This window comes from Streptomyces sp. URMC 123, from assembly GCF_051386515.1.
Lineage (GTDB): Bacteria > Actinomycetota > Actinomycetes > Streptomycetales > Streptomycetaceae > Streptomyces.
The window spans coordinates 1-50861 of the sequence record NZ_JBPQTV010000011.1; the positions used below are offsets into that span (position 1 = coordinate 1).

Consider the following 50861-nt stretch of genomic DNA (forward strand, 5'->3'; position numbering starts at 1 on the left):
CACGCAGCGCACCTCGCCGACGGCCACGCCCGCCTCCTCCGCGGCCTCGCGCCGCGCTGCGGCCTCCGCCGTCTCCCGCTGACCACCCGCCCGCCCCTGTGGAGCACCGCCCACTACCGTGACGGAAGCCATGCACGACACCCACGACCGTGACCACCGACAAGCCCACGCCTACGCCGGAAGGGCGTTCACCGACCGGCTGCCCGTGCACCCCACCATGCCGGAGCTGCTCGCCCACCGGGCCGAGCGCCACGGGTCGGCCCCCTACCTCACCTTCCACGACGCGGAGGGGACCGAGACCACCCTCACCTACGGCGACGCGCTCCGGCTCAGCCGCCGCCTGGCGGCGTGGGCCGGGCGCGAGCTCGACGCCCGCCCCGGGGACGTCTTCGCCCTCGCCCCGGTGAACGACCTGCCGTCGGTGACCGCCGTCTTCGCCCTGCTGCTCGCCGGCTGCTCCGTCCTGTCGCTGAACCCCGGCGATCCGGCCGAGCGCGTCATGCGGCAGGCGGACGCGTTGGGCGCCAAGGCACTGCTACGGGGCCCGGGCACCACCGCCGACACCGCGGTGTCCTGGACGGTCCTGCCCGACCCGTGGACGCTGCCCACCGACGACGACACCTGGGCCGGGCCCGCCCTCGACCCCGGGGCCGACGCCCTGTACTTCGGCACCTCCGGGTCGACCGCGGCTTCCAAACTGGTCGCGCAGTCGCACTACAACGGCGCCGTCAACGCCGCGGCGCTGCACCGGCACCATGGTCTCGGGCCAGGCGACCGGTTCCTGGGCTGCCTGCCCATTCACCACGTCAACGGGCTGCATTTCAGCATCTTCGGGGTGCTCGCCGCCGGAGCCCACGGCATCGTGCTCAGCGGGTTCGACCCCTTCCGGTACCCGGGCCTGCTGACGGCCCACCGGCCGCGGATCGCGAGCGTGGTCCCCAGCATCCTGGAGACGCTGCTGGAGACCTGGCGGGCCCCCGAGGTCCCACGGGAGTTCGACTACTTCGTGTCGGCCGCCGCGCCGCTGCCCCGATCCACGGCCCGGGCGGTGCACGACAAGTGGGGCGTGCGCGTCCTCCAGGGGTACGGGCTGACCGAGACGACCAACTTCTCCACCACCATGCCCCGCGGCCTGTCAGAAACCGCCTACCGCGCCCTGATGCTGGACTGCGACATCCCCTCGGTCGGCACCGCCCTGTACGGCAACGAGGTGGCCGTGCTCCGCGCCGACGGCCGGCGCGCCGAACCCGGCGAGCGCGGGGAGGTCTGCATGCGCGGGCACAACGTGATGTCGCGGTACCAGGGGAACGCGGAGGCGACCGCGGAGGCGTTCGCGGGCGGCTGGTTCCACTCCCAGGACCTGGGTCACGAGGTCGTCGACCCGGAGACGGGCCTGCGGTTCGTCGTCATCACCGGGCGCGCCAAGAACATCGCCAAGGTGCGCGGCGAGACGGTGTCACTGGAGGAGATGGAGCGCGCGCTCCGGTCCTTCCCGTCCGTGCGGGACGCCGCCTGCTCCACCGCGGCCGACCGCTTCCTGGGGGAGGTGGTGGTCGCGGCGGTGACCGCGCCGCGGGAGACGACCGACGCCATGCTGCTGGACCACCTCGGGCGGTTCTTCGACCCGGCGGTGCTCCCGGCCCGCTTCGTGCGGCTGCCCGCCGTCCCGAGGACCGCCACGGGCAAGGTCCTCCGGCCCAGGCTCAAGGAGCTCCTGCAATCGGCCGTCCAGGAGTCCGCGCCCGCCGTGGACCGGCGGTCGTGAGCGGGCAGCGGTCCTGGCGGCGGACGGCCGTGGTGACGGCCACCAAACGCGCTGTCCGCGGCACCTTCTCCGGGCTCCCGCCCGCGTTCTGGTGGCTGTGGGGAAGCACGCTGATCAACCGGCTCGGGGCGTTCGTCTCCACGTTCCTCGCGCTGTACCTCACCCTGCAGAAGGGGTACTCGGCGACCTACGCGGGCTTGGTGGTCGCGCTCTACGGGCTGGGGGGCGCCGCGGGGAACCTGGTGGCCGGAGTGCTCACGGACCGGCTGGGCCGCAGGCCCACCCTGCTGGTGTCCCAGACGGCCACCGCGGCCATGGTGGCGCTCCTCGGTTTCGCCTCCCACCCGGGCGTGATCGCGGTGCTCGCCGCGCTGGCCGGGATGGCGACCAGCGCCTCCCGCCCGGCGGTGCAGGCGATGATGACCGACATCGTGCCCGAGCGGCACCGGGTGCGCGCGTTCGCCCTCAACTACTGGGCGATCAATCTGGGCTTCGCCCTGTCGGCCTCCGTGGCGGGCCTCATCGCCCGCCACTCCTACCGGTGGCTGTTCCTGGGCGAGGCGCTGCTGACCCTGCTCTGCGCGGCCGTGGCCTACCTCCGGCTGCCGGAATCCCGGCCGGCACCGCGCAGCGCGCCGGAGGGGAGTGCGGAGGCGGGCCCGGAGGGTGCCACGTCGCTGTCGACCGTGCTGCGCGACGGCCGCTTCATGACGGTCGTGGGGCTGAACCTGCTGCTGGTGACGCTCTACCAGCAGGGACTGGTCGCCCTGCCGATGGCCATGGGAAAGGCCGGCTTCGACAGCGCCGACTTCGGCTTGGTGATCGCGGCGAACGGCATCCTCATCGTGGTGCTGCAGATGCCGGTGACGCGCCTGATCGAGCATCGCCCGCCCGGCCCGCTGCTGGTGGTGTCGGCCCTGCTGACGGGGGCGGGGTTCGGCCTCACGGCCCTCGCCGACTCCGTGCCCTTCTACGTGCTCACGGTCTGCGTCTGGACGCTCGGGGAAATCGTCAACTCCCCCACCCAGATGGCGCTGGTGGCGCGGCTCTCCCCCGCCGAGGGCCGGGGCCGCTACCAGGGCGTGTACACCCTCTCCTGGTCGGTCGCCGCGTTCGCCGCGCCGCTGCTGGGCGGGCTGGTCATCGACCGGCACGGGGCGGAGGTGCTGTGGCTGGGAAGCCTGGCGGTCGGCATCGTGGCCGCGGTCGGCTATGCCCGCGTGATGCGCGAGCAGCCGGAGGGCCGGGGCCAGGAGACCGCCGCCGCACCAGGGGCCGGTCGCTGAGTCGCAGGTGATGGCGGCACGACGGAGCTCCCCACCGCCAGGAGGCGGTGGGGAGCTCCAAGGGTTCGTGGGCCTGCGGCAGAGCGGGCTGCCGCGTCAGTCGATCTTCATGTAGAAGCGGTCGTTGGTCTCGGAAGGGCGGTCCAGGCCCTTGTCCCAGGCCAGCACCCGGTCATCGACGTAGTAATCGCGCAGCATCCCGCCCGCGACGCGGTTGTCCTTCGCCGGCACGGACTTCACCGAGAAGTCCCAGTCGGGGTTGCCGGCTCCTTCCAAGGTTGAGGCGAAGGGGTATTCGTCGCACTGTTCACCGGGGTTGGTTCCATTGGGCAGGCCGGTGTCCTGGTACAGGTCACGCTCCGGGCCGGTCTTGAAGCAGGCACCGTCCTTGTGATCCTTGTTGGCCTTGATCTCGTCCGGGTGCAGCTTCTTGGTGATGCGGTGCAGTCCTGGGGCGTCCGGGTTGTCCGGGTGGTACTTGCCGGGGATCTTCTTGTCCCTCGGCCACGGCTGCCCGGGAGGGGCCAGCAGCGGGTAGGTGGACCGCGGCTGGTTGAAGGCGATGTACAAGTGCTCGGCCACGGCGTGGTGGGTGGTACCGCGGGTATAGGTCAGGTGCGGGATGACCTCGCTGAAGATGCAGGCCTTTGGGTACTTGGCCTGGCCTTTGTTGAAGTAGGTCGCCGAGTCGCAGCGCACCAGTCGCGGCGGAGTTTCCGCCTTGTTCAGCGTGGTGTACTCCTCGTTGTCGGTGAACGCCTCGACGTACCACTGGTTGTAGGAGATCTTGTCGCGGCCTTCGCCGATCTGCTCCTGGTTGTAGATGTCCCAGTTCGCCCAGATCGGGTTGTTGTCCCACGTCGCCCAGGGCATCGTGTACGAACCGGGGCCGGCGCTGCAGACCTCCGAGCCCTGCGAGCACTGGCCCATCAGGCTCAGCGGCACGCCGGGGGCGACGAAGATGTTGTCGATCGGCCCCCAGTCGTAGTCCACCGAGTCCTCCTCGATCTGCGAGAAGATCCTCACCCGGCGGTCCTTGGCGTCGCCCTGTCCGAAGACCCTCCACACCGCGGAGGTGGTGCCTTCCTTCTCCACCGGGACGCCCTTGCTGTCGATCTCCCAGTACTCGACCTCCAGGTTCCACCGGGCGCAGTAGGTGAAGCGGTTGTGGATGTGGCCGATGCCCTTGCCGGCGGCGTCGCTGTCGAAGCACGCCTTCAGGCGCTCCTCGTGGGGCATCTCCCCGATCGGCACCCACCCTCGGTCGTGCTCGGGAGTCGGGATCGGGTCGGCAGCTGTCCGAGGTATCTGGGCCGTCCGCCGGGCGTTGTCGGCAGCCGCCCGCTTGGATGAGCGGTCCGCTTCCAGGACCGACAACGGCTTGGCCGCCTTCCCGGCCGGCCTGGCCGGTGCCGCGCTGTCGGGCTGCGCGGTGGGCGCGGGAACCGGCAGGCTCTTGTGTCCCTGTTCTCGGGCTTCGCGGCCCTTGGCGCGCAGGTCGGCCAGCTCCTGCTGGGAGATGCCGACCCTCATTCTGATCGTCCGGTCAGGTTCGGCGGCCGCGTCCTCAGCTCCGGCTGGAGCCGGCGCGGGGGCGGGCTGGGCGGTGGCCAACTGGGCCGGGAGCACGAACGCCCCCGCCGCCACAGTCGCGACCAGCGTTTTTATTCGCCACGTTCTGCTCAGTGACATGCGTTGGGAATCCCCCTTGATTCAGCCGGGCTCCGGCCGACAGCGGCCTCCGCCAGCTCAACACCCGGCGTGGGCAAACGCGTGCACCAGGTTTCAGGGGACTCTTCAGTGACACAAGGACGCTTCAAGCCGAACGGCACCAGCAGCAGCGGGTGAGGAGGCCTCTCGCAGCCGGCATCACTCGCCGGCTTTGCTCAGACCGCCGAGCCATGGACCGTCGAAGTCCTCTTCCTGCAGCTCCACGCCCGTCACCGCGCGCAACGCCAGCGCGACGCGGCCGGCGGCGTCCGCCGCGGCCACCTGGCCGGTCGGCTCGTCACCACGCGAGAAGCCCACGGACAGCAGGGCTTCGACCGTCTCCTCCGCGCCGGCCGCCTCGTAGGGCAGTCGCCCGCTGACGGCATCCAGCTCGCACACCACCTGCCCGTCGGCCGCCACGTGGACCATCAGCTGATTGGGGTCCTCGAACGCGGAAACAGCCATCTGCCCGCCCGCGGACAACGCCGCAAGCACCCCGCGATCCATCCCCACCCAGCCCAGGGTGCCCTCCAGCTCCACGACCAGCGACCAGCCACCCCGCAGCTCACGTCCCAGAAGGAGCACGTCCGGCTCCGTACGGTCCGCTTCCAGCCGCTCGGTCACCAGCTGCAGTCCGTCAGCGACCTCCGCCACTTCCCGTACGCCCATGCGCTCAAGAGCCTGCACTGGCGCACGGTGCGCAAGCGTCACGCACCAGCCCTCACCGAACAGTTCCAACAGATCCACCACCCGACATCTCCTTCCTCCGACCGAACGCGCCCCCACCCTCTCGGCCTCCGCCCACGCCGGCAAGCAAGCCCCACCCCGGCCGTCGTACTGGGGAGCAACACTCTGGCCGCCCGCGGCATTGACGGGGTGCGGCCGCAGCCTGCGCGGACCTGGTGGCCCACGTGCTCGACGCCCTGCGTGCCGGCTCAGGGGTTCTCCCCCGTCGGCGCTGCGCCTGTACGAGGACCTGGAGGACGGCGGTGCCGAACTGGCGGAGATCACAGGCGCGTTGGAGCGGAATGGCTTCACCATCGGCCGGCGACCGGCTGAGGACCACGACAACGTGGCGCTGCTCGCGGAGGGGCTGCATGGGGCTGGGTTCCGGGTACGGCCCCGGGAGACCAACATGGTCCCCGTGGACACGCCCGGCACCGAGGACGTCGTGGCGCGAGCGGCGCGGGGAGGAGTGCTGGTGACCGCGCCGGGCCCGGGCGTGGTCCGGCTGGTCACGCATCTGGATGTCGGACGACAGGCGTGCCTGCGCGCCGTGGAGGTCCTGACGGCCGTCATCGGTGGAGGCCGTCGCAGGGCGAGCGGGACCGCGGCCGGGGAGCACACTCAGAGCACTGGAAAGGGGGCGAAGTAGCGCTATGACTCTGGAAGTTCTGCCGGCGACTGCCGAGCGTTGGGACGACCTGCGGGCGGTTCTGCAGCCCAAGAAGAGCGCGCACACATGCTGGTGCATGGCCTGGCGGCTGTCCACCGGCGACTACGGGCGGATGACCGCCGACGAGCGGGGCGAGCACATGCGCTCCCTCGTCGAGGCGGCCGACCCCCCGCCGGGGGTGCTGGGCTACCTCGACGGCGAGGTGGCCGGCTGGTGCAACGTGGCGCCGCGCAAGCATCTGGACCGCCTCACGTCGTCGAAGACGATCACGCCGGTCGACGACGCGCCGGTGTGGTCGGTGACCTGCTTCGTCGTACGCAAGGACTTCCGCGGCAAGGGGGTGGCCTCGGGCCTCCTTGAGGGCGCGGTGGCCCATGCCAGGGCCCACGGCGCTCCGGCGGTGGGTGGAGGGTTATCCCGTGGACCCGGAGGGCGGAAAGGTGAACCCGACGCTGGCGTACGTGGGCACGATGGAGATGTTCGAACGGGCGGGCTTCCGCCGGGTGCGCAGGACGGAGGCGAAGAGCGACAAGCGCTATCGCTGGGTGATGCGACGCGACCTGGACTGACGGTTCGCGTCGGCGGACGCGCAGGCGGTGAGAGAGGCGCTCGGCCGGGGTTACCCAGCCGAGCCCCCTGCGCTGTCGACGCTGTGGTTGGCACGGCGACCGGGGCCGGCCGCCCCAGGAGCACCCGGCGCTGCGGAACCGGGCGGATGCGCCGAGGCCCCGGAGGGCGGGCTCGCGCGGACATACCGTCAGGGCATGCGGGACGCCGTGTCCCACAGGTGCGCGGGGCGGCCGCAGCGCAGGGCCTCCCAGGCGGCGCGGCGGTAGCAGCCGGCGACCAGGCCGTCCCGGACCAGTCCCGACGCGCCGTGCAGGTGGACCGCGTCGCGGGTCACGTCCAGGGCCGTCTCGGCCGTCAGGGCGATGAGACCCGCGGCCTCGCCGGGGGTGAGACGGTCCTCGTCGAGGTTCTTGGCCGCATCCCCCACCGCCCAGCGGACGGCGTCGAGACGAGCCAGCAGCCCGGCCGCCCGAAGGCGCGGCCCCTGGTGCTTGACCAGCGCCTGGCCGAACTGACGACGGCTCCTGATCCGGGCCACCACGGCGGTCAGCGCCACGGCGGTGATGCCGGCGAGCAGCGACGCCTGGTGCACGGCCGCCCGCAGCCCCACCCGGGCCAGTGCCTGTTCGGCGGCGAGCCCGCGCAGCAGCACGGCCTCGGCGGGAACGCGGGCCTCGTCGAAGACCGCACTGGAGACCGCTCCCCCGCCGTGGTCGCGCAGCGCCCGCACCTCGACGCCCCTGACGGGCAGTTTCACGAGGGCCACGCACGGCCCCCGGGTCCGTCGGGGAGGGCGAGCAAGGTATCGGTCAGCGGCAGCGTCGCGTTCCCCGCCTCCTCGCAGACCATGGCGATGACGGCCTGCCCGAGGTCCAGCCTGTCCCGGTCGATGGGCAGGGCGAACTCCCAGGCGCCGACCATGTGCCCTGTGTGCGGTGCCTCGGTTCACCGGCCGATCGACGCGCACGACCATGGAACTCGCCGCTCATCATGAGGGTCATGAGGATTCGCGACCTGTGCCTCGCCGCGCTGGCGATGACGTGGCGAGGCGATGGCCTTCACCGGTCGCGTCCGCGAAAACCTAGGCCACGGACGTGGCGCCGACAGAGCGCCCCCGACGCCCCTGCCGCCCTCGGACTCCCCCGTCCTGCCGGCCCGCTGCCGGTGGGACGGAACACTCTGCACCTGCGGGACGAGGCGCGAGCCGACCCGTGGGTTCCCAAGCGGCGGCGCGAGCTGATGGTGTCGCTGTGGTACCCCGCACAGCCGCGGGACACGGTGGGCGGCAAGCCCGCCCCATTTATGGCGGAGCAGGAGCCCGCGGCGCTGCTGGAGCTGCTGGAAGCGGACGACGTTCCACGGGACACGCTGGCGCAGGTCCGTACCCACTCCACGGCCGACGCTCGGCCGCTGAAGCGGCGATCGCCGCTGGTGGTGGTCTCACCCGGGTTCCAGGTGCCCCGCGCCACGCTGTCGTCGCTGGCGGAGGACCTGGCGAGCCACGGCTACGTGGTCGCGGGATTCGGCCACAACTACGAAGCCGTCTGCACCACGTTCCCCGACTGCCACACCACGCCGTGCGCCGCCTGCACGCCGCCCTACGACCAGGCCAACCTCGCCAGGATCGCCGAGGGTCGCGCCGCCGATGTGGAGTTCGTGCTCGACCAGCTGACCGGGCCGCACCCTGCCTGGGGCGGCGGCGAGCTGATCAACTCCGGCCGCATCGCGATGGTCGGCCATTCGGCCGGCGGATACAGCACGATTCCGGCTATGCGCGCCGGCCGCAGGATCGACGCGGGCCTGACCATGGACGGCTTGGCCGAGGTCTCCACCCCGGGAACGACTGGCTGTTCCTCATGCACTCCCGAACACCAGCCGAACGGCCAGGGCGAGGCGGCCCCGCAGTGGGACCGCACCTGGTCCGCGCTCTCCGGCTGAAAGCGCTGGTTCACCCTCGACGGCAGCTACTCATTCACCGACCTGCTGATGCTGATCGAACAGGCCGGGGCGGGAGCGAACACCAAGCTGTCAGGGGCTCGGGGCGTACAGATCACTCGCGCCTATGTGGGCGCGTCCGTGGACCGGCACCTGCGCGACCAACGGGAATCCCTGCTGAACGGCTCCTCGGCCCGCTATCCCGAGGTACGGCACTGGGCCACCCCCTGCTCACGGCGAAAGGACCTCGGCGATCACGATCTCGCCCGGCCCTGGGGCGCCGCAGGAGTACGGTCTGCCCTGTGCACGCGATCACCATCGTGGGGCACCGCATGTTTCGCGGGTACGTTCGGAGGCGGTCTCGGCGGCGTCGGTTAACGCGGTGGCCCGGTCGGCGAACTCGCCGCCCGCCACGTCCGCAACTACGTTCGACTCACTCCAGGTCGTGGAACGATTCGAGCCTCGACCCCTTCCGTGCGGAATACACACCGGCGGTTCGGCAAGCGCCTGTCACAGCGCGTGAAACCGAGTATTGGCGAGGCCCACGGCACGGCAAGTCCCAGCCAGATTGCTCTATGCATCATGTTCTAACAGATGAGTTGATCTTAGGTTCTGTATCCGTTCGTCACGTGACCTTCGGAATGACGGAGCAACTAGCGGGAGCACCCTGTTCGGCCGGGACCACCGCAGCGACCACTGCGATTTGACGCGCACTTTTTCCTGTCCAGTTGACCGTTACGTACGGTCGCTTCCTCCACGCTGTGTCATCCCTGTCGTCCGCGTATGGGTCTGCCGTGCACTTTCGTCCTGGAGGACTGCCATGGAAGGGCTGCTAGAGCGAGAAGAGGCGGCAATTCCGCTTTCGGCATTTGGGCTTCCTGAAGCCCACAGGCGGCCGTGGCGGTGGAGAAGGACTAGGCCGGCGGCGGGCGGATTCCGGGGCATCGGACGTGGCGATCTGGTCGCCGTGTCTTCGCGACGCTGCTGCGCCGCCCGCCCCGGCTGGAGCTCGCGGCGCTCCCGGCCGAACTGACCTGGATCGCGGACAGTTCCATAAGCCGGGGGCTGAAGCGACTGCCCGCCCGGATCACCAGGAAGCTGCCGCGCGCCGTCCCCCACTGCCTTCCGCACCAGACACGCTGACCGCGCCGCCCCGCCCCTCGCCCAAGGCGACTACGCAGAGCAGGAGCTACGACACCATGACCATCACCTCCCCCGTGACGCTGATAACCGGCGGTTCCAGCGGCATCGGCGCGGCTACCGCACGGCGGCTGCTGGCCGACGGTCACCGCGTCGCGGTCACCGGACGCGCCGCCGAGCGGCTGGAGAAGTTCGCCCAGGAGACCGGCGCCACGCCGGACACCCTTGTGACCCTCCCCGGCGACGCCGCCGACCACCAGGCGGTCGCCGCCGCCGTGAGCACCACCGTGGAGACCTTCGGCCGGCTGGACACCGTGGTCGCCAACGCCGGGTACGCCACCCATGACTCCCTCGCCGACGGCGACCCGGCCCAGTGGCGCGACATGGTCCTCACCAATGTGCTGGGCCCCGCGTTGCTGATCCACTACGCGCTGCCGGCGCTGAAGAAGTCACGCGGCCGCATCGTGCTGATCGGCAGCGTCGCCGGCGTCGTCTACACCCCAGGCAACATCTACGGCGCCACCAAGCGGGCGGTGACCGGTCTGGCCGAGAACACCCGGCGCATGGTCACCGGCGACGGTGTCGGCGTCACCCTGGTCGCCTCGGGCCGGGTCGAGACCGCCTTCTGGGACGCCGCCGGCGGCGCGCCCGAGGACCTCAACCTGACGGCCGACCAGATCGCCGACTCGGTGGTCTGGGCCATCCGCCAGCCGACCGAAGTGGACGTCAACACCGTCGTGATCCGACCCGTCGGCCAGACCGTCTGACCGGCCGCTCCCCGGGGCGGCCGGCCACAACCCCGCCGAAACCTCGCTTCGCAGACCCCAGGAGAAGGACGGGCCGCGCCGCGGGCCGAACTGGCCCAGTTGGGGGGCGAGGTGCTCTGCACCGGCCCGGTCGGCACCGACGCCGACTTCACCGAGCTGGGCGGCACCTCCCTGCAGGCGGCCCGCATCGTCCACCCGTGTCGGCATCGCCGCCCGTGTCCGCCGCCGCCTGGGCATCGCGCTGACCGCGGCCGAGCTGTTCGACTGCGGTACCCTCGCCGCCCTGGCCCGCCTGCTCGCCGACCGCCCGCTGGAGGCGGCCGCGGGCCTGCCCGGTGGAGTCCGCCCCGCCCGGCGAACCGCTCCTGGCCCCGGGCCAGCGCCGCCTGTGGCTCCTGGACCACCTCAGCCCGGCCGCCGGTACGGCGTACAACATGTCCGCCCTGACCCGCCTGCGCGGCCCCCTCGACCCGACAGCCCTCCAGGCCGCATGGGACGACGTGGCGGACCGGCACGAGCGGCTGCGCGCGCCACCTTCACCATTGAGGGCGGCGAGCCGCGCCCGGGTGACGACCACCCGGCCGGCCCTGGCCGTCACCGACCTGAGCGCCGCGCTGTCGCGCACAGATGTTCCTCAACAGCGACAATTCATGGCTCGGGTCCAAGCACGCGACAGGCTATGAGAAATAGATGACCTGGACGCTCTCCGCTGTGGGCGAGAAGCCCAATGCTTGATACAGCGAGTTGCTGGCGGGGTTAGCGGCATCGGTGAAGAGTACGACCGTGTCCACCCCCGCGCCCAGGGCATATTGCACCGCAGCCGTAACCGCCGCGCCGCCGAAGCCGTGCTTCCGGCTCTCTGGCGGAGTGTAGACCGGCGTAATACGGACGCATCCACCTGCTGGAACGGAAGCACCGGCCAACGAAACCGGCCGTCCGTCAACGTCCCACAGGAACAGGCCTCCGCGTGCGATCCGATCGCTGACTGTCGCGCCAATATTTCCTGATGCCGTACCGGTCTCCTCGGCGAAGCACCGGAACCAGTCGACCAGCAAGTCCCGGTCAGCGACGGTGGCAGAACGCCCGCTGCCAGCGGGCGGATGCTGAGGTCGGATGAGGCGGTCAAGCTGGTGCAGTTTCTGCTGCATCTCGCTGACCCTCGATGCGCCGGTCAGTTGTTCCCACGTGGATGTGAACTCCTCAACCGCGGGACGTGGGCCTTGGACTGAGGCAACTGAGTTCCCGGCTCCAGCAAGCAGAACAGCGAGCTGACGAGCAATACCCAACGGCATGGTTCCCAGGAGGAGTGAATCGCCTGAGGCATAGCAAAAGCTTCCCGCTACGGGCCCACCCTCGGTAGACCACCACCCAGCTGTCCGCGGCGGGCGGTTGGTCGGTGGCATGTTCATGAATCGTTCAACGACACTCAGCAGCATCGTATGTCCGCCTGGATCCGCCATCCACAACTTCCTGGCGCAACGGTCGACGTCTGCGGGGTTATCGGTGATGGTCCAGGGCAAAGGCGCTCCTCGAAGATTTCAGCCCAAGTGATCAGACAACGAATCGGCAGCCTGCTGGCTAGGGCCTGCCCGGCGGATCATGTGACTGTATGGCCCTGGGTCGTCGTTCTGCTCGTGGGGCGGGGCGATCTGACGAACGACGAGTGGGTTCCACTTCGTGCCGGGCTCATCAGCATGCCGCCGGGGCACCGCGCAGGGCGCTGCGGATCCCGAAGAAGCGGTTGCTTCCTCGTCAGCACCGGCCCGATGAGGGACTCTGCCGTTCCGCCGGGGGGGCCTCACCTGCAAGATCCACCTCGCCGGGGAGGGCGGCCGCCGGCCACTGGCCCTGCTGATCACTCCTGGTCAATGGGGCGACGGCCCCCAGCTCGTCCCGGTGCTGGAACGCATCCAGGTCAAGCGCCCTGGCAGCGGGCGTCCCCGGATGCGACCGGACCACCTCGGCGGTGACAAGGCATACAGTTCCCGCCGCAGTCGCCGCTATCTGCGCAGACGTCAGATCAAGCACACCATTCCCGGGCCGAAGAGCCAGCGAGCCAACCGGGAAGCCCGCAGCAGCAAGGGTGGCCGACCCACCGGCTTTGACATGCCGCTCCACAAGCGCAAGAACGAAGTGGAGCGGGCCATCAGTGCCCTGAAGAAATTCCGGGCTGTGGCCACGAGGTTCGATAAGCGCGCCTACATGTTCCACGGCACTGTCCTCGTCGCCTCGATCCGACTCTGGCTCCGCTCGTGATCCGCGAATGACTAGTCGTCCGAGCCGGTGGTCGAAGGCGGCACCTCGACAACGAAAAACAGGAAGCAGGGTTTGACCGAAAGGTCGTGGAAGCTATCGGGGAAGAGTTCACGGGCGGCCGGGTCGGGCTGCGGCTCGCTGATGTTGGAAAGGCGGAAGCCAGCGGTGGTGAAGGCATCGGTCATCGCGTGCAACGACTTGCGCCAGAACTTCATCGGGACGGTCTGCCCGCCGAACGTCCAGTCGAAGGTATAGCTGGTGGTCGCGAAGTAGTCGGGCCGAGGTTCCTGGATCGTGTAAGCCACAAGCGGGTGGTCCACCGACGCGATCAGCCGCCCGCCGGGCCTGAGCACACGCCGCGACTCCGCCAGTGTCGGCCGCCAGTCCTCCAGGTAGTGCAGGACCAGCGAAGAGACCACGACGTCGAACGTGCCATCGTCGAACGGCAGGTGGTCACGAAGATCGACCTGGTGCACGTCCGCGTCGTCGCCGAGCCGTCGCTTGGCCAGTGACAGCATCCTGGCGCTGGTGTCGATGCCGGTGACGACGGCGCCGCGGTCGCGCAGTGCTGCGGACAGGGGGCCGGAGCCGCAGCCGGCGTCAAGAATCCGGCGGCCGGCCACGTCTCCGGCGAGGTCCAGCATCGCGGGCCGCGCGTAGTACGCATTCACGAGGCTGCACTCAGTCTCCGCCGAGTACGCCTCAGCGAAACTGTCGTAGTCATTCACCTGGGCCAGATCCGCAGACCGGGTGAAACGCTCGGATACATCGGTTAAGCGATCCATCGTCGCAGCCTAGTAGTCACAAGATGCGCCGGACAGGCCCTAGCGATGCGATCAGTCTCGCGGAATCATCACTTGCGTGTAACCGCCGGCTCAAGTCGATCACGCAGCCGCGAACGGGCGTTGCGCGGAGCAGCACGGCATCCCCACCAAGTTGGGCATGCGCGGCGTGCAGCAACCGCATGACGTGTCGCGCGGGGCCGGCGCGGCCCATGAGGACCCTCCAGCCGCAGCCGGCGCGCTCCCACCCCGGCGAGTGAGGCGCCCCTGCCGCAGGTGCGGCCCGCTGGCTATCCGGCGGTGCCCGGTCGCCACAAGACGACCGGCTGACCGTCAACCGCGCTGCCGCGTTGCGCCTCCAGCGCGCTGATCGACTTCGGGGAGATCAGAGGCGAGTTCACGCCTGCGCTCGACGCAAAGACCAGCAGAACGGCTGCGGCCGCACCGGAGACCCCGCTGGCGACCAGCCCGGCCGCAAGGACTGAGCCGCAGAGCACCAGCAGCATCGACAATACCCATGCGCGCAGCATGGAGATCAAGGCTACCGCCGAGTCGAATCCGCCCGAGATGCAGCCGAGCGCAGGTCCTACCGGTGCCTTGCACTCGATACCACCGCCCGGCCCCGTGCCGCCCACCCGACCCCGCAAGGGGTATGACGACAAAACCGATTGCCGAGGCGCGGGGCAGCCCGCACAATCTCCGTCGTGATGCTCCCGTCGTGACCGCCATCGTCCGGACTTCGCCCCGCGTATCGGAGGTCACCGACTTGCATCACGTCATACGTGAATACCGCCCTGATGACGAGACTGCATGGCTGCGCTGCCGGGTGCTCGCCTTCTTGAACACCTCATACTTCGACGACGTCCTGACGGCCAAGCCTGAGGTGCTCGCCCCCGGCTTCGCACTTGTCGCCGTCGCCGAACAGGAAGCCATCGCAGGGATCATTGACGTCAGCGTTGACGAGAACTTGGCGACCGTCGACACCATCGGCGTCCACCCCGACCATCAGCACCAAGGCCTCGGTCGCGCCCTTCTCGCCGAGGCACGCGCCCGTGTCAGCGCGCTGGGTGTGCCTACGCTGGACGCCTGGACAAGGGACGATCCCGCGACGCTGCGCTGGTATCGGGCGATGGGCTTCACCGAAAGCCATCACTACCTACATGTCTACGCCAACTATTACGCCGACGTCGGCGAGCCAGGCCGGGCTGTCAGGGGGCGCCGAGCGGGACTGAGGCCGATGGCCGCCTTCCTCCACGCCAGTCTGGAAGACGAAGAGCTCATGCGTGAGCAGTTCTCCCGCGTGCACGTCTGCCGCCGCTTTTCAAGGAACGTCCGTTGAACACGAGCGTCATCATTGCTAATCAGTCGACGGCGAGACCTGACTCACAGTGCCCCTGGAGCCGATAATTCCGACAAGCTGGACGGCAAGGCGACTTTCGACGGGAGGCCCGTCTCCACAGCCGGCGAGACCATGACGAGTGTCTGGCCAAGGCGCGGAAACCTCGCGCGAAGCGGGCGCGCACGCACGGGCCCTCGCCTTCAGTCGGGGCGGCCGACCTCGACCTGGAGGACGAACTTGCCTTCCTGAGTCCGGGTTCGGACGTCGACCAGCGCGGGTTCGGCGTACCCGGCCACGACGGTGACGGGCCACTGGCAGCCGTTTGCCTCGGTCATGCACGTGGTGGCCACGGCAGGCATCCCGAATGATTCAACGCCTGGCCTCTCCGCGATCCACCTCCTCACCGCTTGCCTGTGGGCGTTGTCCTCGTCGGTGCTTCTGCCGTCGGAGGGTCCTCCCACGTAGGTCACTCGCGCCCGGTCGCCGTCGGTACGGGCCCGGGACTTCACGGTGAAGCCTCGCGGACTGCCCATGCCCTTGGCTGCCTGAAGATTGTCCTGGTAAGTGGCATTACCCCTGTCCCAGGCCCCCGTCGCGTACAGCCCGTACCCGGTCGACGACGCCACAAGGGCCAGCACTGCCGCGCTGATCAACGCGGCCCGACGAGATATCCGTCGGCGGGGCGCGGCAGGCGGCCCCGCAGGGCCCGCGGGCCAAGGCGCCGGCGCCGCGGCGGGCGCGGGCTGCGCGGGCTGCGCGGGCTGCGCGGGCTGCGCGCCGGCCAACCGGTCCAGCTGGGCCTGCAGTTGCGCCACCGTCCAGCGCGTGGCCGGCTCCTTGCTGAGCAGGTTCTCCAGCGTGGGGGTGAGAGGCCCAGCCCGCACGACAGGGGCCGGGTCCTCCGTCGCCACGGCGACCAGCACGGCACTGGGGGACGACCCCGTGAAGGGAGGGTGCCCCTCCACGGCGGTGTAGAGCGTGGCCCCCAGCGACCAGAGGTCGGACTCAGCAGTGGCCGGAAGCCCCCGTACCTGCTCCGGTGCCATGAACGCGGGCGTCCCCATGATCATGCCGGTGGCCGTGAGGGTGGCATCGCCCTCCAGGGCTGCGATCCCGAAGTCGGTCAGGATGGCCCGCCCGTCCTCAAGGAGGATGTTGGCGGGCTTGATGTCCCGATGGGTGATCCCCATCCGGTGCGCGGCGCTCAGCGCGGCGGCCACCTGTCGCCCGATGTCCGCGACGTGCTGCGGGGACAAGGAGCCCCGCTCCCGCAGCAGGTCGTCCAGGGACCCGCCGGTCACCAGCTCCATGACGATCCAGGGCCGTCCGTCCGCACCGGCGATGCGGTCGTGGACGGTCACGATCCCCGGGTGCTTGAGCCGCGCGGCGGCCCGCGCCTCCCGGTCCAGCCGAGCGATCCAGTTGGCGCGTTCCGCGGCGCTCAGATGCTCGGGGAGCCGCAGCTCTTTCACGGCCACGTCCCTGCCCAGCTGCTCGTCGTACGCACGCCATACCGCGCCCATGCCGCCTTGGCCGAGCAGATGGGTCAACCGGTATCTCTGCGCGAGGAGCTGCTCGGAATCGTCGTCCACGGACGGAATATAGCCCGGCCGGCCTTGCGGGGCAGGCTGCCGACCTCTACCGGGCCCGTGGGCCATCCGGCGGCAACACCCGGCCGCGAAGCGGACAGCAGCCGGTCCTCCAGGTGCTCGGGAAGGCCATGATGGAGGTGGCGTCCGCGGGGAGGGGGAACAGGCGTGGCGGAGCGGGGCGTGTCGCGGCGGGAGTTGATTCGGCGTCGGCGGCGTGAGGGGTTCGTGGGCCGGCGCAGCGAGTTGTCGGTCTTCCGGGAGCACATGGAGCGCTCACCGGAGGACGAGGCGGCGGACTTCTTCTTCCATGTGCGCGGGCCGGCGGGCGTGGGCAAGACTACGTTGGTACGGCGATGGGAGGCGATCGCCGGCGAGCACGGTGCGGCGACGGCGTACGTGGGGGATTCGGTGGCCGATGTCGTGGAGACGATGGAAGCCTTCAGCGGCCAGTTGGCGCGCCAGGGGCACGGCTTCAAGGAGTTCGACAAGGCGCTGGCCACCTACCGGCAGCGGCGCCACGAGGCCGAATCCGCGGCCCTCGCCCCGGCGGTCGACGGCGCGCCGGCGCCGGAAGCCGCTCGTGAGCGGCCGGGGCCCTCCCCCGGCAGCATGCTGGCCTCGCAGGTCGGGCTGGCGGGGCTGGGGCTGGTGCCGGGGGCCGGGCCGTTCGTCGGGGCAATGGACCCCACGCAGCTGGCACTCGGCACCGACCGCGTCCGGACCGCGCTCGCGGCCCGTTTCCGCAACCGCGACGACGCACAGCTGGTGGCCTCTCCGCTGGAGGTGCTGACGCCGCTGTTCGTCCGCGCCGTCGGCGAGGCGGCGCAGCGGGCGGGGCGGGTGGTGCTGTTCTTCGACACCTACGAGCGGACGGGCACGTTTCTGGACGTATGGCTGCGGGATGTGCTCATCGAGGGGCGGTACGGGGAGCTGCCCGCCGGTGTGATGGTGGTGACGGCCGGGCAAGGCCGCCTCTCCCCCGCCGTCTGGGCCGATCACCTGGACCTGGTGCACGAACTGGAGCTCCAGGTGTTCACCGAAGCCGAGGCACGGCAGTTGTTGGCCACCCGAAACATTCATGACGAGCAGGTCATCGATGTCATCCTGCACCTGTCCGGGCGGTTGCCGGTGCTCGTGCACCTGCTGGCCGAGTCCCGCCCCGCCGCGCCCGAGGACGTCGGCGATCCCAGCGGCACCGCCGTCGAACGGTTCCTGTGCTGGGAGAACGACCCGGCCCGGCGCGCCGCCGCGCTGGCGTGTGCGCTGCCGTTGGAGCTGGACGAGGACATCTGTCGGCGGTTGACCGGTGAGGAGGGCGGGGCGGAGGTGTTCGGCTGGCTGCGGACGCGGCCGTTCGTCACCGATCAGTCCGGTCGCTGCCGCTACCACGACGTCGTACGCGACGCCATGGTGCGCCTGCGACGCACCCAGTCACCCCAACAGTGGCAGCAGCAGCACACGCTCCTGGCCGACACCTATGCCCAGCGACGCCGGCACGAGGAACAGGGGGAAGAGCGTACGCCGCGGCCCCGGTGGCAGGAGCAGCGGTGGCGGGAGAACCGGCTGCGGGAGACGTACCACCGGTTGTGCGCACATCCGCAGCGCGCCCTGCCCGCCGCCCTCACCGAAACCCTCCACGCCTACGACCACAGCACCGCCGCCCTGCGGCGCTGGGCACAGATCCTGCACCGAGCCGGCCACGACACCGATGCCCCCGCTCCGGCTCGGTACGGGCAGGACTTCCTGGACGCTCTGGACAGCGGGCCCGACGGCCTCATCAGCATGGTCACTCGCTTGCTCGCCAGCGCCGGGCTCGACTCCGACAGCCGTGCTCTGGCCCACGCTCTGCGGGGCCGCGAGCACCGTCATCGCGCTGACTGGGAAGCGGCGCTGGCCGACTACACCACCGCACTGGGCCTCGCCCCGCATCTGGCCGGCGCGCACGTGGGCCGCGCTTGGATTCACACCTGCATGGGCCGCTACGAAGAGGCACTGGCCGGCTTCGCGCACGCCATCCAACTGGAACCCGCGAACGCCGATGCCTATCTGCGCCGCGGTACCACCTGCATATCGCTGCAACGCTATGACGACGCGGTCGCCGACTTCACTCGCGCGATCGAACTCGACCCCGAGCACGTCATCGCCCGTAACAATCGGGGCGGGCTGTATATGCGCATGGGGCGTTACGAGGAAGCCATCGTCGACTACGACCGCATCATCGCCCTCGCACCACGCGATTCCCTGGCGCGTTCTTCCCGCGGGCGAGTACATGCGAGGATGGGGCGCTTCGAAGAGGCTCTCGCGGATCACGCCCACGCCATCGAACTCGACCCGGATTCCTTCCTGGTTTACGTCAACCGTAGCGAGACGTACCGGTACATGGACCGTGGTGAGGAAGCTCTCGCCGATCTCGACCGCGTCATCGAGTTGAGACCGGATTACAACTGGGCGTACGTCAATCGCGGGGAGACTTACCGGCGCCTGGGCCGCTACGCAGAAGCGCTCGCCGATTTCGACCGCGCCATCGAGCGCACCTCCGATTCCTGGGCGAAGGTCCATCGCGGCAGGCTCTACCGCCTTCTCGGCCGGTATGAGGATGCCCTCGCTGATGTGACGCCCCCAACGGGCTGGGCACCGACTGATGCCTGGAGGTGTTACGAGCTCGCCATGGTGCTGCGTTTGCTACAGCGACCGGGGTGGGAAGAGGAACTGCTGCGCTCCGACGCGTTGCACCGCGGCGCCCCCCAGGGCAGTTTCCCCAGTCCCACGGACGCGTCAGCGGGCCTGTTCGTCGTCCAGTGCGCACGCCAGAACTGGGCGAATGCCGAGCAGACGCTGGAGGTCTTGCTCGACAGCGGCCCGGCCGAGGCTCATCTCCGGGAGGCGCTGGGCGATATGGACGAAGCCGTGACGGTCTTCGATCTGCCCGCGGACCCGGTGCGGGCCCTGCGGCGCAGGCTCCGCCAAGCCTTGCCCGCATGACCGCGCGCAGCCCGGGCGGGGTCCGGGCCGGCCGCCCGGCGTGACACGCCGCGCGGGGCTCCGCGCGGCCTCGGCGTCGACACGGCCGAGGCTCGCGTCAACGGATGTCGTGGTCGGGGTGGGCCCGGTCGTACGCGTGTCACGCCTCGGCGATGGCGGCGCGGTGGGCGAGGGACCAGTCGGCGAGGGCCTTGACGAGGTGGGTCAGGCCGGCCCCCGTCTCCGTCAGGCGGTAGTCGACCTGTGCCGGCACGGTCGGATAGACCGTTCGCAGCACGAGACCGTCGCGCTCCAGCCGGCGCATCGTGAGGGTGAGCATGCGCTGGGAGATGTTGTCGATGGCGCGCTGGAGTTCACGGAAGCGGCGCGGCCCGCCGGCCAGTTCGACGATCACGAGCACCGACCACTTGTCACCGATGCGGTCCAGGACGTCGCGGATGCCGCAGTCGGGGTGGTCCTCGCGCCCGCAGGGATCGAGGTCGGCGGGGGTGGTGGTTACCCCGGTGTGCGTGGGTGACATGAAACTGCCTTCTTGTGGCCGGTGGGCGAGTGATCGAGGATCAAGCGTAATTACTGATGCGTACCTCTACGGAAGACAGCGATCGATCATGATTTTGGTGACCGGAGTGAACGGAAACCTCGGCTCGGCCACGCTTGCGGCGCTGCGCGCCGGCGGCGCCGTCGCCATGGGCGGCAGCCGCAAGGCGGCCGAGGGCGTGCGGCGCCTCGACTTCGACGACCATGCGAGCCTCGACCTGGCCGGGGTGTCGACTCTGGTGCTGGTCTCCGCCGGGTACGCCGAGGACGACCAGGTCGTCGAGCGGCACACGGCAGTGCTGGACGCCGCTGTCCGCGATGGCGTCCGCCATGTCGTCTACACGAGCCTGACCACCGCCGGTGATCACCTCGGTTTCGCGCTGGCACACCGTGCGACCGAGCGCCTGGTGCGGGCGAGCGGGCTGCCCTGGACCATCCTGCGCAACGGCCTGTACGCCGAACTGTTCGGCGGCCTGCTGATCTGGACCGATCACGGGCTGGAGTCCCCGTTCGGGGACGGCGCCCTGGCCGCGGTCGCGCGCGAGGACCTGGCCGAGGCCGCGGCGGTGGTGGCGGCGAACCCGGCACGGCACAGCGGGCGTGTCTACGACCTCGTCGGCACACCGATCACGGCGAGGCAGGTGGCCGACGAGCTCGGCGTGGCGCATCGCGCCATCGGCCTGGGCGAGTACCGGCGCAGGCTCCTCGAGGAGACTCCGGGGCTTCTCCCGTTCCAGCCGCCGATGCTCGCCTCGATCGCCACGAGCATCCGACACGGCTTCCTGGACGGTACCGCGCCGGACCTCACCGACCTCCTCGGCCGCGCACCCCGCGATCCACTGGCCGCGGCCGTCGCGGCGGCGTCCGCCGCCCGGCCGGCGGTGAGCGTTTAGTGGAGCGGCGCCGCCGACGCCGACGACCGCGGTGGGGGCGGCGAGTTCTCGTCTCCGGGTGGCGGGTGGGCCGCAGGGGGTGGTGCAGCGTTCCTGTTCAGCCGGGCAGGGGCGTGGGCGGTGTGCGGCAGCGGGCGCGCAGCCGCCGCGTCACCCGGAGCATGAGCGCCGACGCCGCCAGGCAGTGGACGCCCATGGCGGCGATCTGCCCCGGGTAGCTGACGCCGCCGTCGATCAGCAGCCCGCTCAGGCCCGGGCCCACCGCCGCCGCGCAGACCACGACCGCCACGACGACCGCGCGGATGGCGCCGAGGTGCCCGGTGCCGTACACCTCCGGCCAGGTGGCCCCGAACAGGCTGAGCGACAGCCCGTTGGTGACGCCGTAGAGCGCCATGAAGGCGAAGACGCTCCACTGGCCCTCCGCCGTACTGAGCACGAGCAGTCCGCAGCCGAGCGGCAGCAGGAAGTACGGCAGCATGGCCAGCGCGGTGAGCCGGTCGAGGAGCTGGCCGCCGGACAGGTTGCACACCACGGTGGTCGCGGCGTACACGGCGAACGCCGACGCGCTCGTCCCCGGCGACCAGTGCCGCAGCTCCCCCAGGTACGCCTGGTGGAAGAAGACCGTGTTGCCGATCAGCGACGGCGCCGCGACGGCCGGCATCAGCAGATAGAAGTACGGGTCGCGCAGCGCTTCGGCGCGGGTCCAGCTGCGGGTGGTCGTAGCAGCCGCCCAGGCGCCTCCCGCGTCCTCCGCTTCCCCCACTCCCCCCGCGTCCGGCGCCTCGGCGCGCGGTCGACGCTCCCGCGCGAACAGCGCCGGGAAGAGGAAGCCGGCACCGATGAGCACCGCCGCGGCCCCCCACCACGCGGACCGCCAGCCGGCCGCGGCGGTCACCGCGACGGCCAGCACCGGAAGGAGCGCCTCACCCACGTTCAACCCGAGCGTCGCCACCGCCACGGCCCGACCCCGTTGCCGGGTGAACCAGCGCCCCATCAGGGTGAACGCGGTGTGCGTCATCATGCCCTGCCCGAAGAAGCGCAGCAGCACCAGAGCCGCGAGCAGCACCGCCACATGCGGGGACAGGGCCATGGCCGCCGCGCCCAGGGCGAGCAGGGGGACGATGACGCGGACCACCGCCCGCGCGGAGCGGCGGTCGACGACATGGCCCGCCAGAACCAGGGCGAGGGCGCCGGCCAGCGTGGCCACCATGTAGAGGCCGCCGAACGTGCCGTGCGAGAGCCCGTACTCCGTGCGGATGTCCTCGGAGAACAGGGAGACGAAGAAGGTCTGACCGAAGGAGGAGAGGAAGAAGAGCAGGAAGCCGCCGAGCAGCGGGCGTACGTCCTCTCGGGCGAAGCCGCCGCCCGGTGCCGGCGCCACGCGTTTCACGCGGCTGTCAGCGGCGTGCGCGTACGGGCGCCGGGGTGGGTCCGTGCTCCGGCGCGTCCTCGTCCGCGGTGTTCCTGGGGTCCGTGGCCGTGGGCTCCGTGGCCCGGGCCTCCGTGCTCCCGGGGTCCGTGGCCGTGGACTCCGTGGCCCGGGCCTCCGTCTCCCCGGCCTCCGCGGCGGCCGTGGGCTCCGTGTCCCCGGGCTCCGCGTCCCCTGCTGCCAGGGCCACGGCCACGTACGCGGGGAGGTTGAGCGCCCAGCTCACGTCCCGGTGTGCCGCCATCATCTGGAGGTCCCGCCAGTGGCGCGCGAGGGTGCTCTCGTCGTGGTGCGCGGCGGTTCCGGCCAGCTGGACCAGCCGGTGCACGGCGCGCACGCACAGCCGTGCCAGATACGCCCGGTCCCGGCCGATGACCGCGCTCTCCCTGGGGGTCAGGGCCCGCCGGCCGACGCCCGCCGCGTGCAGCGTGCCGCACACGGCGTCGTACAGATGTCGCGCGCAGGCCAGTTCCGCCGCGCTCTCCGCCAGCCCGTCCTGCACCAGCGGCTGGTCCAGTGCCCGCGGCCGGCCCCCGCCGCGCGGTCCGAGCGAGGCGGTGAAACGGTCGAACGCTCCTTCGGTACAGCCCAGCAGGGGCCCGATGACCGTGCTGTTCATGTACTGCAGATAGGGCACGCCGCTGAGATAGTCCGCGGGCCCGTGCCCGCTCGACCAGCGTTCGCCGAAGCACGCGTCGAAGGACGCGACCAGGTCCCGTGCCACAAAGACGCCGTCGACCCGGATGTCCTTGGAGCCGGTGGCGGACATGCCGGAGACGTGCCAGCCGTCCTCCACCCGCACCTGGTCGGCGCGGAGCGGGACGAGGACGCGTTCCGGCGCGCTCGCCGACTCGTACCAGCCGTTGAGAACGATCCAGTGCGCATGGTCGACGGCGGAGCAGAACCGCCACCGCCCCGTCACCTCGAAGCCGCCGGGGACGCGGGAGATCCGTCCGTCGACCGGGGCCGACGCCGTCGAGAAGACCTTCCGTGCCCCGCCGGCGAACAGCAGCTTCGAGACCTCCCGCGGCAGCCGGCCGGCCAGCGCGGCGTGCCCGCCGACGACCCCGATGGTCCATCCGGTGGAGGGGCACGCCCGGGCCGCCCGACGGGCCGCCTCGGCCAGGGTCGGCCAGTTGCTGCCCAGGCCCCCGTGGCAGGCGGGTGCGACCAGGCTCAGCAGCCCGTTGTCGAACAGCTCCTCGACGGTTTCGCGCGGCAGGGTGCGCTCGCGTTCCGCACGGGCGGCCCGCCCCCGCCAGGTGTCCGCCAGCGCCTCGACCCGGGCACAGACCTCGGGGTCCGCGGCGGCCGGCGGGGCGCCCTCGCCGCTCATGCGGTCCCCTCCGGCGCACGGCCGCCGACCCGGCGCGCGACCGGGTCGTCGAACACGAACTCCTCCGGGATGAACGGCGTGCCGGCCAGTTCCAGGAACTCCGCGAGCGATTCGGCGTCGTCCGAGGCCACGAACTCGTAGAAGTTGGTGGCGTGCCAGATCACATGGACGTGGTCGAACCGTTCGGCCAGCGCCGCCACCAGGTCGTCGAACTCGACCTGCCCGTCGGTCATGCGCAGCAGCATCTGCCGACGCTTGCGCTCGATCTCCTCCGGGGTGAAGTAGGCCGCCTTGTGCACCTCGTCCTTGGCCCGCTCCCGGCGCAGGTACTCCTGGGGGTCGGGGTGGTCGAGCTTCTCCAGGAAGAACGCGAGCCCGCCCGGTCGCAGTACGTCGGTGACGTGCGCGATCTGGGCGGCGCGCTCCTTGCCGTAGAACTGGAAGGCGGCCGTCTCGTAGAGGAAGTCGACGCCGTCCCGGAACGGCGCGTACTCGTCCCGCTCGCGCAGCGTGCGGCGCGTCAGGTGGAAGAGCGACTCGGGGAAGTAGCGCGACAGGTCCGGGTCGGCGTAGCGGTGGAACCACGGCTCGTTGGCCCTGTTCGGGGAGCTGGTCAGCGTCTTGATCCGGCCCTGGGAGAAGGCGGCCAGTGTCCGTCCGTTGGTGCCGTCGAACGCGTCGGCCTCGTAGAAGGTGAAGTCCCGCGGCTTTGCCGCCGCGTTCTTGCGCTCGACCAGCCGGGACAGCGCGACTCCCACGCGCGACATCTCCTCCAGGATTCCCGGCACGCTCGCCAGGAAGTGCAGGAAGAGGGGGCCCGAGCGCTCGACCATCGCGTCCTGGTAGTCGAGGAGCCGCCGGTCGTGGATCTGGGCCCGGATCGTGGAGCGGACCGGTGCCCGGGGCACCTGGTCGCGGCCCGTCGCGATGGCGTCGAACCGGTCCGCGAGCCCGATCATGGACGAGGCCGTCACGTACGCCGGTGTTCCGGCGGGTGGTGTGCGCTCCGGCGCGGGGGTGTTTTCCGGCTCCGTGGTGTGCCCGGGTTCCGTGGCGTCTTTCGGCCCCGTGGCGTCCTCGGGCTCCGTGGCGTCTTTCGGCTCCGTGGTGTCCCCGGGCTCCATGGCGTCTTTCGGCCCCGTGGCGTCCTCGGGTGTCATCGTCGCCCTCTCCCCTCCGTGCCGTCGGCCATGAGATGTGGGTCCCGTGCCAGCGCGTGGCGGAGCGCGAGCCGGTCGGTCTTGCCCGACGCGGTCCTCGGCAGCTCCGCGTAGAAGGCGACCGCGGCCGGCACCATGTGCCAGTCCAGCCGCTCGGCGCAGAAGTCACGCAGTTCCTCCGCCCTGGCCGCGGCCCCGGCGCGCAGGACGACGCAGGCGGCGGGTACGTTGCCCGCCCGCTCGTCCGGCACCGGCACCACGGCGGCGTCGGCCACGTCCGGATGTCCGCGCAGCAGTGCCTCGATCTCGTGCGGGTCCACCTGGAGCAGCGTCCGGCTGAAGGCGTCGTCCTTGCGGCCTCTCCAGTACAGGTGACCGTCCCGGTCGCGCGTGAAGAGGTCGCCGGTGAGAAACGTCCGGCCGCCGGAGGCGTCGGTGCGCAGGACCCGGGCGGTCAGCTCGGGCCGGCGCCAGTAGCCCTGCATGACCAGGTCGCCGGAGACCGCGAGTTCCCCGACAGTGTCCGGTTCCGTGACCGGGGCTCCCGTGTCGTCGACGAGCGTCACCCGCACGCCGGGGATGGGCCTGCCGACCGACCCGGGGCGCCGGTCGATCTCCTCCGGCGGCAGCCCGCAGACCCGCTTGCACTCGGTGAGGCCGTACATGGAGTGGATGCGCAGTGCCGGAAAGGCGCCGCGCAGCGCGGCGATGTGCCCGGGTGGGAGCCACTGCCCGGTGCTGCACAGGTACCGGACGGACGGCATCGCGTGCCGTCCGAGGTCCTCTGCCGCGCACAGCCGGGTCAGCAGCGAGGGGAAGGCGTGCACGGCGGTGACGCCGTCGCGGTTGATGGTCTCGATGATCTGCTCCGGGCGGTCCGGCAGGCGCCGGTGGAGCACTGCCCGGCCGCCGAAGGCCAGCGGCATCATGATGTTGTAGAAGCCGAAGTCCGCGCCGATCGGGGTGAAGCTCAGCACCGCGTCGTCGGGAGTGTTCTCGAAGTACCCCGTGACCGCGGTGAAGGCGGCGGACATGTTGGCGTGGCTGATCGCCACGCCCTTGGGGTCGGCGGTGGAGCCGGTGGTGTAGAACAGGGCGGCCAGCGGGCCTTCGAGGGGGATGTCCGGGCCCCTCCTGGGGCGCCTCAGCGGGCGCGGTCGGCGCTGCGGTGCACCGCCACCGCCGCTCCCACCGCCCAGTGGAATCACCGCCTCCAGGTCGGTGTCGCCGAAGAGGTCGCCCAGGTCCTCGGCCCGGTCGGTGACCAGGACGGCGGCGTCGGCGTCGTCGATCTGGTGCACGAGTTTGGCGCGGGCGAACGTCTGGTGCGTGGTGGTGACGCAGCACCCCGCCTTGAGGATGCCGAGGACCGCCGCCACCGCGTCCACCGAGATCTCGGCGTGCACCATCACGCGGTCGCCGGGCCGGGCGCCGAGGAGCGGCAGCGCCGCCGCGTAGTGGTCGGCCAGCGCGTTCAGCCTGCCGTACGAGGTGTCCACCCCGTCCAGCGTGAGCGCGGCCCGCCCGGGGCGCTCCGCGGCGTGCCGGGCGAACAGCACGTGCAGGGGGGTACGGGGGCTGGCGGCGGGTCCGCGTGACATCAGTAGGACGATGCTTCGACGAGGTCCAGGGTATGGCGTTCGGTGCCCTGCAGAGGGGGGTTGAAGACGCTGAGCAGCGTCAGGTCACTGCCCGGGTCGGCGCGCAGGCAGTGCCGGTCGTGCTTGTCGAGCGCGTACAGGGTGCCGGGGGTGATGCGGTGCACGGCCCCCGAGGGCTCCTCGATCTGCCCGGTGCCGGAGAGGCAGTAGCAGGCTTCGAGATGCGAGCGGTATTCGAGGTGGGAGAAGGTGCCGGCACGTACGACGGTGTGGCACACGGTGAATCCCATGTTGTCCGCGGCGGTGAGCAGCCGGAGGCTGATGCCGTTCCCCCACTCGACCTCGTACTTCGATCCGGCTAATTCCGCCAGAGATCGGATCAGCATCGGAGCACTCCAGGGTGGTGATCGCACGAACATGTGGGGCCGTGTGGGGAGTGGTGCCGAATTACGCGGCCGGACATCGCGAAGGCGAGGTGTCCGACGAAGAGGTTCACGTACGTGGCTGAAGCCGTTCGCGTCGGCGAGCGATCACGCCGAGGCGTCCAGTGAGTTGTCGGGACGCTACCCCATCGCGTGTTCGATCGGCAAGGCTCTCCGCGCCCGCTTCCCCCTTCCACAGGAGCGGATGGCCGCCGTCGATCGCTGGACACTGGGCGCACACCGGCGACCCCACGCGCCGGTCAGGAGCGGAAGTCGTCGGCGTGATCCCGTGCCCACTGCGCGAAGCTGCGGGCGGGCCGTCCGGTGACGGCCTCGGCCGTCGGCATGGGGCCGAGGGGCGAGGGATCGAACGCCTCGACCTCCGACGGGGCCGGCTCATTGCCACCGTAGTCCTCGAACCCGAGGAGGAAGTCGGCGTTCTCCGCCGCGAAGCCCCCCTGCGCGAGATAGATTTCGCGGGCCTCCTGCGCCGTCACCACCTCGAAGCGGATCTCCTCCCCCATCGCCTCGGCGATGAGCTCCACCTGGCGCCGACGTGTGAGGAGTTCGTGCCCGTCGAGGGTGTACGCCTGACCCGCGTGGCCCTTCTCGGTCAGGGCGAGGACGGCCACGTCGGCGATGTCCTGCTCATGCACCGGGAACCACGCGGCGTCCGGGGCCGGGTCGCGCACCACGCGCTCCGCGCGGATGGACGGCCCCCACAGGGCCAGCTTGTTCATGGCGAACTCGCCGGGGCGCACATGCGTCCACTGAAGCCCCGAAGCCTCGACCGCCCGCTCCACCGGCAGATGGAAGTCGGTGTCGAAGCCGGTGGTGACCGCGCCGGAGGAGAGCACCACGATGCGGTGCGCGCCCGCCGTCTTCGCCATACCGACCACCTCCTCGGCGGTCGACGCCACCGGGAAGAGGAAGAGCGCGTCGACGCCCTCCAGGGCGTCCTTCAGCGTCTCCGGGCGGGTGAGATCACCCTCGTGGACCCGGACCCCCGCGGGGAACGCCCCGGCCCGCGCCCTGCGGGGCAGGGCCCGCACGTCGTGTCCCAGCTCCACGAGTCGACGCACGACGTTCCGCCCGACATTGCCGGTCGCCCCCGTCACCAGAATGGTCATGAATCACCTTTCGTCTCGTCACGTCCGTCAGGGTGTCGTGCGGGACCCGATGCCGTTCTCCAGCGCACCACTGGCGGGGCGTCGCCGCTGGACGAGTTCGTCCCGAAAGGCGCGCGCAGGATGCTGGCCGCCGCGCTGGAGGCCGAGGTCAACTCGTACGTAACCTAGTTAGTCGACCAGCGGGACGAGAGCGGCCGGGCCGGTGCGGTAAACGCTGCTGTCGACTCTGTGCCACGTGCGGGAGACGGAGATCACCGACTCGCTGGTGGAGTTGTTCATCCAGCTCGTGCAGAAGATAGAAGATCCCGCTGGCCGGGGTGGTGCGCGAGGAGTGGCGCAAGGCGGTCGTGGACGAGCGTGCTCGTGGCGCTGTGGGACGCCCTGCGGCGCCGGTAGATCTGGGTGCCGGTGGCGGACCGATGGCGGAAGCCGGAGGACGATCTACCGCCGGACTTCGAGGACAACCGCGATGTGCACTACGACGCGATCCGCCAGCCGCAGGGCCCGGAGAAGTTCATCGAGACCCTCCAGAAGCGGCTGCGCGAGGCTCTGACCCGCTTCGACACGGCGCTGGCGCTGGGGGCCACGGGCGGGGTGGACATCGTCAAGCGGCACGGCGAGCTGTGGATCAAGGTTTCGCCGCTGGGCAAGCAGGAGGAGCCTTCGAGCCTGGTCGCGCTGAAGGCGGAGAGCGAGCGCCGCTGGGGCACCATCGACCTGATCGACATCCTCAAGGAGGCCGAGTTCGCCTCGGTCGCCACCAGGGAGGCGGTACCGAAAGCGGAGTTGCGGCGCCGGCTGCTGCTGGTGCTGTTCGTCCTGCTCGGCCCCCGAGGTCGCCGCGATGATCGAGGGCGTGCTGCGGCACTGCACGGACGTGGAGATCGACCAGCAGTACACCGACACGCACGGCGCCTCCATCGTCGGGTTCGCCTTCGCCCACATGCTCGGCTTCAACCTGCTGCCCCGGCTGAAGAACGTCGGCTCGGCACGCCTGTACCGGCCAGCAGCCGGGGAGGGCGAGACGTGGCCGGACCTGGCACCGGTGCTGTCGACCAAGACGATCGACTGGGACCTGATCCGTCAGCAGTACGACTTACGCAAGGACGGCGACCCGACCGGCTCCGACAAGGAGTCCCAGGAGGTCTCGATGCTCGCCCTGCACCTCCTCCAGTCCGCGCTGGTGCACGTCAACACCCTGCTCCCCCAGGACATCCTGAGCGAGGAGAAGTGGCAGAAGCGGCTTACCGACGCCGACCGGCAGGCCCTGTCCCCACTGTTCTGGACCCACGTGAACCCCTACGGCCGGTTCGAACTGGACATGCACAGGCACCTTGCCCTGAGCCTCGTGCCTGCGTCGGCCAGCGTGCCTGGCCCGCGCACTTCCCCGACGGCCGCTGCCGTTCCTCAGGGCTGAACAGGTACGCGTCACGGCCGAGCTTCCTGAGCACACGTCGGCATGGTTGGCTTCAGCGAAGATGACGGCAACAGAGGGGAAAGCCGTGTCCGACGAGGTGACGTGCTGGCTGGCTCAGACCGCTTTGCCGTTGAACTTCCTCACTGCGGGCGAGTCAACTGCTGATCTCCAACCACTGAAGAAAGTTCTCGACGGCGTGCGGATCGTGGGGCTGGGGGAGGCCACCCACGGGACGCGCGAGTTCTTCCAGCTCAAGCATCGCCTGCTGGAGTTCCTGGTGACAGAGCTGGGATTTTCGGCCCTGGCCATGGAGGCCAGTGCGTCGGCCGCCCCAGATGTCGACGCCTATGTCCGCCACGGCGTCGGTGATGCCGCGCAGGTGCTTGACGGGCTGGGGTTCTGGACATGGCGGACTCACGAGGTGCTCGCCATGATCGAGTGGATGCGCGACTACAACCGAGGGCGACAAGAGGACCGGAAGGTTCGTTTCATCGGCATCGACCCACAGCAGTGCAGCAGCTCTCTGGCCGTGATCGATTCCTTCCTCCACAGGACAGCACCCGACCGCGCAACCGGACTTCTCTCCCCGCTCCGCGTGCTCGCCACGGCCTACCCAGGATCGCGACCCGATCCTCAGCGGCGCCTGGTCCTCGATGCCGAGGAGGTGCTGGCGTACCTCCGTAAACTCGGCCCCGACGCAGCCGACGCGCTTCGGCATGCCCAGGTGCTGGTCCGGGCCGCCGACCTGGTGACGCGCGCCAGACACCATGCGGACCCGGAACAGACCGTCTTTGCCGCACGCGACCGCTACATGGCAGACGCTGTGGGGACAATCCTCGAAGATCCGTCTGCCAAGGTCGCCCTCTGGGCGCACAACGGGCACATCACCAAGAGCCGTCACGGTGGCGCGGTACCTGCGCTAGGACAACACCTTCACTCACGGTACGGCGACGCCTACTACGCACTCGGCCTGCTGTTCGGCAGCGGCGCTTTTCGCGCCCGGCGGATATGGCCCGGCCCATGGTCCCGTCCCCGATCAAGCGCTGCCGTCACCAACCGGATCGGCCCTGCCCGCCCCGGCACCATTGAGGCCCAGCTGGCTACCGCCAACCCCGGCAACCATCTCGTGGACCTGCGCAGCGCAGTCGACGCGCCGCGGGCCGTACAGGCGTGGCTCAACGGCCGGCACGGCACGCGGACCTTCGGCGCCATGGTGCCGCGCTGGACCTACCGCTTCAATCTGAGCCCTTCCTCCTTGGCGGAGGAGTACGACGGACTGGCCTACATCGCGGTCTCGTCCGGATCACGGCCTCTCCGAATTTCATAAACGGTCCTTTGCGCGAGCAAGACCAAGAACGAGCCGCCGGAGCCCCGCCGCACCCGGATTCACTCTCAGAAACCGTTCTCACTCAAAAGCGGGGCGGACCCCCTCTGAGACTTGCATTGCGCGAACATCCGGGCCCATGACGAGCCCTCAGCAGCCCTCCCCCACCGACTGGTCGGACGCCGACGATGTCGAGGCGCGCCCGTCCGAAGTGTGACGCTCAGCCCGGCTCGCCGTGCCGCTCGCTCCACACCGTGCTGCGGCGCCGCGCGGGCGGCGAGTCCGTCGAGCAGGTCCAGCGCGACCTGATCATCGCACCGGCAAGCGAAAGGGGCAGAGCCCCTCGGTGGCCAGCATCTACCGGACGCTCGCCGAGCACGCCAAGCGTGAGACGTACCCAGAAGCCGTCGAGCAGGCTCACGCCGACTTCGCTACCCTCGCCGGCCCCGAAGTTCCAGAACCCCGTACGGAAACCAAGGCCCCAACGACACCCTGAGTTACTTGTCACTTCGTGGCAGCTTCGGGAGAACAGGGCCGTGGAGGCCGTCAAGCTGTTCGCCAGGCGTACGGGGCGAAGTTCCCCAAGGCCGTCGCGAAGATCACCGACGATCAGGACGAGCTGCTGGCGTTCTACGACTTCCCGGCCGAGCAGTGGATGCACCCGCGGACCACCCAACCCCATCGAGTCGACCTTCGCCACTGTCCGTCTGCGGACCAGGGTCACCAAAGGGTGAAGGCACCCCACCTTGTCGCCCGTCCGGGCCGGTACCTGCTTCGAACGTGGCCGGCTCGTCGAACGCCCGGCAACCCTCGCAGCATGAACAACCTCGACTGATCGCCAGGGACTGTCCGACACTTGCTCCCTGCCGGCTTCCTCAACAGACAGGTGAGCAACCGTGGGCGTATCGCACCCGCTCCTGACGTTCTTCCTGACCGCCGCCGACGGTTGCTTCCCGCCGGTCGACGGCCGGGTGACGGTGCTGCCGCCCCTGCCTGGGGGACTCGAGTGCTCGGTCGCCTTCACCGGCCACGCCGTCGTCGCCACCGCCATGACCAGCCAGGCCGTACATACCCTGGGACCAGATGGCTTCGGTGCGTCGCTCTCCCCCGACTTCCTGCGTCACCTGGCCGGCCCGAAGGGCTGGATCGGCGTCACCGACGCGACACTCACGGCTCGCGGCACGGGCGGCCCGCCACACCTGGCAGAGCTGACCGATGCAGATGATCACTCACGCGTCCGCCATGCCCGGGAGCTGCGGACGAACGTCAAGGTCTACGGAGACGAACGCGGCCTCGTCACCCTGGCCGACGGCCTCGCCGGGCGGCGCGAGCTGAGCATCGAACTCCACAACATCCAGGACGGCAGCCAAGGACACGGGCGGTCGCTCCTCACCGACGCCCTTTCCCTGGTTCCGGAAGCCGACCCGGTCTTCGCCGCCGTTTCCCCCGGCAACGCCCGCTCCCTACGCGCCTTCCTCGCCTGCGGCTTCACACCCATAGGCAGCGAGGTCCTACTGCGTCCCGGACGGGGATAGCCAGGCGCGCTGCCACGAACAGAACCCAACCGCTCGCCTGAGCCAACAATCCACAAATACAGACAATTACTCGCAGGGTTCTTGCCGTGGGTAATGCTCCACAGGCGAGGTCGCACGACGGGCTGCCGCTGACCATCAGGCCAAACTGCGAATGACATGGCACGGCCGGGGCAGCGTGCGTTCACGCGCCCCGGCCGGCTCCGCCCGACTGCGATCAGCGCTGGCGCGCGACTCGTCCGGACACACCCACGGTCACGGCGCGGACGACGATCCCGGGAACCGTAGCGGCGGTCCATTCCGTGCCCATTTCCGGTGACCGATCGACGGGATCGGTGACCGGCAGCAGACCCGGGCTGACTTCGACCAGTAGGTCATTTGCGAACTCGGCAGCAAGGCTCACGTCATTTCTCCATTTCTCCTGTCGGGATACATGGCAGGTTCTCCCTGCGGGGCGAACGGACGACCGTTCGACTGAAAGCCACCTGCTCAAGCGATGAGAAGCGCGTTTGAGCAGGTGGTTCTCGATCGAGTCGACTCACCGCTTGCGGGCACGAACCGCCGTGGCGGGTAGCGCTCACGGCACTGCCCCCAGGGCACAGCGGCCGCTGCCCGATATCTGTGGACGCATCACGAGATCTTCCTTTTCCTGTTGGGGGACAGGTCAGGTGGTGTTCGTATGCCGTGGTGGCGGCGGAGCGCGGACAAAGCCGCGAGGTAACCGCACATCCCGTGGACGGACGGGCCTGGCGGGGTGGCCGCCGAGCACAGGTACACGCCGGGCAGCGGTGTGGCATACGGGTCCCAGCGTGCCGTTGGCCTGGCCAGTGACTGGCGCAGGGTCACAGCACCGGTCGAGATGTCCCCGCCGACGTAGTTGGGGTTGTACGCCTCGTATTCGGCCGCCGGCACGCCACGCGCCGCGATGACCGTGTCAGCGAAGCCAGGCGCGTACCGCTCGATGCGGCGGGTGATCAGCGGCACCGGATCGCGACCATCGCCGTTCGGTACGTGTGCGTAGGCCCATACCGGGCGGCGTCCGCCCACGGCGCGGCCGGGGTCGGTCACGGCGGGGTCGACCAGGAGAACAAACGGCTCCTCGGCGGCCTCGCCCCGGACGGCCGCGTTCTCCGTCGCGAACGTCGCGGCGCGTGTGCCTCCCAGGTGCACTGTCCCACCCCGCCCCACCTCCGGGTCGGCCCAGAGGATGGGCTCGCTGACCAGGAAGTCGGCCTTCGCGGCGCCTGGGCCATAGTGAAAGCGATCCAGCGCCCGGCGGTAGCGCGGTGGCAACCGGTCGCCGGCCAGCGCGAGGAGGCCGCGCGGTGAGGTGTCCAGCATGATCACCCGGGCGTCGAGCTCGGCCAGGTCGGTGACCCGGTGGCCGGTGTGCAGCATGCCGCCGTGAGCCCGCAGGTCCTCGGCCAGGGCCTCAGCAATGCGGACACTGCCGCCCTGGGGCAGCGGCCAGCTGGTCGAGTGTGCCAGGTGCCCGAGAAGCAGTCCGATGGCGCCGGCGGCCAAGCTGGGCAGCCGTCCCATCGCGTGCGCCGCGACCCCTGTGAGCAGTGCGCGGGCAGCTTCGGTGCGCAGCCCGTTGGCCCGCAGGAGATGTCCGAGCACACGTGGGCCTAGCAGCAGCGGGGCTGCGACGTCGTGCGGCAGGGTCCGCTGGCCGGACAGAGGGGCGCTTCTTCGCGCTGGCCGCCCCCTTCGCGCTGGCGGCGGGCGCGGTGGACAGCGGGCTGCACCTGACGCGCTGGTACGCCGGGCTCGTCCTCTCGCCGGCCCCGGTGGGGGTCCAGCTCTCCGCCATGGACGCCGGCTCGGCTCTGTCCTTGCTCCTCTCCACACTGGTGTGCGTCGGTGCGGTCATCGCCTTGACCGGCCGATGGGCGCTGGGCGCGGGTGCGGCCGTGTGCGGGCTGCTGGGGACGGCCGTGCAGGGGGCCGTCGCCGCCCCCATGTCGGGTGAGGGGGCGGTCGCTCCTGTCGTGGCGGCGCTGCTGACCGCCGCCGTGGTGCTCGCCTGCCCTCCGGACCGGCGCGGTGACAGGCGACTGTCGGTGGCGGCCGGCACCATGGCGCTGGTGGCGTGGTTCCCCGTTGTCGTCGTGGACACGAGGGCCTTCGGCGTGAGCACGGATTACGGAGCCTGGCCGATGTTGGTCCTCGCCTGCACGGGGGCCGCGCTCGCCCTGCGCGCACGGTCCTCGGGCCTGCGGAAGCTCGGCGCGATGGCCGTGGCCTCGCCTCCCCTGGTCGCCTACGCCTACACGGACGCCTGGGGCGATCCGTGGCCCGTCCTCGGCATCCTTCTCCTGCTGCCGCTCGTGGCCGCGCTCACCGTGGTCGTTCATGCGGTGCGCCACCGGATCTGACCAGGCGGCGCGCCACCCACTTTGAACGGGCCTTTCGTCCAGCCGGCCGCCCTCATCGGGCGTCACCCACATGCAGCCGCTGCGCGCCCCGGCCCGGGGGCTTGTCGGTCGCCCGACTGCTGCAGTACGCGAGCACCGCCTTCGGGCTGGTGGCCATCGGCCGGCATCTGTGGCGCCGTCGCGAGCGACTGCGGACCGGGGGTGGCACCGGCGGCCGTCTGGGGCCTGTCCTGCGGTGGAGCGTGGTGACGGTGCTGGTCGTGACCCCCGTACTCGGCGGCGTCGTCAACGCCCGGGAGGACTTCCACGCCTACCGCTCTGTGACGGACGTGGACTACACCCACCCGACCACCGTCGACCTGGGCGGCGGCGCGAGCGAGCCACGTACCCCTCCAGGACGGTCCCGGCCCCGTGGGGCACCCTCGCCGAGGGCGTACTGACCGGCGCGGCCAAGAGGGCGGGCGCCTCCTTCGCGGTCGCGCTGCTGCTGTACGCCGCCGCGTGGCAGTTCGCCACTCTCGCTCGTCGGCGGACGACGGCGGCCGGCCCCCACTCTTCGCCTCACCCGATTCGCGAGGGGAAGTAACACGGCGGGAGTGAACGGGTTTCGCACCGCGGGACCGACTTGCCCGGGATGGACGTCTCAGGCGGATGCGGGCCGTAATTCGCTGGGCGCCGCCGCGGGTATGACATAGCGTCACCGGCGATGAATCCTGACGAAATCACCGGTGCGGTGCGGGCTGGCAAGTCGTTGGCCGCGGCCGGCTTGCGGGGAGTCGAGCTCGCGGGTACCGACCTGCGGGGGGCCGCGCTGGCCAGGGCCGACCTGCGCCATGCGAGGCTGAGGGGAACCGACCTGCGAGGAGCGGATCTGCGGGGAGCGGACCTGACGGACGCCGACCTGGAAGAGGCCGATGTTTCCGGGGCCAACCTGGAGGACGCCGATTTGAGCGAGGCGGCGCTGTTCGACGCCAGGCTCGTGGGGGCGAATCTCGACAGGGTGGAAACCTATTTCACCCATGGCACGGGTGCCGATTTCACACGGGCCTCTCTCCGCCACGCACTTCTGTCGTTGAGCTGGTTCCCCGAGGCCACGTTCGCAGGGGCGGACCTGCGAAAGGCCCACATCCGGTCGTCGGACTTCTGCCGAGCCGATTTCACCGCCGCGGACCTGAGAGGTGCTCACGTCGAGGCCCGGCTGATCGCCGCGGAATGCGCGCTCGACCGCGCCACATGGTCCCGCGACACCGGCTGGTGGCCCAAGGCCGAAGCGCGGGAACTCGCAGCGCACACCGAGGAGATCGGCCCGGGAGAATTCCGCTTTCGGCCCGCCTGAGGCGGCGGTCGGGAAACGGCAGGGGATGGCGGAGGCGCCCGGGCACCCTGGCTCCGATGCCGCCGGCCGCACCCGCCAGAAGCGCCAGGCGCTCTCGTCCGGCTCGGACGAAGGCGCCACACACGCCCCAACACCCACCGCACCCTCGGAGGCCGCATGGACCGTCTGTTACTCGTCCCACCCGCCCTGATCATCGTCCTCTGCCTCGGCACGGCGGCCCGGGCAGTGCTCAAGCAGCGACGTCTGCGGGCGGCCTGGGACGGCGGGGTCACGACCGTGGGGCGCTGCGTGGGCGCGTATGTCGTCGCCCGTCGCCGGCACGGCCACGGGCGGCGCACCACGCGTCGCCATGTCTACGAGTTCCTCGACTCCCGGGGCGAGAGGTCGCGGTTTGAGGAGATCGGCGGTGCGCCGACGGTCGTGGCCGGCGACACCGTCACCATCCGCCACCCCGTCGGCCGCCCCGACCGCGCGAGCGCTCTTCCCCCAGGCCGCGGGCGGGCCCGGGCCGGGACGGCGGTGATCCTGACCTTGTGCGGCCTGATGGCAGCCGCGTGCGCGGCCTTCATGGTGCTGTACGAGAACGGGCTCCGCGACTCCGGCCACGACAGGGCGCCCGCCGAGAGCCCCGGACTGGCCGGCAAGGTTTCCCTCAGCGCGCTGAACCGGCCCGTACGACGTCCGCACAGCCCGTCGGCGCCGCACCCGGGGTTGCCCGGACCGTCTCAGGTGAGGCCGGCCAGTTCGGCGATCGTCCCGCCGAGCACCCGGTCACGTACTTCGCCGGGGCGCGTGACCCGCTCCACCAGCGCCCGGGCGAGGACCGGGTCCCCGTACGGGGCGTCCGAGCCGAACAGGGTGCGGTCCGGGATCTCCTTGATGGCCAGCCGGACCGCGAAGACGATATTGGCCGTGGACAGCTCCAGGTACATGTTCGGGGTGTCCCGTACCAGTTCCACGGCCTCCATCCAGTTCAGCCCTCCCAGCTGGCTGACCACCAGCGGAACCCTCGGATAGCGGCCCGCGAGCGCCGACAGGGTCACCAGGTCCGCCGCCGTCGTCGGAGCGAACCCGTGCACGACCACGGGCAGGCCACCGTGGTCGGCCGCCGCCCGGAGCACCGGTTCGATCATCCCCGCCCGTCCCGGCGGCGGCGTCAGCTCGCCGATCCCGTGCAACCCGCGCCCGACGACCTCGCGCTCCACGGTCGCGGCGATCTCCTCCGGCGCCAGGTCCAGCGGTACGGACAGGAAGCCGATGAACCGCTCCGGCCGCGCCGCGAGCGCCGCGTCCAACTCCCGCCACGCGCCGCGATACCCCTCGACCGTGGCGGGCCGGCCCCCGACGGCCTCCTCCAGGATCGCCATCTCCCGGCGCAGCGAGGCGAGGTCACCGGCTCGCTCCGGGTGCGGGCGGGTGGCGAACAGCACGGTGCGGTCCACCCCGGCCTCGTCCAGGAGCGCCACGTGTGCCTCGACGGGGTCGTGGACGTGGCTGTGCGCATCGATGATCAATGAGGTTCACTCCCTGCTTGCCTGCTTGACGGTCGGCCCGGAATGCGGCCGACCCGCCCACTGTTGCTCCCTGACACCGTGGGAAGGTCAAGTCGGAAGGAGCCGGTCGGTGCTGATCGGAGAGCTCTCGCGTCGTGTCGGCGTCAGCGAGCGCCTGCTGCGCTACTACGAGCGGATGGAGCTGATCCAGTCGGAGCGCCGGGCCAATGGCTATCGGGAGTACGACGACCGGACGGTGGAGACCGTGCGGCGCGTCCGCGCCCTGCTGGCCGCCGGCCTGCCCACGCGCGTCATCCGCCAGATCCTGCCCTGCACCTTCGACGAGGCGAGGCTGCGCCCCTGTCCCGGCGTTCTCACCAGCCTCCGCGACCAGCTGAACGTCCTCGACGAGCGGGCCGCCGAGCTGGAGGCCGCGCGCCGCCTTCTGCGCCGGACGATCGCCGCCACGGAGAAGGCGGCGGCGAACGCGGCAGCGCCCGCCGACTGACGCAGCAGCACGCAAGGTGATGCCGGCCGTGAGCCGGACCCGGCCGCCGGCGCCCGTCGGCGCGGCCACGGCTCGTACGGCGGTCTTCGGTCGACGCGGTTACGCGTCGCGGTCGTCGCGGTGGTCGCGGTGGTCGCGGAACCACCGCGCCACCTCGTCGGCGTGGGTGTCCGGCGGGAAGACCGGGTAGAAGACGTGCTCGATGGTGGCGCCGCGCAGTACGAGGGTCAGCCGCCGGTAGAGCGTTTGGCCGTCCGCCTCGAACGTGGGGAGCGTCAGGGCGTCGGCGAGCGTGAGTCCGGGGTCGGAAAGCATGGGGTAGGGCAGGTGCAGGCGGTCCACGAGCGCCTGCTGGTAGTCGGCCCGGTCCGAGGACAGGGCGAGGACGCGGTCGACGCCTTCGGCTCGTAGGGCGTCCAGGTTGTCGCGGAAGTTGCACGCCTCCTGGCTGCAGCCGCGGGCGCCGGGGATCTCGTTCCAGCCCTCCGGGATGTCGGCGGCCGGGTCCCCGGTGAGGGGGTAGAGGAAGAGCACCCAGCGGCCTTCGGAGACCGCGTCCAGGCGTATGGCGCTGCCGTCCGTGCCGGTGAACGACAGGGCGGGGAGCGTACGGCCCGGGAGGTGGGCGGCGGCGCCGTCGTCCACGGGGGCCGGGAGGCCGGAGGGCAGGGGGTCGGCCTTGGGCAGCATGGTGTCGGGCTCCTTCGCTGGTTCGGTGACCGTTGATGCGGTCGCCGATGTCTCGGAGGTAGAGGGAAAACCTCGCCGGGGCGCCGCGTCCCGGCGGCGGATCAGCTGGTTCCGGCTGTGGGTCAGCCGGTTGATGAGGAGGTCGAGCGCCTCGATCTTCTGCTGGTAGGCGGCCAGGGACTCCACGCAGTGGTCGCCTTCCTCGTGGCCCGCACGCAGGCAGGCGAGAAACGGCCTGGTCTCCGCGGGAGTGAGGCCGAGCGCCCCGAGGCCGCGGATCTCCTCCGCCAGCCGGACGTCCTCCGCGGTGTAGTCGCGGTAGCCGTTGGCCGTACGGCCGGGGCTGAGCAGACCGCACTCCTCGTAGTAGCGCAGCGCCTTGATCGTCACGCCGGCGGCCGCGGCCGCCTCACCAGCACGCATGTGCACCTCCTCGTCGACCGGAACGCTAAACCCGGACCTTGGGGGACGGGTCAAGCGGGCCCGCCGGATCAGGAGCGCTCCTCAGGGGCCGGTGGGGCTCCCTGCCCACACCCTGGGGGTTCGCCCCGACCAGGGACTTGCCTGTTCGAGTTGTCCGGCGAGGCGGAACAGGCGGCCTTCGAGTCCGTAACCGGCGGCGAACTGCATGCCGATCGGGAGCCCCGTCTCGGCGTCGGCCGTCATGGGCACGGACATGGCGGGCACGCCCGCCACGTTGAACGCCATGGTGAACGGTGAGCGGTCGTTGATGCAGTCGATCCAGCCGAGGCCGTCCAGCGCCTCCGCGCCCTCGTCATAGGCGCCCAGGGGCACGGGCAGTTCCGGCAGAGTCGGGGTGAGCAGCATGTCGTGGGCGTCGAAGTACCGTGCCAGGCTTCGAGCGACCCGGTTCCGGATCGTGAGAGCGGCGACGAACTGGGGGCCGCTGACCCGCTGTCCGTAGTGGTAGCCGGCAAGAGTGAGCGGCTCGAGGGTCGAGGAGTCGACGGGCCGGTCGAAGGCGGCAGCCAGTTCGTCGACCTGGGCCGCCAGGTTCGCCGTCATCAGCCGGGCGTTGGCCAGGATGAACTCCTCCCAGTCGGCCCCGAGCCCGACCTCGGCCTCCTCCACCCGGTGGCCGAGGGATTCGAGCAGACGCACGGTGCGAGAGAGCGCGTCTGCCACGGGTGGGGTGGTGCGGCGCCCGCCCCACGCCTGGGTGAGGACGCCGATCCGCAGCGGGCCCGGGGGGCGGGTGACTTCCTGTGCGTACGGCCGGGACGGCTGCTGGGCGAAGTAGGGGTCGCCCGGTTCCGGGCCGCGGATCTGGTCGAGCAGCGCCGCACTGTCGCGTACCGTGCGGCTGACGCTGCCGTGCACGGCCAGGCCGTTGAAGACCTCGTCGACGCCGGGGCCCATGGAGACCCGGCCGCGGGTGGGCTTCAGCCCGAAGAGGCCGTTGTAGGCGGCGGGGATGCGCAGCGAGCCGGCGGCGTCGGTGGCGTGCGCGATCGGGACCACACCGGCGGCGACGGCCGCGCCCGCGCCCCCACTGGACCCGCCCGCGCTCCGCTTGAGGTTCCACGGGTTGCGGGTCGCGCCGTACAGCAGTGGTTCCGTCGTGATGCTGTAGGCCATCTCCGGTGTCGCGGTGCGCCCGAACGTCACGAGGCCGGCACGGCGGAAGCGCAGCATCAGGGAGGAGTCGGAGCCGGCGACGTTGCCGCGTGCGAGACGGCTGCCCAGCTCCATTCGCCGCCCGGCCATGGCGACCGCGATGTCCTTTATCAGGAAGGGGACCCCGGCCAGCGGTGTGCTGCCGGGGGTGGGCGCGTCGTCGGCCGGCCATGTCTCCACGATGGCGTTGATCTGCGGATTGACGGCCTGCGCGGCCTCGCGCGCGGCTGTTTCCACTTCGGCGGGGGTCACCTCGCCCTTGGCCATCAGCTCCGCGAGCCCGACCGCGTCGAAGCTCACGTACTCGGACATTCTCACGGTCACTCCCAGCAGCTCGAAAGATACCGTTGGGTCTCTGATGAGACCCAACGGTATCGCATGGAACGGACTGGTACCGTAGCAGTGGGTGTGGGGGCCCACACCGGACCGGACGTCACGGAGAAGTCATGGCAGCGACCGCCAGAAGGCCGAGCAGGGTGGCGAAACTGCCGCCCCGTGAGCGCATCCTCGACGCGGCGGAAGAGCTCTTCCAGAGCGAGGGAATCCGGCGGGTCGGCGTCCAGGCGATCGCCGAGAGGGCCGAGACCACCAAGATGGCGATCTACCGGCACTTCGAGACCAAGGACGCGCTGGTCGCGGAGTGGTTGCGGATCGTCGCCGCCGACTACCAGGCGGCCTTCGACCGGGTCGAGGCCGAACACCCCGGCCGGCCCAGGGAGCAGATCCTCGGCCTGGCCCGCTTCATCGCCGAGGGACTCCCGGCGATCTCGCACCGGGGCTGCCCGTTCATCAACTCCCTCGCGGAGCTGCCCGACCGCTCCCATCCCGCACGGCAAGTGATCGAGGAGCACAAGGCCCGCCAGACCCGCAGACTGGTCGGCATGTGCGCCGCGGCCGGGCTGCCCGATGCCGAGCAGGCCGCGGCCGAGATCACCTTCGTACTCGAAGGCGCGCAGGTCAGCACGCAGAACGGAAGCATCGATCGGGCGGGGGATCGGCTGATGCGGACCGTCGAGGCGATCCTGGATCGGCACGGCTCCCGTTGCGGCAGCCCGGACGGGCCACCGCAACCGACTGCGCGCTGAGCGCGGCCGCCATCGCGCCGTCCAGCACGACGTACGCGCTTCAACGCCGGGTCGGTGCCGATCCCGTCGGCGCCGATCCCGTCGGTGCCGGTGTCGCCGGGTGCGTGACGCGGAGCTTGGACTGGCCGTGCGGCAGCCGCTCCCAGTCGTCCATGAAGTGGGCGGCCAGGCCGTGCTTCTCGGCCAGCCGCAGCAGCGTCTCCGTGCGGTAGTAGAAGTCCTCGCCCAGCACCTGGTGCTCGTGGCCCTCGGTGCGGTCGTACGTGAAGTCGAAGAAGCCGCCGGGGGCCAGCACCCGGCCGACGTGCGCCAGGCACTCGTCGATGATCTCCGGGGGCGAGTGGGAGAACACGCTGTGCGCGTGGACCACCGTGAACCAGTCGTCGGGCAGGAAGTCCAGCGTCAGATTGTCGACGGGCGTCAGATACGGCAGCTTCCGCTGGAGCCCGTACCGTACGACGGTCTTCTTGGCCTCGATGAGGATGTCGGGCGAGATGTCGATCCCGTAGTAGTGGCCGGGCTCCAGGTGTTCGATGAACCGCCACCCGGCGCGCAGGTTGCCGCAGCCGATCTCCAGCATCCGGTCCTCGGGGCGCAGGCCGTGCTCGACGAGGTAGTCGTACTGCATCTGCCCGATGGCCAGCCAGCGCGCGTGCGACGGCCGGCCGCCGACCGCCGCCTCGGGGCTGCGGGCGGTGTCGGACGCCATCACGGCCCGGTAGTACGCGATGTGGTCGCCCCGGTGTTTCAGGCGCAGCCGGGCGTTCCGGGCAGCCCGCCGCAGGTGGGGCGCCACCCGCTGGGGGTGCGTCAGCGCGTACCGCACCTGGTGGCCGAGCCGGGAACGGTTCGTCAGCAGGCGTGGGTCGGGGGGTGTCCGATGCGTCTGCTGGTGCTGCATGGTGGCCTCCGTCGCGTCCCCGGTCCGCCCCCGTCGCGGATGCTAACCGGCCGGAAGCGGTGCGGGCGGGAGCCGGGCCGGTGGGCTCCCCCGTACGGCCGGACAGGCCCGGGAGGCGCCGGCGGCGGGGTCGGTGCCGTCCCACGACCGCGTCGGCGACCTGCGCGACGTGTTCGACCGCTCTCAGCGGGACCGGTAGGACAGGCGCGCAGGCGCGGCTCAGGCCGAGGCGGGCGTACGGGACAGGGCGGTGCGCAGTGCGAAGAGTCCGAGCAAGCCGCCTGACGCGAACCGCTGAGCGGTCATCACGCGGGGCCGAGCGGCCAGAAACCCCGACACCCGTGCCGCGCCCAGCATGATCAGAGCGTTCACAGAGATCCCCACGATGATCTGCACACCGCCGAGCTGGAGCAGTTGCGCCCAGTCCGGGCCGGCCTGCGGGTCCATGAACTGGGGCAGAAGAGCGGCGTACATGAGGGCAATCTTGGGGTTGAGCAGGTTGGTCAGGAGCCCCATCGAGAACAGGCGGGTGTCGGAGACCGGGGGCAGGTCCTGGGCCGGGGCGAAGGGCGAGCGGCCACCGGGCTTGAGCATGTCCCAGGCCATATAGGCCAGGTAGGCGGCCCCGGCGAGCTTGACCACCGTGAAGGCCAGCGGCACGGCGGCGAACAACGCGGACAGGCCCGCGGCCGCGGCCAGGAGGTAGCACAGGAATCCCACGGCGGTCCCACTCAGGCTGACCAGGCCCGCCCTGCGGCCTTGGGTGATCGCGCGCGAGGCGAGGTGGATCATGTTCGGTCCAGGAGTCAGGGCCATGCCCAGTTCGACCAGGGCCACTCCCCCCACCGCGGCCAGACTGATCAACTGGTCAACTCCTGATCGTTCGCCGGGCACCTGGCGCCCGGAGTGGGACAGCCGCCCGGCTCCGACGGGCGGCTGCGACGCATCGGCATCGCCTGCATCGCCTGCATCGCCTGCATCGCCTGCATCGCCTGCATCAGGATACGCCGCGTGCCGTCTTGAGCGCTCGCGCTCCGGCCGGGAAGCTGCGCTCCATGAGCACGTACGTCATCCGGGACTTGCTCAGGACCGGCTTGGCGCGGCAGATGCGTCCCCATGGCAGAGAGGTGAGGCCACCGATGACCACCGAACCCATCCCGCCCGCGGTCGGCGAGGTGTACGGCCCGACCGATCTCAGTTCCTTCCCCGCGTTCGGCGGCGGGTTCATCAACTTCGGCCGCTGGGACGACATCGATCTGGATCGTCCGCTGACCACCGCGGACCGGGTCCGCAGCCAGCGGCAGATGTACGTTCACGTGCTGGCGGCGCTCGCGGAGCGGGGCGGCGCGGCGGCGGGCCCGGCGTCCAGCCGGGTCCTGGAGGTCGGCTGCGGCCTGGGCCTGGGCTGCGCGCTCGCCGTCGAGGAGTTCGCCTTCGGCGACGTCACCGGCATGGACATCCACCCGCAGCAGCTCCAGCGGGCCGCCCGCGAGAACAGTCGGCTGCTGGCCGACCACCCCGACCGGCTGCGCTTCCGGCAGGGGGCGGCCGAGGACATGCCCTTCGCGGACGAGGAGTTCGACGGCGTCTACAGCGTCGAGGCCGCCCAGCACTTCCGCGACCTGGCGGCGTTCGCCCGCGAGACCGCCCGGGTGCTGCGCCCCGGCGGGCGCCTGGTGCTGGCCGGGTTCTTCCCGCCCGACGACACCCCCGGCACGACCGGACGACTGGCGCGCCTGCTGGACAGCTTCGCGGGCGGCCTCGACATCGCCCACCCGCTCGACCTGCTGACCGGCGCCCTGCGGGACGCCGGGCTGAACGCCGTACGGGCCGAGTCGATCGGCCGCCACGTATGGCCGGGGTGGGACCGCTGGCTGGACACCGCGGGCTACGCGGGAACGTGGTCACGGAACTTTCTGGTCGCCTACGAGGAGGGGTTGCTGGACTACTACCAGGTCACGGCGGAGGTGAGCGCGGGGACGGGGCCGGCGCACGGCTAGGGCCTGTCTCCTTGGTCATTTGCGGGCCCAGATGAGGATGGCCGCGAGGTGAAGTGCGGCCTGGTAGGCGATCGCGAGTTTGTCGGTGCGCATTGCTAGGCCGCGTCACTGCTTCAGGCGGCTGATGCACCGCTCGACGGCGTTCCGTTCCTTGTAAGCCTCGGTGTCGAAGCCGGGCGGTCGGCCGCCGCGGGAGCCCCGCCGCAGCCGGTGTCGGACCTGGTCCACTGGCTGCGGGATGACCGCCCGAATGTGGCGATCCCGCAAGTGGGAACGGATCGCACGGGAGGAGTACGCGCGATCCGCGATCACCCTGTCCGGCCGGGTACGCGGCCTCCCAGGTCCGGTGCGGGGCACCCGGAGCGCGCCCATCACGGCCGGGAATGCGGGAGCATCACCGGCCTGCCCGGCGGTCACGATGATCGCCAACGGACGGGCCTGGTTGTCACTGGCGAGGTGGCCTTGGTGCTCAGGCCGCCGCGGGACCGTCCCAGGGCGTGGTCGACGGGCTCCCCGCGGTCACGCTCGCCCTTTGCGAGCCCCCGCCGCGTGCTGGTGAGCCCGGCAGATCGTCGAATCGACCGAGACGGTCCAGCCGATGTCGTCACCGGCATCCGCCACGGCCAAGAGGGCAGAGAGGACCTTATGCCAGGTGCCGTCGACAGCCCACCGAAGGAGCCGCTTGTGCGCGGTCTGGAACGCGCCAAGCTCCTCTGGCAGGTCCCGCCACGGTGAACAGGTGCGATATTTCCACGCGATCGCCTCAAGGGTGCGGCGATGGTCGGCCCACCGCCGCCCACGGACCGGATCAGCCGGCAACAGCGGCTTGATCCGGTCCCACATCACATCACTGATCACCAACCGGACAGACATATCCGATCAACTGCTCAGCACCTCGCAGAGACACGCCTCAGAGCTGCCCGCAGTCATCGATGACGATCTTCTTTGAGGTCCTGCCACTGTCCGAGCCAAAGGACTCGATCTTCTGCACGATGTCGTAACCGTCGGTGACCTCGCCGAAGACAACGTGCTTGCCGTCCAGCCAGGAGGTGCGAGCGGTGGTGATGAAGAACTGCGAGCCGTTGCTGTCAGGCCCGGAGTTGGCCATGGAGAGCAGGCCCGGACGGGTGTGCTTGATCTGGAAGTTCTCGTCGGCGAACTTCGGGCCGTAGATGCTCTTGCCGCCGGTGCCGTTGTGGTTGGTGAAGTCACCGCCCTGCAACATGAACTGCGGGATCACGCGGTGGAACGTGGAGCCCGCGTAGCCGAAGCCGTGCTCGCCGGTGCACAGTGCGCGGAAGTTCTCCGCGGTCTTGGGAACGACGTCAGCGTAGAGCTTGAACTCGATCCGCCCCGCAGGCTTACCGTCGATGGAGATGTCGAAGTACGTTTTAGGGTTGCTGGCCATGGCGCGATCATGGCACGCCGACGAGTCAATCGGGCTGAACGGACACGATCTAGTGACGCTCGACTGCACCGCACGGTCAGCATGTCAAAGAGACACGCCTTAGGCCGCATCTACGGCGTGGCGCCGCTGCTGTGCGCATGCCCCCTCCGTGGCCGGCCTGTCGCCGAGCCGACCGACGCTCACTTCTCCGTGCCGGTCCGAGATTCCGCGTCGTCAACGTACCGGGGCTATCTGCTGACGGTCAGGGAGAGTGCCGCGCCGCCGATTTTCTGCCACTGGGTGGGGTCGTTGTTGGGCGCCCGGTAAATGGCGTCGCGTGTCGGGGACAGGCGGTAGATATGGTCGGCGCTGATGGCGAAGTCACTGCCCGCTTCGCTGACGGTTTCCCAGAATTCCGGTGTGCGGGTGTAGCGCAGCAGGGCGCCACGGTCGGGGCTGGTGGCGAACACATCGGCCGGTCCTGCGTAGAGATTGCGCGCGGGGCCTCCTATGCGGGTCCAATTCGCGCTTGCGCCGCCGTTCCATTGAAAGATCATGCTGCGGTCGGGGGAGAGTCCGTACAGATGGGTGTCGGTCACGGTGAAGTCCGCGCCGGCGCTGCCGGTGTAGTCCCAGGCTCCGGTTTCGGGGGTGTAGCGGAAGATGCGTCCATCGCGGGGGTGGGTGGCGAACAGTCCCGCTCCCCCGCCGTAGAGGTGTGCGGCCGGTCCGCCGATCTGAGTCCAGGTCGTTCCGGTGCCGTCCCACTGATGTACGCCGCTGCGATCCGCGGCCAGTCGGTAAAGGTGGCCACGGCTGAGGGCGAATTCGGCTCCCGGCTCGCTGATGGTCGTCCATTTTCCGGGGGTTCCGGTGTAGCCGAGCAGCCGCCGGTCTTCGGAGTGAACGGCGAACACGCCGGCGTCCCCGGCCAGGATCTTTTCGGCCGGTCCTCCGATGCGCTTCCAGTCCGTGCCGCGGCCTTGCCACTGGTGGATCGAGCGGTCGCCCTGGGTGAGGGCGTACAGCGTGCCGACCGGAGCGGCGGCCACGGCGTTGCCCGTGGGGGCGGGGGCGGAGCGGTCCGGCGGGCTGTGTGGCGTGGTGGCAGGCGGTGGGAGTGTGGCGGAAGTGAGGGGTGTGCTGCCGCGTGTTCCGGAAGCGTCCAGGGGCGACGGCGGGCCGGGAATGGTCGCGCGGCCAGGACCGGTGGTGGACGTCGAGGTGCTCGGGGCCGCCGAAGGCGGGCTCGCGGGCGTGCCGGCCGTCGGCGGGCGGTGGGGAGCTGTTGCCTGCGGAGACTGGGCTTCCGGGGCCATCGGTGGCACGCCGGGATGGTTGTTGATCAGCACGGCCGCCAGGATCAAGGCGACAGCGGTGAGCACGGCCATGCCGTACCGGATGTCGTGGCGCCCGCGTGGCGGCGGAGGCACCTCTCGGGGTGGCCAGGTGATCCGCACCGGGGCAAGCGAGTCGAAGCCGCTGGTGGAGCCATTGTCCGGGACTTCGGCCAGCTCCCCGCGGACAATCACGGCAGAACGCGGGACAGCAGGCAGCAACCGGCTCACTTCCCGCCTCTGAACGGCCAGCTCCGTCCGCATCCGCGCCAGAGTGGTCTCGGCCTGCCGCAGGGCGGGCAAGTGCGCTTCGCCTCCGTCGACCAGTGCGATTTCGGCGCCGGGCCCGCCGCGCCCCGGTGGGCATGAACGATCCGGCTCTCCCTCCTCCGGATGGCGGCAGTTCTCCTGTACCTGGCGCGCCGCCCGGCCGACCTCCCCGGCGGTTTCCCGGAGCCGGCGCAGCCGGGCGAGGCACACGTTCAGCTCCCGCAGGTCAGCCGGTGACAGGGGCGACGCCTGCCCATCGGCCCGGTGGTCAACTGCCGAAAGGGCGTCAGCGCCGCCTTCCCCGCCCGCCGGCCCGGCGCCGGGCCGGCCGCTCAGCCGGTCCACGGCGGCGAGCAGGAGCCGGATCAGCTCATCGGCCTCCGCCAGGCTCTCTTCGGCCTGCCGCCGTGCTTCGTGTGCCCGGGTCAGGGCCTGTGCCCGGGTCAGGGCCTGCTGAGCGGCCGATTCGCTCTCGCCCCGGGGTCGCAGCCCTTCGGCCGCCTCGACTGCCTGCGCGTGCAGATGCCTGCCGCGGGCCAGCATGACGGTCCGTGCCCGTTCGTCCGGGACCTGATCCACGATGAGACGCTCGAGCCAGTGCATCGGGATGTCCCGGGCCCCGGAGCGGTACTGGCTCCAGGTGGTCTTACCGATGGGGTAGCGCTGCGCGAGACCACGAACCGTGATCCCGCGGGTTATTTCCTGGACAAACCGAGCTAAAGCGTTCGCCTCCTCCGTTTCCCCTTTGAGTCGCCCCTGCGGTCTTCCGGCTTTACGCACCGTGACTCCCCCTGTGCTTCGCGAGTTTCGAACCGGGGTTTGTCCACCACTCACCTGGGCGCTTTCCGCTCAAGCTTGATGGACAATTAGAGCAAGGCGCAGGGTCGAAACTCCATCGCTTCTTCGCCAAGGAGTAGAGGAGCAGCCAGTGCGCACCAAGGTGATCACCGTGTTGACGGCTCTCGCCGCAGTGACGGCGACGCTCGCCGCCCCGGCGGCTGTGGCCGCGCCGGACCCGCAGACGACCGAGAAGACCCGGGTGACCCGCGTACCGGGGACCGAGGGCGTCTACCAGTACACCGGGGGCGATTACCGGGCCCAGGCGTGGGACGACTGCCGGTCCGGGACCTGTTTCTGGACGGAATTCGAAGGGGTGGGGCATATGTGGACCGTGCCGAGTTGCGGCCGGCACAACGTCCCCGGTGACTTCAACGACCGCCTGTCCTCCGTCTGGAACAAGACCTCTTCGGTCATCAACATCTTCCAGGACGCCAACCAGGGCGGGTATCTCGGCCCCGTGCCGCCCGGCTGGCGAGGCAATCTCCACCCCGCCCACAACGAGAGGATGAGTTCCGTCGACGCGGTCTGCATCTGAGCCGGACCCGGGTGCCCCGGGGGCAGGCCGCCCCCGGGGCACGCGTACGGTCGCAGCCTGCGGTCCTTACGCCCACGGCCTCGCTGCCCTGGGGCCGCCGATTGCGGCCGGCCGACCATCGCCTGTCGGGTCAGGCGGGCAGCGTCGTGTCGACCACGAAGCTGATCTCGACGGCCTGGCCGGGGAACGTCAGTTCGGTGATGCCGACAACGGTGCTCACCGGGCGGTGACCGCGAAAGTACGCCCGGTTCCCTGCCAGCACGGCTTGGGCATGGTGCTGCAACCGCACCACGTACAGCGTCTGCGAGATGATCTGGTTGCGGCTGGCGCCGTAGTGGCTCAGGACCTTGTCGCAGTTGGCGTAGGTCTGTTCGAGCTGGGCAGTGAAGTCGTCCCCGTGGAGGAAGTGGCCCGCCTCGTCGAGGGAGAGCTGTCCGGAGACGTGGATCAGGTCTCCGGACCTGATCGCCTGTGAGTAGCCGAAGTCGCTCTCGGCCGGCACGTTGTGGTTGAAGACGTCGATCGTGGCCACGGTTGTTGTCCTTCTGGTGAGGAAGCCGAGTCATGGCAGGGAACCCGGGATCGCCGCTCGTCGCGGTCGCGTCGGGGCGTCCAGGGGCGTACGGGGGGTGGCGGCCGCTGCGAGAGCCCCACGTGCTCTCTTGCGGTTACTCGGAAACCGTAGGAGAGTGTCCGCCGACCTGGAAGAACGCACTTTTCGGTGACTGGGGAACCTGATGGTGACCAAGCAGTTCACGGGCGCGCCCGAGGACGCGGACCTCCGGCGCGCGGACTCCCTGGCACGGGAGATCTTCTCCGACGTCGCCAACAAGTGGGCGCTGCTGATCATCGAGGCGCTCGGTGAGCGCACGCTGCGCTTCAGCGAGGTGCGCGACGAGGTCGAGGGCATCAGCCACAAGATGCTCACCCAGAACCTGCGCATGCTGGAGCGCAACGGCCTCGTCGAGCGCACCGTGCACCCCACCGTGCCGCCGCGGGTCGAGTACACCCTCACCGAGCCGGGCCGCGCCCTGCGCGCCACGGTCGACGCCATATGCGGCTGGACCCACCACTACCTCGGTGATATCGAGGCCGCCCGCCACCGCTTCCAGGCCTGAGGGCGACGCGGCACGCGCGTGCAGCGTCCCGCCGGCGTCGACCGCCCCTGCCGAGGGCCCGATGGCCCGCCGGGCCCCGGCCCCGGCCGGGCCCGATGCCGGGATCGCCGTAAGGATCGCCGTCAGTGGCCGTCGGCGTAGCGGGCGGTGAGCTCGGCGCCGATGCGGGCCAGTTCCTCCTGGACGGATCGCGGTTCGAGCACCTCGATCATCGCGCCCCAGCCGGCGAGGTGTCGGGCGATGTCCAGCGGGGTCGGCGCGGCGAGGCGGACCCGGGCCCGCCCGTCGTCGAGCTCGCCGTCGGCGTGGCAGTGCCGCCCGAAATGATCTCGCAGCACCGGTACGTGTCCGGCCGCGACGAGCACGGTCGCCCAGGTGCGCGAGCGTCGCTGCTCCACCTCGCCGACGACGCTCTCCCACGCGGTGGCGAGCGTGAAGTCGTCCGGGCGCTCGGCCCGCTCGCCGGTCGGCTCCGCCTCGGCGATCCGGTCCACCCGGAAGGTCCGCTGTCCCTCCGTGGTCCCGGCGAGCAGGTACCAGGTGTCGTCCTTGTCGACCAGGCCCCAGGGGTCGATGAGCCGTTCGGTCCGCTGCCGGGCGCTGTTGGTGTAGGTCAGGCGCACCTTCCGGCGGTGGACGACGGCGGTCTGCAGCAGGTCGACCATCGCGGGCCGCGGCCGCTCCCGCTCGCCCCACCGCGCGGGATCGATCACCGTGGCGCCGGCGGCGGCCTCCGCCGTGGTCCGGAAGGGCCGCGGCAGGGCCCGTACGAGTTTCCGCAGGGCCGCCCTGGCCTCTCCCGAGACGGCCGCGGCCGGGCCGACGAGCGCGAACAGCGCCTCCGCCTCCGTCGCCGACAGACCGCTGAGGTCGGTGCGGGCACCCCCGACCAGCGACCAGCCGCCGCCCCGCCCGGGCTGCGGGTACACGGGGATGCCCGCGGCGGACAGCGCCTCCAGATCCCGGCGAGCGGTGGCGACGGACACCTCCAGCTCGCCGGCCAGCTCGGCGGCGGTCACCCGGCCGCGCGCCTGCATGAGC

The 50861-nt window shown here is 70.7% G+C and carries 49 protein-coding genes and 5 pseudogenes; 25 read left to right on the forward strand and 29 right to left on the reverse strand.

From position 1 onward, the window contains the following. Positions 1-132 (reverse strand): NUDIX domain-containing protein (locus ACSNOD_RS03060; RefSeq protein ID WP_436765186.1); only part of this gene is annotated, 132 nt, incomplete at its 3' end. Here ACSNOD_RS03060 and ACSNOD_RS03065 point away from each other — a divergent pair. Then, on the forward strand, positions 131-1765 hold the full coding sequence (locus ACSNOD_RS03065) for a class I adenylate-forming enzyme family protein (RefSeq protein WP_436765139.1): 1635 nt from the start codon (positions 131-133) through the stop codon (positions 1763-1765). The genes ACSNOD_RS03060 and ACSNOD_RS03065 overlap by 2 nt on opposite strands. Next, complete coding sequence (locus ACSNOD_RS03070) at positions 1762-3051, forward strand: MDR family MFS transporter (RefSeq protein ID WP_436765140.1); 1290 nt, start codon at positions 1762-1764, stop codon at positions 3049-3051. Before ACSNOD_RS03065 ends, ACSNOD_RS03070 begins: the two co-directional genes overlap by 4 nt. A 96-nt stretch (positions 3052-3147) precedes the next feature. Here the strand turns inward: ACSNOD_RS03070 and ACSNOD_RS03075 are convergent, their stop codons facing one another. Both ACSNOD_RS03075 and ACSNOD_RS03080 read right to left on the reverse strand, forming a co-directional pair. Next, positions 3148-4743 (reverse strand): NucA/NucB deoxyribonuclease domain-containing protein, encoded by a 1596-nt coding sequence (locus ACSNOD_RS03075; RefSeq protein WP_436765141.1) that lies wholly within the window; start codon positions 4741-4743, stop codon positions 3148-3150. A gap of 177 nt (positions 4744-4920) precedes the next feature. After that, positions 4921-5511 carry a DUF6461 domain-containing protein gene (locus tag ACSNOD_RS03080; protein WP_436765142.1) on the reverse strand — a complete coding sequence of 197 codons (591 nt, stop codon included), beginning with the start codon at positions 5509-5511 and terminating at the stop codon, positions 4921-4923. A 268-nt stretch (positions 5512-5779) separates the two neighbouring features. Here ACSNOD_RS03080 and ACSNOD_RS03085 point away from each other — a divergent pair, with 268 nt between their 5' ends. The 3 genes and pseudogenes from ACSNOD_RS03085 to ACSNOD_RS03095 all read left to right on the forward strand — a co-directional run bounded on the left by ACSNOD_RS03085 (position 5780) and on the right by ACSNOD_RS03095 (position 6726). Continuing rightward, positions 5780-6136 carry a hypothetical protein gene (locus ACSNOD_RS03085; RefSeq protein ID WP_436765143.1) on the forward strand — a complete coding sequence of 119 codons (357 nt, stop codon included), beginning with the start codon at positions 5780-5782 and terminating at the stop codon, positions 6134-6136. A gap of 160 nt (positions 6137-6296) precedes the next feature. Beyond that, positions 6297-6494: pseudogene (locus ACSNOD_RS03090) on the forward strand (hypothetical protein); the annotation flags it as partial. Between the two features lie 37 nt (positions 6495-6531). Further along, positions 6532-6726, forward strand: coding sequence for a hypothetical protein (locus ACSNOD_RS03095; protein WP_436765144.1), 195 nt, complete (start codon positions 6532-6534; stop codon positions 6724-6726). Positions 6727-6914: 188 nt separating this feature from the next. Here the strand turns inward: ACSNOD_RS03095 and ACSNOD_RS03100 are convergent, their stop codons facing one another. After that, entirely contained in the window at positions 6915-7493 is a 579-nt protein-coding gene (locus ACSNOD_RS03100; protein ID WP_436765145.1) for an acyl-CoA dehydrogenase family protein, read from the reverse strand. Then, positions 7481-7648 (reverse strand): hypothetical protein, encoded by a 168-nt coding sequence (locus ACSNOD_RS03105; RefSeq protein WP_436765146.1) that lies wholly within the window; start codon positions 7646-7648, stop codon positions 7481-7483. Before ACSNOD_RS03105 ends, ACSNOD_RS03100 begins: the two co-directional genes overlap by 13 nt. Before the next feature lie 114 nt (positions 7649-7762). Here ACSNOD_RS03105 and ACSNOD_RS03110 point away from each other — a divergent pair, with 114 nt between their 5' ends. The 4 genes and pseudogenes from ACSNOD_RS03110 to ACSNOD_RS03125 all read left to right on the forward strand — a co-directional run bounded on the left by ACSNOD_RS03110 (position 7763) and on the right by ACSNOD_RS03125 (position 11252). Further along, positions 7763-8665: an alpha/beta hydrolase family protein gene (locus tag ACSNOD_RS03110; protein ID WP_436765187.1), complete on the forward strand. Its 903-nt coding sequence runs from the start codon at positions 7763-7765 to the stop codon at positions 8663-8665. Between the two features lie 1196 nt (positions 8666-9861). Then, on the forward strand, positions 9862-10569 hold the full coding sequence (locus ACSNOD_RS03115) for an SDR family oxidoreductase (protein ID WP_436765147.1): 708 nt from the start codon (positions 9862-9864) through the stop codon (positions 10567-10569). A gap of 205 nt (positions 10570-10774) precedes the next feature. Further along, a pseudogene (locus ACSNOD_RS03120) lies at positions 10775-10855 on the forward strand (phosphopantetheine-binding protein); the annotation flags it as partial. Between the two features lie 49 nt (positions 10856-10904). Further along, complete coding sequence (locus tag ACSNOD_RS03125; protein ID WP_436765148.1) at positions 10905-11252, forward strand: condensation domain-containing protein; 348 nt, start codon at positions 10905-10907, stop codon at positions 11250-11252. Here the strand turns inward: ACSNOD_RS03125 and ACSNOD_RS03130 are convergent. Beyond that, positions 11247-11717, reverse strand: coding sequence for a GNAT family N-acetyltransferase (locus tag ACSNOD_RS03130; RefSeq protein WP_436765149.1), 471 nt, complete (start codon positions 11715-11717; stop codon positions 11247-11249). The two genes, ACSNOD_RS03125 and ACSNOD_RS03130, sit on opposite strands and share 6 nt — an antisense overlap. 515 nt (positions 11718-12232) lie before the next feature. On the opposite strand from ACSNOD_RS03130, the pseudogene ACSNOD_RS03135 reads away from it, so the two are divergent. Further along, a pseudogene (locus ACSNOD_RS03135) lies at positions 12233-12825 on the forward strand (IS5 family transposase); the annotation flags it as partial. An 11-nt stretch (positions 12826-12836) separates the two neighbouring features. On the opposite strand, the gene ACSNOD_RS03140 reads toward ACSNOD_RS03135, so the two are convergent. Together ACSNOD_RS03140 and ACSNOD_RS03145 are read right to left on the reverse strand one after the other, a co-directional pair. After that, the gene (locus ACSNOD_RS03140) at positions 12837-13610 is read right to left on the reverse strand and encodes a class I SAM-dependent methyltransferase (protein WP_436765150.1); all 774 of its coding nucleotides are present in this window, start codon (positions 13608-13610) and stop codon (positions 12837-12839) included. A gap of 287 nt (positions 13611-13897) precedes the next feature. Beyond that, on the reverse strand, positions 13898-14137 hold the full coding sequence (locus tag ACSNOD_RS03145; RefSeq protein WP_436765151.1) for a hypothetical protein: 240 nt from the start codon (positions 14135-14137) through the stop codon (positions 13898-13900). A gap of 188 nt (positions 14138-14325) precedes the next feature. Here ACSNOD_RS03145 and ACSNOD_RS03150 point away from each other — a divergent pair, with 188 nt between their 5' ends. Beyond that, positions 14326-14946, forward strand: coding sequence for a GNAT family N-acetyltransferase (locus ACSNOD_RS03150; RefSeq protein ID WP_436765152.1), 621 nt, complete (start codon positions 14326-14328; stop codon positions 14944-14946). Positions 14947-15146: 200 nt separating this feature from the next. Here ACSNOD_RS03150 and ACSNOD_RS03155 read toward each other — a convergent pair whose 3' ends face one another. Next, positions 15147-16538, reverse strand: coding sequence for a serine/threonine-protein kinase (locus ACSNOD_RS03155; protein WP_436765153.1), 1392 nt, complete (start codon positions 16536-16538; stop codon positions 15147-15149). A 165-nt stretch (positions 16539-16703) separates the two neighbouring features. Here ACSNOD_RS03155 and ACSNOD_RS03160 point away from each other — a divergent pair, with 165 nt between their 5' ends. Next, positions 16704-19520, forward strand: a complete 2817-nt coding sequence (locus ACSNOD_RS03160) for a tetratricopeptide repeat protein (RefSeq protein ID WP_436765154.1) — start codon at positions 16704-16706, stop codon at positions 19518-19520. Between the two features lie 139 nt (positions 19521-19659). On the opposite strand, the gene ACSNOD_RS03165 is transcribed toward ACSNOD_RS03160, so the two are convergent. Beyond that, positions 19660-20040 carry a winged helix-turn-helix transcriptional regulator gene (locus ACSNOD_RS03165; protein WP_436765155.1) on the reverse strand — a complete coding sequence of 127 codons (381 nt, stop codon included), beginning with the start codon at positions 20038-20040 and terminating at the stop codon, positions 19660-19662. Positions 20041-20128: 88 nt separating this feature from the next. Between ACSNOD_RS03165 and ACSNOD_RS03170 the strand changes: the two genes are divergently transcribed. Further along, positions 20129-20950 carry an NAD(P)H-binding protein gene (locus ACSNOD_RS03170; RefSeq protein ID WP_436765156.1) on the forward strand — a complete coding sequence of 274 codons (822 nt, stop codon included), beginning with the start codon at positions 20129-20131 and terminating at the stop codon, positions 20948-20950. A 97-nt stretch (positions 20951-21047) separates the two neighbouring features. Here the strand turns inward: ACSNOD_RS03170 and ACSNOD_RS03175 are convergent, their stop codons facing one another. From ACSNOD_RS03175 to ACSNOD_RS03200, 6 genes are all read right to left on the reverse strand, one after another. Beyond that, positions 21048-22331, reverse strand: coding sequence for an MFS transporter (locus tag ACSNOD_RS03175; protein WP_436765157.1), 1284 nt, complete (start codon positions 22329-22331; stop codon positions 21048-21050). A gap of 16 nt (positions 22332-22347) precedes the next feature. Beyond that, positions 22348-23715 (reverse strand): acyl-CoA dehydrogenase family protein, encoded by a 1368-nt coding sequence (locus ACSNOD_RS03180; protein WP_436765158.1) that lies wholly within the window; start codon positions 23713-23715, stop codon positions 22348-22350. Continuing rightward, positions 23712-24875: a hypothetical protein gene (locus ACSNOD_RS03185; RefSeq protein ID WP_436765159.1), complete on the reverse strand. Its 1164-nt coding sequence runs from the start codon at positions 24873-24875 to the stop codon at positions 23712-23714. The genes ACSNOD_RS03180 and ACSNOD_RS03185 overlap by 4 nt, the downstream gene beginning before the upstream one ends. Beyond that, positions 24872-26476, reverse strand: a complete 1605-nt coding sequence (locus ACSNOD_RS03190; RefSeq protein ID WP_436765160.1) for a class I adenylate-forming enzyme family protein — start codon at positions 26474-26476, stop codon at positions 24872-24874. The genes ACSNOD_RS03185 and ACSNOD_RS03190 overlap by 4 nt, the downstream gene beginning before the upstream one ends. Continuing rightward, the gene (locus ACSNOD_RS03195; RefSeq protein WP_436765161.1) at positions 26476-26862 is read right to left on the reverse strand and encodes an ectoine synthase; all 387 of its coding nucleotides are present in this window, start codon (positions 26860-26862) and stop codon (positions 26476-26478) included. The genes ACSNOD_RS03190 and ACSNOD_RS03195 overlap by 1 nt, the downstream gene beginning before the upstream one ends. 296 nt (positions 26863-27158) lie before the next feature. After that, a complete protein-coding gene (locus ACSNOD_RS03200) occupies positions 27159-28028 on the reverse strand; it encodes an NAD(P)H-binding protein (protein WP_436765162.1) in 870 nt (289 codons plus the stop codon). An 844-nt stretch (positions 28029-28872) separates the two neighbouring features. On the opposite strand from ACSNOD_RS03200, the gene ACSNOD_RS03205 reads away from it, so the two are divergent. Both ACSNOD_RS03205 and ACSNOD_RS03210 read left to right on the forward strand, forming a co-directional pair. Then, positions 28873-29445 (forward strand): Tn3 family transposase, encoded by a 573-nt coding sequence (locus ACSNOD_RS03205; protein WP_436765163.1) that lies wholly within the window; start codon positions 28873-28875, stop codon positions 29443-29445. An 85-nt stretch (positions 29446-29530) separates the two neighbouring features. Next, positions 29531-30772: an erythromycin esterase family protein gene (locus tag ACSNOD_RS03210; protein ID WP_436765164.1), complete on the forward strand. Its 1242-nt coding sequence runs from the start codon at positions 29531-29533 to the stop codon at positions 30770-30772. Between the two features lie 217 nt (positions 30773-30989). On the opposite strand, the gene ACSNOD_RS03215 is transcribed toward ACSNOD_RS03210, so the two are convergent. After that, positions 30990-31190, reverse strand: coding sequence for a hypothetical protein (locus tag ACSNOD_RS03215; protein ID WP_436765165.1), 201 nt, complete (start codon positions 31188-31190; stop codon positions 30990-30992). Positions 31191-31334: 144 nt separating this feature from the next. On the opposite strand from ACSNOD_RS03215, the pseudogene ACSNOD_RS03220 reads away from it, so the two are divergent. Next, positions 31335-31590: pseudogene (locus ACSNOD_RS03220) on the forward strand (transposase); the annotation flags it as partial. 75 nt (positions 31591-31665) lie between these two features. Then, the gene (locus ACSNOD_RS03225; protein WP_436765166.1) at positions 31666-32304 is read left to right on the forward strand and encodes a hypothetical protein; all 639 of its coding nucleotides are present in this window, start codon (positions 31666-31668) and stop codon (positions 32302-32304) included. A gap of 214 nt (positions 32305-32518) precedes the next feature. Here ACSNOD_RS03225 and ACSNOD_RS03230 read toward each other — a convergent pair whose 3' ends face one another. Next, positions 32519-32704, reverse strand: a complete 186-nt coding sequence (locus ACSNOD_RS03230) for a hypothetical protein (protein ID WP_436765167.1) — start codon at positions 32702-32704, stop codon at positions 32519-32521. Between the two features lie 227 nt (positions 32705-32931). Further along, on the reverse strand, positions 32932-33924 hold the full coding sequence (locus ACSNOD_RS03235; protein ID WP_436765168.1) for a phytoene desaturase family protein: 993 nt from the start codon (positions 33922-33924) through the stop codon (positions 32932-32934). Between the two features lie 2 nt (positions 33925-33926). On the opposite strand from ACSNOD_RS03235, the gene ACSNOD_RS03240 reads away from it, so the two are divergent. From ACSNOD_RS03240 to ACSNOD_RS03250, 3 genes are all read left to right on the forward strand, one after another. Continuing rightward, entirely contained in the window at positions 33927-34682 is a 756-nt protein-coding gene (locus ACSNOD_RS03240; protein WP_436765169.1) for a hypothetical protein, read from the forward strand. Positions 34683-34783: 101 nt separating this feature from the next. Continuing rightward, entirely contained in the window at positions 34784-35122 is a 339-nt protein-coding gene (locus tag ACSNOD_RS03245) for a hypothetical protein (RefSeq protein ID WP_436765170.1), read from the forward strand. A gap of 266 nt (positions 35123-35388) precedes the next feature. Beyond that, complete coding sequence (locus tag ACSNOD_RS03250) at positions 35389-36018, forward strand: pentapeptide repeat-containing protein (protein WP_436765171.1); 630 nt, start codon at positions 35389-35391, stop codon at positions 36016-36018. 725 nt (positions 36019-36743) lie between these two features. Here the strand turns inward: ACSNOD_RS03250 and ACSNOD_RS03255 are convergent. Further along, positions 36744-37532 (reverse strand): amidohydrolase family protein, encoded by a 789-nt coding sequence (locus tag ACSNOD_RS03255; RefSeq protein WP_436765172.1) that lies wholly within the window; start codon positions 37530-37532, stop codon positions 36744-36746. A 109-nt stretch (positions 37533-37641) separates the two neighbouring features. On the opposite strand from ACSNOD_RS03255, the gene ACSNOD_RS03260 reads away from it, so the two are divergent. Continuing rightward, positions 37642-38019: a MerR family transcriptional regulator gene (locus ACSNOD_RS03260; RefSeq protein ID WP_436765173.1), complete on the forward strand. Its 378-nt coding sequence runs from the start codon at positions 37642-37644 to the stop codon at positions 38017-38019. A 99-nt stretch (positions 38020-38118) separates the two neighbouring features. Here ACSNOD_RS03260 and ACSNOD_RS03265 read toward each other — a convergent pair whose 3' ends face one another. After that, complete coding sequence (locus ACSNOD_RS03265; RefSeq protein WP_436765174.1) at positions 38119-39132, reverse strand: MerR family transcriptional regulator; 1014 nt, start codon at positions 39130-39132, stop codon at positions 38119-38121. Positions 39133-39213: 81 nt separating this feature from the next. Continuing rightward, positions 39214-40665: an amidase gene (locus ACSNOD_RS03270; RefSeq protein WP_436765175.1), complete on the reverse strand. Its 1452-nt coding sequence runs from the start codon at positions 40663-40665 to the stop codon at positions 39214-39216. Between the two features lie 128 nt (positions 40666-40793). Between ACSNOD_RS03270 and ACSNOD_RS03275 the strand changes: the two genes are divergently transcribed. Beyond that, the gene (locus tag ACSNOD_RS03275) at positions 40794-41432 is read left to right on the forward strand and encodes a TetR/AcrR family transcriptional regulator (protein ID WP_436765176.1); all 639 of its coding nucleotides are present in this window, start codon (positions 40794-40796) and stop codon (positions 41430-41432) included. A gap of 40 nt (positions 41433-41472) precedes the next feature. On the opposite strand, the gene ACSNOD_RS03280 is transcribed toward ACSNOD_RS03275, so the two are convergent. Both ACSNOD_RS03280 and ACSNOD_RS03285 read right to left on the reverse strand, forming a co-directional pair. Next, entirely contained in the window at positions 41473-42333 is an 861-nt protein-coding gene (locus ACSNOD_RS03280) for a class I SAM-dependent methyltransferase (protein WP_436765177.1), read from the reverse strand. Between the two features lie 219 nt (positions 42334-42552). Then, positions 42553-43197, reverse strand: coding sequence for a LysE family translocator (locus ACSNOD_RS03285; RefSeq protein WP_436765178.1), 645 nt, complete (start codon positions 43195-43197; stop codon positions 42553-42555). A 275-nt stretch (positions 43198-43472) separates the two neighbouring features. On the opposite strand from ACSNOD_RS03285, the gene ACSNOD_RS03290 reads away from it, so the two are divergent. After that, on the forward strand, positions 43473-44333 hold the full coding sequence (locus ACSNOD_RS03290) for a class I SAM-dependent methyltransferase (protein WP_436765179.1): 861 nt from the start codon (positions 43473-43475) through the stop codon (positions 44331-44333). A 15-nt stretch (positions 44334-44348) separates the two neighbouring features. Here the strand turns inward: ACSNOD_RS03290 and ACSNOD_RS03295 are convergent. From ACSNOD_RS03295 to ACSNOD_RS03305, 3 genes and pseudogenes are all read right to left on the reverse strand, one after another. Beyond that, a pseudogene (locus ACSNOD_RS03295) lies at positions 44349-45206 on the reverse strand (IS5 family transposase). Between the two features lie 37 nt (positions 45207-45243). Beyond that, positions 45244-45741, reverse strand: a complete 498-nt coding sequence (locus ACSNOD_RS03300) for a peptidylprolyl isomerase (protein ID WP_436765180.1) — start codon at positions 45739-45741, stop codon at positions 45244-45246. 227 nt (positions 45742-45968) lie between these two features. Then, a complete protein-coding gene (locus tag ACSNOD_RS03305) occupies positions 45969-48107 on the reverse strand; it encodes a hypothetical protein (RefSeq protein WP_436765181.1) in 2139 nt (712 codons plus the stop codon). 148 nt (positions 48108-48255) lie between these two features. On the opposite strand from ACSNOD_RS03305, the gene ACSNOD_RS03310 reads away from it, so the two are divergent. Continuing rightward, positions 48256-48702, forward strand: a complete 447-nt coding sequence (locus tag ACSNOD_RS03310) for a peptidase inhibitor family I36 protein (protein WP_436765182.1) — start codon at positions 48256-48258, stop codon at positions 48700-48702. A gap of 130 nt (positions 48703-48832) precedes the next feature. On the opposite strand, the gene ACSNOD_RS03315 is transcribed toward ACSNOD_RS03310, so the two are convergent. After that, a complete protein-coding gene (locus ACSNOD_RS03315; RefSeq protein ID WP_436765183.1) occupies positions 48833-49234 on the reverse strand; it encodes a RidA family protein in 402 nt (133 codons plus the stop codon). A gap of 205 nt (positions 49235-49439) precedes the next feature. Here ACSNOD_RS03315 and ACSNOD_RS03320 point away from each other — a divergent pair, with 205 nt between their 5' ends. After that, positions 49440-49820, forward strand: a complete 381-nt coding sequence (locus tag ACSNOD_RS03320; protein ID WP_436765184.1) for a winged helix-turn-helix transcriptional regulator — start codon at positions 49440-49442, stop codon at positions 49818-49820. 122 nt (positions 49821-49942) lie between these two features. Here the strand turns inward: ACSNOD_RS03320 and ACSNOD_RS03325 are convergent. Next, positions 49943-50861: helix-turn-helix transcriptional regulator (locus ACSNOD_RS03325; RefSeq protein WP_436765185.1), on the reverse strand; the 919-nt coding region annotated here is incomplete at its 5' end.

Coding starts and splice junctions, on each gene's coding strand:
- ACSNOD_RS03205 (WP_436765163.1), top strand. CDS start 28,873: ATGATCGAGGGCGTGCTGCGGCACTGCACGGACGTGGAGATCGACCAG.
- ACSNOD_RS03265 (WP_436765174.1), bottom strand. CDS start 39,132: ATGCGTGCTGGTGAGGCGGCCGCGGCCGCCGGCGTGACGATCAAGGCG.
- ACSNOD_RS03130 (WP_436765149.1), bottom strand. CDS start 11,717: ATGCAGCAGAAACTGCACCAGCTTGACCGCCTCATCCGACCTCAGCAT.
- ACSNOD_RS03180 (WP_436765158.1), bottom strand. CDS start 23,715: ATGAGCGGCGAGGGCGCCCCGCCGGCCGCCGCGGACCCCGAGGTCTGT.
- ACSNOD_RS03105 (WP_436765146.1), bottom strand. CDS start 7,648: ATGGTCGGCGCCTGGGAGTTCGCCCTGCCCATCGACCGGGACAGGCTG.
- ACSNOD_RS03200 (WP_436765162.1), bottom strand. CDS start 28,028: ATGACCATTCTGGTGACGGGGGCGACCGGCAATGTCGGGCGGAACGTC.
- ACSNOD_RS03095 (WP_436765144.1), top strand. CDS start 6,532: ATGCCAGGGCCCACGGCGCTCCGGCGGTGGGTGGAGGGTTATCCCGTG.
- ACSNOD_RS03280 (WP_436765177.1), bottom strand. CDS start 42,333: ATGCAGCACCAGCAGACGCATCGGACACCCCCCGACCCACGCCTGCTG.
- ACSNOD_RS03145 (WP_436765151.1), bottom strand. CDS start 14,137: ATGCTGCGCGCATGGGTATTGTCGATGCTGCTGGTGCTCTGCGGCTCA.
- ACSNOD_RS03170 (WP_436765156.1), top strand. CDS start 20,129: ATGATTTTGGTGACCGGAGTGAACGGAAACCTCGGCTCGGCCACGCTT.
- ACSNOD_RS03065 (WP_436765139.1), top strand. CDS start 131: ATGCACGACACCCACGACCGTGACCACCGACAAGCCCACGCCTACGCC.
- ACSNOD_RS03300 (WP_436765180.1), bottom strand. CDS start 45,741: ATGGCCAGCAACCCTAAAACGTACTTCGACATCTCCATCGACGGTAAG.
- ACSNOD_RS03165 (WP_436765155.1), bottom strand. CDS start 20,040: ATGTCACCCACGCACACCGGGGTAACCACCACCCCCGCCGACCTCGAT.
- ACSNOD_RS03250 (WP_436765171.1), top strand. CDS start 35,389: ATGAATCCTGACGAAATCACCGGTGCGGTGCGGGCTGGCAAGTCGTTG.
- ACSNOD_RS03275 (WP_436765176.1), top strand. CDS start 40,794: ATGGCAGCGACCGCCAGAAGGCCGAGCAGGGTGGCGAAACTGCCGCCC.
- ACSNOD_RS03320 (WP_436765184.1), top strand. CDS start 49,440: ATGGTGACCAAGCAGTTCACGGGCGCGCCCGAGGACGCGGACCTCCGG.
- ACSNOD_RS03110 (WP_436765187.1), top strand. CDS start 7,763: ATGACGTGGCGAGGCGATGGCCTTCACCGGTCGCGTCCGCGAAAACCT.
- ACSNOD_RS03195 (WP_436765161.1), bottom strand. CDS start 26,862: ATGCTGATCCGATCTCTGGCGGAATTAGCCGGATCGAAGTACGAGGTC.
- ACSNOD_RS03190 (WP_436765160.1), bottom strand. CDS start 26,476: ATGTCACGCGGACCCGCCGCCAGCCCCCGTACCCCCCTGCACGTGCTG.
- ACSNOD_RS03115 (WP_436765147.1), top strand. CDS start 9,862: ATGACCATCACCTCCCCCGTGACGCTGATAACCGGCGGTTCCAGCGGC.
- ACSNOD_RS03140 (WP_436765150.1), bottom strand. CDS start 13,610: ATGGATCGCTTAACCGATGTATCCGAGCGTTTCACCCGGTCTGCGGAT.
- ACSNOD_RS03185 (WP_436765159.1), bottom strand. CDS start 24,875: ATGACACCCGAGGACGCCACGGGGCCGAAAGACGCCATGGAGCCCGGG.
- ACSNOD_RS03075 (WP_436765141.1), bottom strand. CDS start 4,743: ATGTCACTGAGCAGAACGTGGCGAATAAAAACGCTGGTCGCGACTGTG.
- ACSNOD_RS03290 (WP_436765179.1), top strand. CDS start 43,473: ATGACCACCGAACCCATCCCGCCCGCGGTCGGCGAGGTGTACGGCCCG.